This is a genomic window from Vibrio sp. YMD68, from assembly GCF_029958905.1.
Lineage (GTDB): Bacteria > Pseudomonadota > Gammaproteobacteria > Enterobacterales > Vibrionaceae > Vibrio.
Genome location: NZ_CP124613.1, coordinates 1,038,089 through 1,095,759 on the forward strand (window position 1 = coordinate 1,038,089; position 57,671 = coordinate 1,095,759).

Consider the following 57,671-nt stretch of genomic DNA (forward strand, 5'->3'; position numbering starts at 1 on the left):
ATATTCAATCCTTGCTGTCGAAGCTCAGCATCATCGTAAACGTGTTGGTTCACGCCATACAATGCGGTGATCATTTCGTGAATACCAATGTACCCAAGAGAAATAGAGGCACGACCGTTTTTAAAGATCTCTGCGATCGGTTGGTCGGCTTTCAAACGCACGCCACACGCACCTTCCATGTACAGAATCGGAGCGACTCTCGCTTTAACATTCTCTAAACGGCTAATACGCGTTTCTAAAGCGCGACGCGCAAGCTGCAATTTCTCATCCAATAACGTATAAAACTTGTCTACGTTGCCTTGCGCTTTCAGCGCGATACGCGGCAGGTTAAGACTGACTACCCCTAGGTTATTACGACCTTCATGGACAAGCTCACCGTTTTCTTCATATGTACCAAGGAAACTACGACAGCCCATCGGCGTTTTAAATGATCCGGTCACTTCAACCACTTTGTCGTAATTTAAGATATCCGGATACATGCGCTTAGACGCACACTCTAGGGCAAGCTGTTTAATGTCATAGTTTGGATCGTCAGAGGTATGGTTGAGACCATCTTTGATCGCGAATACTAATTTAGGGAATACCGCCGTTTTTGCGTTTTTACCCAGACCTGCAATACGGTTTTTCAAAATCGACTTCTGGATCAAACGAGAGGCCCAACTGGTGCCCAGACCAAAACCAAACGTCACAAATGGCGTTTGCCCGTTCGCGGTATGTAACGTATTGACTTCGTACTCAAGTGATTGGAACGCGTCATAACACTCTTTTTCAGTCCGCGCCTTAGCGAATGCGTCTGGGTTCGGAATATCCCACTCTTTGGCAATATCTAGATGTTTGTCATAGCTTGTGGTTACGTATGGCTCTAACACTTCATCAATTCGGTTAATCGTAGTTCCACCATAAATATGGCTTGCGACTTGAGCGATGATTTGTGCAGTCACCGCCGTTGCCGTTGAAATCGATTTTGGTGTGTCGATTTCAGCATTACCCATTTTAAAACCACGTGTCAGCATGCCTTGTAGATCAATCAGCATGCAGTTAAACATCGGGAAAAATGGGGCGTAATCTAGGTCGTGATAGTGAATATCGCCTTCTTCATGAGCCTGAACAATATCACGTGGTAAAATGTGGGTCTTTGCATAGTGCTTTGCCACAATACCCGCTAATAAATCCCGTTGAGTCGGGATGACTTTGCCGTCTTTGTTCGCATTTTCGTTAATTAAATCGACGTTACTCTCTTCGATTAATCCTTCGATCTCTCGCGTTAACGTACTTTGCTTTTCACGGGCGATGTCACGATCATGGCGGTATTCAATATAACCACGAGCAAGCGACTTAAATGGCCCTTGCATTAATTCATTTTCAACCAGCGTTTGAATTTCAGAGATATGAACTTCATCGTAATCCGCTAATTTTAACTCAACAGCTAACGCGACATTCAGCGCGTAAATAGCGATTTCTTTATCGGCATTATCTGCGGCACTTTCCACCGCTGCCTGAATACGATCCCTACTAAACGGAGCTCTTGAGCCGTCACGTTTGATTACGATTGGTTTCACCATTTCTCCTTACCCTAAGCATACTCACAGAGTTATCCACAAACACACTATATAGGGCGACTATTAAATGCACTGACACTATATGTTGTGGTGTATTTAACAAAAAGCACAAATGACAAGTATTGATTTGGATCAAGAAAAGCGGTTCCCTGATGAACTTCAGTTCGATCTTTTCTCTGTACTTCTCACTTAGAAAAGAAACGATGAAAATTGGATATTTAGCGAAAATGGTACTTGATTTATTCGCAACACTGATAGAATAAAGGCTCTCATGGAATTCACAGTAACTATCGTATGATCATTACACATCTGGCTAGAATATTTGTCACAGCGTTACTTTTTTTGCCGCTTTCACTCCAAGCAGAAAGTCTGCTTCGTGTCGCCAGTTGGAACATTGAATGGCTCACATCGGATGCCAACAAGTCCATGTCAAATTCCCATCGGTCGCCCGAAGACTTTGACCACCTCCAGCGCTACTTCAATAGCATGGATCTAGACGTTTTAAGTTTCCAAGAGGTTAACGATGTTGAAGCGATTCAGCGTGTCGTTGGCCCCGATTACACCCTATGGATGTCAGATCGTTCATTAGCCACGAATAAAAGCCATCAATTTGGTGACATCAACCAATACACAGGGTTTGCGATCCACTCCTCTCTTTCTGTGACGGCGATGCCTTCCATTCAATTAGAAACTCATTCGCGCAGCAAACTTAGGTTTGCCACTTATGTTGTGATCAATCCAGAAGGAAAAATGCCCATTCATATGCTGTCGGTTCATTTAAAAGCAGGGTGTATTGAGCGCTATAAAGAGAAGAAAGACTGTCGACGTTTAAAAGAGCAAACAAAAAAATTACGTGCCTGGATTCAAGACCGAGAGCTGGACAATAATGCGTATGTCATTTTAGGAGATTTCAATCATAACCTCAGCGCACCGAACGATTGGCTTTGGACTACGCTGGCTCACCAAACCGATGCGATACTTGCTAGTCAAAACGCCACGCCGGACTGCAAAGTACGATCCAAAAGACAGACAGGTTTAACGCATCAGTATCGCTCGGTTATCGATCATATTGTTCTGACTAAGCAGTTGGCTTTTTCTGCACCTAAGCAAACTACGTATCGTGCTCAAGATGTTTTAAATTATAATCTTAGCGACCATTGCCCGATAGTAATGACCATTCATTAATCTTCCCTTATTGTCTTTGGCTCCTCTCATCCAGAGCTTATCGTGTTGAACGGCTCAAGTTCGAAAAGACGCCATTCGTTACGACCGCTCAACGGTCAATCGCATCACGCTCAATCGCATCACGATCAGTTTTGCGGGAAACGAAGAATTTGCTCTCCTTCGACGACCCCTTTTCTAATTCTGCCATCGTCACCCAGCTGAACTAGCCTGCGAGTGATGCTTTCGCCATCCCATATCTGGACATATTCTAGCTGGCCCACTTGTATTACGGCACTTGAAGGTAAACGAAGAACGTCATGGTTTCCCACTGGAACTTTAATTTTGGCGTACATACCAGGGTAGACATCCCCCTCGACATTGACATCGAGCTTAATCTGGTAACTTCTTGAATTTACGTCTGCTGACGGGGTCATCTCACTCACATTCGATGGAATATTAAGAGAAACGGTGGGCAGGTCGACATTGATCTCTTGCCCCAAGTGAATATGTGGCAATACTGATTCAGCGATGTCGGCCTGAATTTGTAAACGCGATGGCTGATAAAGAGAAACCAATACATTGCCGGGGGCAGCTGTGTCCCCAACATTAATCGGTTTATTGGTGATCAACCCTGAAAAAGGCGCGGTAATGATGCTGAACTCGCGCGTCGTTTGTGACTCTATCAGTGCCGCCTGAGTTTGGTTAAATGTGGCTTTGGCCAGTTCCAACTCGCTTTCTGCGTTATCAAAACTGGATTGAGAAACGAGCTTTCTGGTTAACAGCTCTTTCGCTCTGTCGTACTCTTTAATCGCAGAGCTGAGTTTCGCTTGCGCTCCCGATAAGGCCTGTTCATTTTGCGTGACTCGAGCTTCTAGATCTTCGTTCTCAAGACGCATCAAAATGTCACCTTTTTCGACAGCTTCGCCCACTTCAATATAGATTTCCGAGACTTTAGCTGTGATTCGCGCGGAAATATCAGCTCTCTGTTTTGCCACAACGACACCTGAAAACTCTCGCCAAACAGGCTCATTAATAGCGGCTAATACGATTGTTTCCGGTGCGGTTTCGGGTTTGGTTGGGTGACGCTTATTGTCCGAAACTTTTTCATTGAACATGCCCGCCATATAAAGGAATAGCATAGTTAATAAGGTAAACAAAATCACCCCAAGCCATTTGTTTTTGCTTTTCATTATTCGTCCTCCATTAGCGTAACTTGTTCACGACTGACTACGCTGCTTTTGTGACTCTCTTGATACGCCAGGTTGTAAACGACGGGGATAACCAGAAGAGTGAAAATAGTGGATGCGGTAATACCAAAAATGATCGACCACGCGAGTCCGTTGAAAATAGGATCTAAGGTAATGACTATGTTACCCAATAAGGTGGTGCCCGCGGTTAATAAAATAGGCCGCATACGTACCGCGCCTGATTCGATCAGTGCATCTTGTAAAGGTTGCCCTTTCGCTAAGGATTGCTGCACAAATTCAATCAACACCAGTGAATTTCGTACCACTATCCCTGCTAATGCAATCATCCCTATCATTGCTGTCGCGGTGAAAAGAGAAGGATTTGGGTAGCCGTTAATGTCTGAGCTCAATACGTTCAACAGCCAAAACCCGGGCATGATACCTATAACCGTCAAAGGAATCGCCAACATGATAATTCCTGATACGGCAGGCAGTCCGGTTTGAATCAGCATGACGATGAACACACCAAACAGGGCGGCAGCGTAGGCAATACCGAGATCTCTAAATACATCGACGGTGATTTTCCACTCCCCTTCACCGCTCCAAACGATATCAGTGCCTTTAGCTACGCTCCAGCTATCGCCAGCCCCATTGTTTAAGTATGACCGCTCATTAACGGGCACTGAATACGTTTGCACTGGCGCATCTTGATCGGCCATTACATCAGCAATGATCTCCCCAGGGACTCTTCCTGTGACTTCTGCGTAAACATAGACTACGGGTTTTAGGTTTTTATGAAAGATAGGTTGATCCGTCTCTCGCTCTACAAATTCTCCGAGTTCACTTAATTGAACCAAAGGTTTAGCGGCATCGACTAAGCCACCATCTTGGCTATTTTTGATCGACGCTGCGCTACCTCTTACGTAAAGTTGCAATAACGCGGCTAACTGATCTCTATCACCTCTTGGCAATCGAATAGAAATCGCGAGCGGGTTTACTTCGTCCTGTTTTGCTAAGTGGGCTAAGGTATAGCCTTGATTGGCGGCTTGAAGTGTCTGATTGATATCCGCTACTGAAATACCAGATAACGCCGCTTTTTCTTGATCAATAATGAACTGTAACGTTTTGGATTCACCTTGAACGCTGGTATCGACTTCAGACACAAACGCTTCTCTTGATAACCGATTTGCTACCTGTTTTGCTTGTTCCTGCAATTGTGAATAGCTTTGGAACCCATTCCCGTACACTTCCGCAGTGATGGTGGAAATAACCGGAGGGCCAGGTGGCACTTCGACGATTTGAATGGCGGCATTATTCTTAAACGCAATGGCTTCGATGTCGGACCTTAGCCTGGTCACTATTTCGTGTGATTGCATATTCCGGTGGTTTTTATCAACCAATACAATCCGTAATTCACCTTGATAGGGCTGATTACGTAAAAAATAGTGTCGGACCATGCTGTTAAAATCCATCGGGGACGCTATTGCCGAAAAACCAGATACCGATTGGACTTCAGGGACGGTCATTAAAAAGTCTGAAAACTCTCGTAATACGTTCGATGTCGTTACGAAATCGGTATTTTCGGGCATATTTACGATCAATTGGAACTCATTCTTGTTGTCGTAAGGCAGTAACTTTAAGGGTACTGAGCGAAACAGAGGCAGTGAGGCTGCAATTAAAAAGAGTAGACCGACTAACGCCAGAAATCCGTGACTTTTTTTACGACTTTGCAATAACGGCAGTAACAACCGTTGGTATGCCTTGAATAAGAGTGTATTTTTGATTTGATAGTGACCACGTTCTTCAGAGCCTTTCAGTATTTTTTTCGCAAGCCAAGGTGTTATGAAAAAGGCGATGACAGTACTAAACACAACGCTTATCGGTACGTTGAAAGCCAGTGGCGCCATATACGGCCCCATCATTCCAGTGATAAAGAACATAGGGGTAAATACAATCACAATCGCCACGGTGGACATGAGCAATGCACTGCGAATTTCAGCCATTGCCAGCACAATGGCATCGGTCCGTTTGAGTTCTTTTCGCTTTAAATACCGTTCGATATTGTCGATACTCGCAATAGGATCATCGACGATAAGGCCCAACGCCAAAATCAACGCGAATAGAGTCACTCGATTTATCGAGTAGCCAAACAGCAAATCCACGCCCAATGTCGCGCCATAGCTGATAGGAATGGCAATACCGACAACAAGAGCACTGCGCCAATTAAGAAATAACCCGACAAAAACAACCACCGTCAGTATAGAAATACCTAAGCTAGAGATTAAGTTGGTGACTTTTTCATCGGCGGTTTGTCCGTAGTTTCGAATAATATCGACACCGATCTCTTCAGGAAACTGAGTACTTTCTAATTCGCGTAACGTGGCTATGACGTCGTTGGCAACGGTAACGGCATTCGCGCCTTTTTGTTTAGCCACACTAATATAGACCGCAGGAACCTCTTCAGCGTTATTCAACGCCACTGAACGATACCAGGTATCACTTTTGGATTCAGATGGGCCGTCGTAGATATCAGCGACATCACGCAAATAAATAGGACGACCGTTAATCACGGAGACCACAAAGTCTCCAAGCTCTTCCGAAGATTGAAACAGTTGACCACTTTCAAGAGAATACCTCTGACCCGAGGTTTGAATATCCCCTGCCGAAGATTTGGCATGAGTGAGTTGAAATGCTTGAGCAAGATCTGAAACCGTGACTTTGTAATTAGCCATCGCCGTGGCATTGAGCGCCAGTTCGATGGTTCTAGGTTGGCCGCCAATCACTGAGACGATGTTGGTATTGGGAACCGCTTTCAACGCTAGAGTCGCTTGCTCAGAAACTCGGCGTAGATCATCATGATCAAGCTGTTCCGCGTTTTTTGAGTAAATGGCCGCCACGACAATCGCTACATCGTCGATTTCGATAGGTTTGACTAACCAACGTTCCACAGAAGAAGGAATATGATCTTGATTAGAATAGAGCTTGTTATAAAGTTTAACTAAGGCTTCTTCGCGGTTTTCCCCAACATAAAAACGCACGATAACTTGAGCAGCCCCTTCCATTGATGACGAATAGACATATTCAACACCGTCAATTTGACTCAAGAGCTTTTCAATCGGTTCCGTGATTTGATTTTCGATCTGTCGTGCACTTAAGCCTGGTGCATCGATTAACACATCAATCATAGGCACGACGATTTGTGGATCTTCTTCTTTTGGGGTCAACCAGAAAGCTGCCGCCCCAAACGCTAGTGCGATGACCAATAAAATAGGAGGGAAAAAGCTGTTCATTACCCGATAGACAAGCGAATGTTGATGTTCTTTATCCATTATCTAACTCCTTTAGATTGGCTTTCTAGTGAGATGCAAACTGCATCTCACTGCCCTATTGATCAGTTAATTGTATTGGTGACTGGAGAAGGATCAATTTGTTGGCTTGGATCGACGCTTGCTTCATTTTTATTGCTAATCCACAGCCGTCCTGCCAGGTGCTGACTGCCCAATACGAAACCCACCAACATGCTCAATACAAACGCTAAAATTATATTTGAACCACCCGCTATACTGCTCATTGCTGGGCCTGGGCAAATCCCAGAAAGCCCCCAACCCAAACCAAAAATGCTAGCGCCTGCGATTAAATTACCGTCAAGGCTCTTTTTCTGTGGCAACGAAAATGGACGGCCATTGATCGCGCTTGGACACTTTTTAATGATCAGATGATAACAAGGTGTGAACACGAAAAGCGCTCCCCCCATCACGAATGCGAGGCTTGGATCCCACTCACCCGTTAGGTCCAAAAACGCCGTGACGACTTTAGGATCAGCCATCCCAGAGATAACCATGCCTGCACCGAAAAGCAGCCCAGAGATCAAGCCAACCATCATTCCTACTATTCTATTCACTGACATTATACCCACCCTAGTTGACGCTTTACCCAAACAACGATGATCGCTGTGATCATAAATGTGCATGTCGCAACAATGGATCTCACAGAAAATCGACCCATGCCTACGATGCCATGCCCACTTGTACAACCATTTGCCAGACGGGTACCAAACCCAACCAATACGCCAGCGACAGCAACCAGCGCGATATTGTTATTTGACACATCTGGAAGATCAAAGCCAAGCGGCGCAAGAATAACCGCACTTAATATTAACCCAACAACAAAAGCGGCACGCCAGCTAGAATCGTGTTTTTGGGGATTTAAAAGCCCCCCAACAACCCCACTAATTCCGGCTACTTTCCCACTAAATAGCATCAATATTACGGCCGATAGCCCGAGTAACATGCCACCGAACAGTGACTCCCATGGAACAGCAAACGCCATATAAACCTCTATACAATTGAAAACAAATTTTGATTACCTGCTCAGCAAAAACAGCCAATCAAAATGTATTTTTTAATTAACTGACTGCTCTGCAAAAAACGCTGTGAAGGCTATTAATCAATGCTTGCGCTCTTGGGTCTGCCAACGAGTAAAACACCTGCTGAGATTCCTTACGAGAAGTAATCAAACCACATTTTCTCAGTACAGATAGGTGTTGAGAAAAAGCAGACTGGCTCAAATTTGAATGCTGCATCAGTTCGGCAACGCCCACTTCCCCTTCTGTTAAATAACAGAGAACCATCAAACGCTCAGGGTGCGCCATCACTCTTAGTAAATTCGCGGCGTCCTCTGCTTGGCTTTGCATCTCTTTGATATCGAGAACTTGATTTTTCATAGCAATACTCACTCTTATTGGGCTTAATTTAGATTCTACTAATAAAAATAAATTAGTCAATACTAATTTAGCCACTTGCAATTTAGATAATTTAACATTAGCATGAACTAATAGAAAAATGGAAAGACATTACACAATGAATGGAAGGAATAAGATTATGACAATTGATAATGGTGTACGCGTACTGGCTGGCTGTATGATTCTTCTATCTGTGCTATTAACAGTCACTGTTCATAGTAATTTTGTTTGGCTAACCGTATTTGTTGGGATAAATCTGATTCAGAGTGCATTCACTGGTATTTGTCCTGCCGTATATTTTTTAAAAAAACTAGGACTACGCTAAGCGTATCTCGGAGAAAATAATGACAAAGATTCTAATTATTGGTGGCGTTGCTGGTGGTGCTTCTGCTGCGGCTCGCGCAAGACGATTAAGTGAAGATGCTGAAATTATCATGTTTGAACGCGGTGAGTTTGTCTCTTTTGCTAACTGCGGCCTCCCTTATCATATTGGCGGTGATATCAAGGAGCGTAATAAACTGCTGCTTCAAACCCCTGAGAGTTTTCTAGCTCGTTTTAATGTTGATGTGCGCACCATGAATGAAGTGATCAGCATCGATCGTTCGAGTAAATCGGTTACCATAAAGAATCTTCTGGACGGCACCGAGTACATTGAAAGCTACGACTTTTTATTGCTGAGCCCAGGAGCAGCTCCGATTGTACCGCCTATTTCGGGTATCCAGAATCCGTTGACGCACTCGCTGCGCAACATTCCTGACATGGATAAGATCCTAAACACATTAGCTGACAATAAACCGCAACACGCCACAGTCGTCGGCGGGGGGTTTATTGGCTTAGAAATGATGGAAGCTTTCCACCAGCTAGGCATTGAAACAACGCTCATTGAAATGGCGGATCAGGTAATGACACCTGTCGACCGTGAAATGGCGGGGTTTGCTCATGCGGAAATTAAAAGCAAAGGCATAGACCTTAGATTAGGCGTTGCGCTTGAAGCCGTTGATTACCAATCGACGAACCAAAGCTTGGTATTGAGCCTAAACAATGGCGAGCAATTAGAAACAGGCATTCTAATTATGGCGATAGGTGTTCGTCCTGAGACAACACTAGCGTCTCAAGCTGGGCTAAAAATTGGCGATCTAGGTGGCATTTGGACCACACCCACTATGCAAACCAGCGATCCGTCAATCTATGCCGTCGGTGATGCCATAGAAGAACAAGATTTCGTAACGGGTTCTCAAACCATGGTTCCATTGGCTGGCCCTGCAAATCGCCAAGGCCGAATGGCGGCGGACAACATGCTAGGCCGCCAAGAGAGTTATCAGGGAACACAAGGTACCGCAATTTGTAAGATTTTTGATCTTGCGATTGCATCTACGGGTAAGAATGAAAAACAGCTAAAACGCGATGGCATTCACTATGAAAAAGTGTTCGTTCATACGGCAAGCCATGCCAGCTACTACCCTGGCGCAGAAATCGTCTCATTTAAAATGCTGTTTGATCCAAACACTGGCAAAATTTTGGGTGCTCAAGCCGCCGGGAAAGACGGTGTAGATAAACGCATTGATATCATGGCCGTGGCGCAAAGAGCAGGCATGACCGTTGAACAACTTCAGCACCTTGAACTGACCTATGCTCCCCCTTACGGCAGCGCAAAAGATGTCATTAACCAAGCTGCTTTTGTTGCGAATAACATCATCAAAGGTGATTCAATGCCAATTCACTTTGATGAGATTGATCACCTCGATGACACACAAGTATTGCTGGATGTACGAAACCCTGGTGAGCTACAAAATGGTGGGTATATCGAGGGCGCTATCAATATCCCTGTTGATCAACTTCGTCACCGCATGAGCGAATTACCGAAAGACAAAGAAATCGTCATTTACTGCCAAGTCGGGTTACGCGGTAACGTCGCGTATCGTCAACTGGTTAATAATGGCTACAAAGCGCGAAATTTGATTGGTGGCTTCCGTACTTACGCATTCGCTGGGTGCTAGGTAAAAAGCACCAAGAAAACGACAGTCCAAATCGCTTACTGCTAATGACTCAGTAGCTAATGACTCAATAGCTAACATAAGTCATGAAACACGATAAGGTATTTGAACGCCGCAACCGCGATGTTCAAATACCTTTTTTAGCGCAGTAAACACCTAAGCTGTCTCTGCCTGCTCTTTCTCTGTTTTACTCTTGCCATCACCAGTCGATTTAACGGGAAGGACCTGTCTGACATATTCCCCTGGTGCAGCGCTAATCACAGGGTTATTCGCTGAACCTTGCCCAAACGGCTCTACCTGTTCTTCTGGATTGAAGGTCATTAGCCATTTATGCCAATGCGTCCACCAAGACCCTTCTGAACGAGTGGCGTTTGATAACCATTCATCAGCAGAATCATCAAGATTGTCATTTAACCAATACCCATACTTGTTTTTGCTTGGATGATTAACGATGCCCGCTATATGCCCAGATTCGCCAAGTACAAACGTCTTATTACCACCCGATTTTAGAGCACCACGATACGTCCCTTGCCATAAGGCAATGTGGTCTTCCTTAGTAGAAATGAAATAGCTAGGCACTTTGATCTTATTCAGGTCAATCCAGACGCCACCAATTTTAACCCCTTTATCTTGAACCAATTTATTTTCCAAATAGAGTTGTCGAATTAAGAAGTTATGACACGGTGCTGATACGTTTGTGCTGTCGCTGTTCCAGTAAAGGAGATCAAAATCGACGGGGCTTTTACCTTTTAAATAGTTCTCAACGTAGTAGTTCCAATACAAGCTATTTTCTCGAAGCAAGCTGAAGGTCACACTGAGCGATCTTCCATCCATATAGCCCTTCGCATTATTTTGCACTTCTAACGCGCTGACGATTGTATCGTTAATATATGCGCCCACTTCACCCGGTTGAGAGAAGTCGAGTAATGTCGTGAAGAACGACGCAGATTTGATCCGCTTCTTCATTCTTTTGGCTGCATAATACGCAACCGTTGAAGCTAGCACGGTTCCGCCGATACAATATCCCGCCGCATTAATCTGCTCTTGACCCGTGATATCCTCAATAGCAGACACCGCTTTGACAACGCCTTCCGTTACATAATCGCCGAACTGAACATTAGATTGTTCTTTACCTGGGTTTCGCCAAGACATCATGAATACCGTGTGACCCTGTTCAACAAGCCATCGCATCATTGAATTTTTTTCGCGCAAATCCAAAATATAATATTTGTTGATGAATGGCGGAACAATCAACAGCGGTGTAGCGTTCACTTTTTCTGTGAGTGGTTTGTATTGAATAAGCTCAAATAACTCATTCTTAAAAACGACGTCACCCGGTGTATTGGCAACGTCATCACCAATACGGAACGCGTTGTTATTGGTCATGCGTATCTTCAAGATGTCCGCACTAGACTCTACATCTTCGCGCAGTTGATCTAAGCCCGTTAATAAGTTTTCGCCATTTTGTTCAATGGTGAGCTTGAGCAGTTCTGGATTGGTCGCGATAAAATTACTTGGGGAGAGTGCATTAATAGCTTGCCGAGAAAAGAAAATGATGCGTTCTTTAGTTTTCTCATCAACACCTTCGATGCTGTTTATGGTGTCAAAATAAGTCTGGCTAAAAAGCAAATACGACTGTTTTATAAAGCTATAAAATGCATCGTTTTTCCACCCTTCATCTGAAAAACGTTTGTCGCCTTTTTCTTCATTGACCAAGCTTTGTGTATTGCCTGCCAACGCGACGTTTTGCCATATTTTGAGTTGTTGTTCCCACCACTGAGTTTGCATTTTCAGTAGAGCAGCAGGTTGATTGACCGCTTGTTCAAAGAACTTCGCAGAGTCTTCAAAATTGACTTCTTGCATGGCTTTGTTGAGGGGGGTGTTTACGGCTTCCTTGCTTAATTCAAGATCTTGCCACCATTGCTGATTGGTTTCTTGGAGTTTTACAAGGTAGTCCGAAAAGAAGTGTTGGAACATGGTTTCTACTCCTATCTTCGGAAAAAAGCCGCCTTATCAAAGGCGGCAAAATGGACTGTGTTATGCAGGAGTCACTGTTTTTAGATTTTCCGAGGTCATCTGTTCAACATCGTCTTTGAACTCTTTTGCAATCGCCTGTAGCTTACTGCTGTCTTCGGTAAGTTGTTGGGATAACTTGGTTAGCACAGCGAGTTGCTGACCATTAAATGCAGCCAATGACGTCACATCACGCACTTCCGTAGCGGCCTTCATTTGAGTCATACCCATCTCACTGTATGTACGAATGGCATTAAGTTGTAGCTCAGTAAGCACTTCAACATTTTTTGTCATTAGCTTGTTGAACTTTAGATAAGGCTGAAGTGATTGCTCAGTTTGGTCTGTGAATGATTTAAAGAAATCTGTGTACATGGTCGTTCTCCTAGATAAATAAAATATTCGGTTTAATCACTAAATTGATTTCACTGTGCTGATTTAAATTAACTATGCTGGTTTAAATTAACGCTGTTGATTTGGCGATGCTGACTGAACGATGACTGCTGTCCCCATGCCGCCCCCGACACATAAAGAAGCAACACCATACTGGCCACTTCTTCGGTTGAGTTCATGGATAAGAGTCACGAGAATACGATTGCCCGATGCTCCTAATGGATGCCCAAGTGCAATGGCTCCGCCGTTAACATTAGCGTTGTCCAAGATAGAAGATACCGGCACTTGATGCTCTTTCGCTAATGAATGCACCACACCTAAAGCTTGAGCAGCGAATGCTTCATTGAGTTCAAACAAATCGATGTCCTTTAATTTAAGGTCTGCTTTACTTAACGCCTGAGATACCGCCTCAACAGGACCTAACCCCATGACTTTCGGGTCCAACCCGGATTGCGCATAACTGGTAATTTCAGCGATGGGTTTTAGATCGTAGGTGTTAACCGCGTCTTCAGAGGCCAGAATCAATGCACTCGCCCCATCATTGATTCCAGACGCATTTCCAGCAGTGACACTGCCTTCTCGGTCAAAAGCAGGGCGGAGTTTTTCCAATCCACTCAATGTTGCCGTGGCCTTTGGATATTCATCCGTATCGAAGATAACCGTTTCCCGACGTTTTTTTACATCTACAGGCGTTATTTCATCTTTGAATACGCCTGCTTCTATGGCTGCGATGGCTTTCTGCTGACTGTTCAGCGCAAATTCGTCTTGTTGCTGACGGCTAATTTCGCATTCTTTGGCCACATTTTCCGCAGTTACCCCCATATGGTATTGATTAAACACATCCGTCAAACCATCTGCTATCAGTAGATCGGTCATGTTCAGATGACCCATTTTGTGACCATCACGGATTGACGAAGGGACGGTAAAAGGAATTTGCGACATCACTTCAACACCCGCTGCAACGACAATCTCAGCATCGTCAGAGCGAATATGAGACACCGCATCCATGACTGATTTCATACCACTACCACAAACCATGTTCAGGCTATATGCTGGGACACTGGTGGGAAGACCTGCAAATATGGCTGCTTGACGGCCAACACTCATTCCTTGGCCAGCACCAATGACATTGCCAACAATCACTTCATCCACGTTTTGTGGTTGAACATTTCCAGCTTCAAGCGCACTTCGGATAGCAATAGACGCAAGCTTACCTGCAGATATCTCTTTTAAACTGCCACCAAACGATCCAATCGGTGTTCTTTTTGCTGCGACAACAAATACTCTTTTCATAATACCCACCTAGCTCATGTACAATCCGCCATTGACTGACAATGTCTCACCAGTAATGTATGCCCCTGCATCGCTTGCGAGAAAACTCACCGACTCTGCAATCTCTTCCGGCGTCGCTAACCGTTTCATCGGAATTTGTGACTTGATGGACTCTAGAACTTCTGGTTTCATTTGCTGAACCATGGGGGTTGCTGTATATCCTGGAGCAACCACATTAACGGTCACGCCACTGCGAGCCCCCTCAGCCGCAAGTGCTTTTGAAAACCCAATCATTCCCGCTTTAGCCGCTGAATAATTGGTTTGACCAAATTGCCCTTTGAGCCCATTAACAGAAGAAATATTGATGACTCGACCTGAGCCTTTTTCGCACATTGGCGCGAACAGCGGTTGGGTAACGTTAAACAAACTATTGAGGTTGGTTTCAATGACGTCACGCCATGCATCCAACGTCATTTTTTTGAATACACTGTCTTTCGTTATACCCGCGTTATTGACCAAAACATCGATGGTGCCCTCCTCTTGTAAAAGGTGACTGAGGCGCTCGGCACACTCCTCGGCATTCGTCACATCTAGCTCAAATAAACGAACCTGATCGTCACTGAATTCTTTTTCTGTAAACCAGTCCAATGCACACTGATAATTGCCAGTATAATAGGTTGCAATTACACGGTAACCATCGCCAACCAGTTTAGAGGAAATCGCGGAACCTATTCCGCCTTTTGATCCGGTGATCAAAGCGAGCTTTTTCATTGAGGGACTCCATTCTTAACAGAAATATTAAAGCGTATATAAAATGGCACTTTCAAATAAGCACCAACTAACGTAACAAATACTATAATTCTTTCTTGATTGAAGAATCTTTCTACTTATTTAAATTAGACGCCTAATATTACAATTCAAATGTTTTTTCACTTAAGATGCATAAATTTGAACAAGATCCCACCACAAATGTAATGTTAATTTACGGTTAAATAGTTTAAGTATCTGATTTTATGAGGGAAGGTGATCTCAGCATATGAATTCGGTAAAATACAAGTCATTGAAAAATAAATAAATAGCTGCCTACCACAATGGAAGTGCAACCGGACACACAATAAAACATTTCATTAACAAATGAATATTCCTCGTGATTCACCTATAAATATCAAGTCATTTTTTAACACTAGAGAAAGTAGGTTTATCATAAATAAAACAATAAGTTAGTTTTGAATTTATATTTGTAGTGCGGTTTTTTATTTATAGTGAGATGTTCTTCGTCATGGTGTGGTAAAGAAACATTGAAGTTTGGTTTCCTATAAGAACAATTCTATTTATAATTAGAAATATCGGTAATTGGGGATTACCGTTTAAAACTACCATTTCGGTGTCTATCGATTTTTAGATACTGTTATTTTATATTATTAAATAAGATTGAAGATTAGACATTTTATAAATTAATTATTAATGATAGATATCGAATCAATCTATATTATTAATAAAAATATAGATTGGTAATTATGGGTAAATGAGGCATGAAATTTCGTAAAAAGAGAAAGGCCAATACTAAAGATAAATATATTCCAGACAACTTATATATAAGTTAAGTTGACTGGAACTTTGAAATACTTTAAACGTTTTACCTACGCTTCCCTCTTCCTGCATGTATTTTTAACTTTGCTTTCATCTTTTGTTTTTCAGACGAACGTCCTCGTTTGGATGGCGCATGCGCATTATCTATTGGATCGTTGAGGCTGGGCTCAAATCCATTTAGCCATTCCTGCGGTAAATGGGTGTCGAGTAGATCTTCTATTGCTTTAAGCAAATACTCTTCATCTCGACTCATTAACGAGACGGCTAAGCCTGTCGCTCCTGCTCGCCCCGTACGACCAATGCGATGTACGTAATCTTCGGCTTTATACGGTAAATCGTAGTTAACAACTTGAGCGAGCTGATGGATATCAAGCCCTCTTGCTGCTACGTCCGTAGCAATGAGAGCACGAACTTTACCTGATTTAAAATCGTCTAGTGCTTTTTGCCTTGCGCCTTGGCTCTTATCACCGTGAATCGATGTCGCTTTTATGCCATCGAGTTTAAGTTCTTTCACTAACGCATCTGTCGCTTGCTTAGTTTTGGTAAAGACCAACACTTGCTGCCAGTTTTTTGAACCAATCAGGTACGCAAGCAGTTCACTTTTGCGCTTCTTATCCACTGGATACACCATTTGCTTGACTGTCTCGGCGGTACTGTTCGCAGGTGCTACTTGTATTTCTACGGAGTCAGACATCATTTTGTTGGCAATGGCTTTGATTTTCTGATCCAATGTTGCCGAAAAGAACAACGTTTGGCGATCTTCATTCATACGCTTCAAAATACGCTGGACATCAGGCATAAAGCCCATATCTAACATCCTATCCGCTTCGTCTAAGACAAGTACTTCGGTTTGGCTCAGCACGATATTCTTACAAAATAGATGATCGATAAGTCGCCCCGGCGTGGCGACCAAAATATCAGCGCCCCCCTTCAAGTTCGTGGTTTGTACATTCATGCTCGTTCCACCATAGGCAGTCACGATTTTTAAACCAGTTTGGTCAGCATAATGAGTGACATTGTCAAAAACCTGCTGGGCCAATTCTCTAGTGGGTACCAAAACGAGCGCTCTAACGATTCGGCTGTTTGTTTCTCTTGTCAGTGGTTGATCTAAGAACTGCTGAATAATGGGTAGCGAAAAAGCGGCTGTCTTTCCTGTGCCTGTCTGCGCACCGGCTAGCACATTTTTTTTTGCTAACACATGAGGGATAGCCTGAGCCTGAATCTCTGTCGGCTGGCTAATTCCTAGCTGATTGACCACATCAACGATTTTATGAGAAAGCCCAAGATTTTGGAAAGATAGCGTCATGTTTTTTACCTATAGTTAAACTGGCGCGGATTTTAACAGAATGCCTAAATGAAAGCAGGTAATTATGTTTAAGGTCTCGCTGTACAGTGTTGTGGTCCTTAGCGGTTGCCTTTCGACATGCCACTTAAGTTTATAATGTTACTTTACTTTATAGCGCTACTTTGAACCGACGAAGATGACGCAATCATTACTCAAACATTCCGTTCGTATATTTTAATTTACACGCGTGGATTATAAACCTTACAAAACACTTGATTTGCAGACTTAAAAGCCACAGAATCTTCCACTTCTAAACGCAGAATCTGTTATTTATTCAAATCACAGTATTCTTCACTAAACATCAAATAACGTAAATATAAGTGTACACATGACAAATTCAAAGATATTCGGTAGTACTTTGATTATTGCCGGTACCACGATTGGCGCAGGCATGCTTGCGCTCCCTATCGCATCCGCAGGCATTGGATTCTCAACTTCACTCATCATAATGCTGAGCCTTTGGCTTTTAATGGCTTTCACTGCGCTATTGATGCTTGAACTTCATCAACACGCGGATAGCAATGCTACGCTGCATAGTTTGGCAAAAAAAATATTGGGGAAAAAAGGCCAATGGTTGACAAGCTTTGCTATGTTGTTTCTTTTCTATTCTTTGTGCTCAGCCTATATCGCAGGAGGTGGCGCTCAGTTTGGTGAGCGATTAGCCTCTTGGACTGGAACTGACATTAACGCTCGGTTCGCGACGGTACTCTTTACGCTCATTGTGGCGACGATTGTTACGTTTGGAACAAGCACGGTAGATAAAGTGAATCGAGTTTTGTTTATCACAAAGCTGGTTGCTATGGTCGTCGTTCTTGGATTTCTTGCGCCAAATGTGACTCAAGGATACCTGCTCAGTATGCCCATTCAACATGGTTTCATTGTTGCGGCAATACCGGTTATTTTTACCTCGTTTGGTTTTCACGGCAGTATCCCTGCGGTGGTCAATTACTTGGATGGTGACACTCGCTCGTTACGTAAAGCGATTCTCATTGGCTCGTCGATCCCTTTAGTTGTCTATATCTTTTGGCAAATCGTTACATTAGGGGTGATAAGCCAAGATACTCTGATAGAAAACACGGGATTATCTGCGCTTATTAGCGAGCTTGCCGTAACGGTGCAGCAATCCAATATTAGTCAAATAGTTGGAATATTCGCTGATTTAGCGCTACTGACGTCTTTTTTGGGTGTGAGCCTTGGCTTATTTGAGTTTCTGGCTGACTCCGTGAAGGGTAAAGAAAAAGAAGGAAATCGACTTTTTTCAGCAATCATTACCTTTGTACCGCCACTTGGTTTTGCTCTTTTCTACCCACAAGGCTTTATTATGGCGTTAGGTTACGCCGCTATTGCCCTTGCTGTACTGGCTATCTTCCTGCCTGTTGCAATGGTGTATAAAGTTAGACAATCTCAACACTACCAGTCTGAGTATCAAGTGTTTGGTGGTAAGCCAGCCCTTATCATGACCAGTATGGTAGGGGTCTTTATTGTTTCGGCACAGCTGGCCATCAGTGCAGGCTTTCTACCGGCTCTTGGTTAGCAGTTGGCTCTCGCTTAGCAGATCTTGTCTATTCTCTAAGCGAGTATCAGCCAATTGACGAGCTGTAACTAGGTTAAGCCTATTTTTCTTGCTGCTTGTCAATGAATCTGCTTAAAAAATAAGCTGCTTAAAAAGGAAACAACATATTAAACAAGCTGCCTATATTAAAATAGGCAGCGACTTACCTTGCTTTACTTGTCGTATTGCTAAGTGTGTATGAATGTCTTTCACCGTCTGAATTCTTTGTAATTGACGCGTGAACTGCTCATACCCTTCAAGATCCTTAGTCACGACCTCCAATAAGTAATCATAAGCACCGGATACCACATGGCAATTAATCACTTCTTTGCTTTCACACATCGCCTGTTCGAATCCATCTATCGAATCCGCTTGGTGGTTGTTTAAACTCACTTCAACGAATACCGTCATTCCAATGCCCAATTTCCCCTTGTTCAAGCTCGCGTTATAGCTATCGATAACACCCTCATCTTCAAGCTTTTTTAGACGTCGAGCGCAAGGTGAAGCAGACAAACCGACTTGGTCTGCCAGGTCAGCGGTGGACAACCTTCCCTGCTGCTGAATTAATTCCAGTATACGTCGATCAATTCTGTCCATTTCAATGAATACCTACACGATTGATTCAGCCAATTATTGACCATTAGGCGACAATTACAGCCAATAATTGATGAATTTAGTTAACATTACGCCTGATATAAGCGCCTATTTAGAAGGATAATAGTACTTATTAACAAAAATGTAACGACTATGTTTATTGGATACCTCTCAATTTTTGCAACGGTACTGCTTTGGTCTGGCTTCTTTCTTTCACTAAAAGGTGGGGCGATATCTTCATTTACTCCTGCTGATATCGCGATTACGCGTTTTTTGGTGCCGGCTTTGGTTCTTTTTCCAGTCACTTTCCGAGCCAGAAAACAGATCCTGTCTATCCCTATTCGATATTTGCTTGGCATGATCGTTGGTGGTGGGTTGCCATACTTGCTCATCGCAGGCTGGGCAATGCAGAATGCCACCGTGTCTGATGGTAGTGCTTTAGTACCCGGGACATTACCCTTATTTGTTTCTGCTATTGCGGTGATCCTTTTCTCTCAACCGTTAAGTGAGCATAGAAAAGTTGGGCTGGGACTTATCGTTGTTGGGATTGGCCTATTTTTATGGTCAGGGGCATCTGAAAACCATCCTGCACTCTTGAAAGGCCATCTGTTATTTTTGGTGGGGAGTTTAATGTGGGCAACGTTCACGATTTGTGCGCGGGTTAGTCATTTACCTGCACTGGTTTGTGCCGGATTAATTTCCTTTGTCTCTTTCGTCTTGTTGGCTTTGCTCATCGCCACCGGTGTTATCGAAAGCTCTCTTCTCTCGCCTCTTAAACACCATTCATTGATAGAGGTAGCAAGAGATTGGCCGATCAGAGAATTACTGGGACATTTGCTCATACAAGGTTTTGGAATTGGGTTGTTTGCTTCGTTTACTTTTCTGCATGCAATTTCAATCCTCGGAGCAGAGCGAACCGCAGCGTTCGGGTCCCTTACCCCCGTTGTTGCTACGCTACTTGCGATGGTGATATTTAATGAGACACCTCAGCTATTAACTTGCTTAGGTTTAGTGTGCATATGTGTCGGAAGCATTATTGCGAGTAACGTTTTTATACGGCAAGACGCCTCTCTTTCGTATCAGCCACCTCAGCACTCAAAATAACGTTTCACACAGGTAGCATTCCAAAGCGGCGTGATCATTTGATCGCTTCTAAGCTTTGTTCACTCATAAGCTTTGTTCACTCCTAAGCTTTGTTCACTCCTAAGATTTGTTCATTCCTAAGATTTGGTCGTTTCAAAATAATGAACCACCAAAGAAATGAACCATCACAGATTGGTGATGGTTCATGTGCCTATTAACTATTAACTATTAACTATTAACCATTAACTGTCCGTGCTTGGCGATTAACGGTTAACGAATGTTACTTGAAGCAGATGTCTGCCCATCTCGCCAGCCCTGCGGTGACTGACCCAAAATAATTGCCGCTCACTACGGGAATATTCGGTAGCAGTTCTTCTACCGCTTTGCGTAAGAATGGAGAGCGTGCCGAGCCTCCCGTCATGAAAATGACATCTGGCTGAGCGCTGCTTAATTTTACCGCTTCTTTAACAAGATCGGCCATTTTCGATTTCGGTTGCTCTATCGCGTCAATCATTTGTTGTTGGGTGATATCAACCTGGATCGTTTCTGAAAGAAGATCGATGTGGGCTTGATAATGACGATCAGAAGAGAGGGCGATCTTCGCTTCTTCAGCTCGACGGACGATATTGTAGCCCAATGTTTCGTTGTACACTTGAAGAAGCCGATTCAACTTTTCAGGTTCACTCGCTTCTTTCACCAACATTTTAAGCGCCGATAAATTGGATCGCGAGTAAAACTCTTTTTGAGCCTCTACATTGTTAATGGCAATTGGATTCCAATACTGTGTAATGGGCATTTCAATACCACTCGTAGTTTGACTACCAAACCCAAAAGGTGCCATGAGTTGTCTGAACGCTAGATGTATATCTAAGTCATTCCCCCCTACCCGTTGTCCACTATGAGAGAGAAGAGATTGCGTACGGTCTGATTTCCCTCGCCAATTTGGCCCCATTTCTATCATCGAGCAATCGGTCGTACCACCGCCTATATCTACAACCAAAACCGTGATGTTGTCATTGAGTGTTGCTTCATATTCTAACCCTGCTGCAACGGGCTCAAATTGAAAAACAACATGCTCAAATCCCGCTCGCTTTGCCGCTTTTTCAAGAATATTCTCGGCTTGCTTATTCGCCTTCTCGCCACCGCGCCCATGAAAGTTAATCGGTCGACCAATAACAGCATCAGCAATCATTTTCTGTGTCTGTAATTCAGCCTGCGATTTTATATTGGCCATCATGGCACAAACGAGGTCTTCGAAAAAACTCAGTTGAACGTCATGTAAACCTGACGCCCCCAAAAATGATTTCGGTGATTTAACGTAGTAAACATCTCTCGGATCATCTAAATACAGATCCAGAGCAGATTGACCAAATGCGACATCTTCCGATTGAAGGTCGATGCTTTCTTCTCGGTTGAACGCTATCGAACGCCTCAATACTTGCTCCCCGACAGCATCAGAAGGAGAAATATTTCTGTGACGGAAAAGGTGCTCTGAGACAGATTCTCGCGTCGGTGCGCATAACGTCGAAGGAATGTAAAAACTATCACCCTCAAGCGGAAGAAGTACTGGCTGCCCATCTTGCATGGTCGCCACTGAGCAATTCGCGGTACCGTAATCAAATCCAATGAACATAGTGATTTCACCAATAGAAAATGGCCGACAATCCTACACCAAGGCTTTATGCTTTTCTAGAATCAATAAGCATGACCTGCGTTCTCTGGTATACTTTGGGCCTATTTTCCAAGGCAATGACACAAATGAATACACCCTGTAAAACTCCCTGCATAGGCGTATGCAAAACGCCTGGCGATGTGTGCATTGGATGCCACAGAACCAAAAAAGAAATAGCCCAATGGCCAAACTATAGTGATGATCAAAGAGCGAGCATTATGGCTGAACTGCGCGGCGAGCAAAGCAGCCACCAATGCCCTCTTTGCAGTGCAAAAACGCAGTGTGATATTGAGAGTGGAAAAAGTACCTGTTGGTGCTTTGATATTGAAAGGCGAGACAGTGCAGGTGTTACCGACAGTGACGTTTGCCTGTGCCGGAAATGCCTAAGTGCACTGCCTATCCTTTAAGTTCAGTTGTGAGATATAAGCTCAATGTTAGATAAGTAAAGCAGACGTTAGGTTTTTGAAATAGACGCTTGGTTTGTAAATAGCTTAGTTCGTAAATAGCTTAGTTCGCAAATAACTTAGTTCGTAAATAACTTAGTTCGCAAATAGATTAGTTCGTAAATAGCTTGGTTCGTAAATAAATAGAACGCTAGACTTTTTTCACCAATGCAACGGCTTCAAATTCAACACCATCCCAGCCCGTTACCATAAAGTTTCGAATATTTTGATGATCGTCACCCTCAGGGTGCTTCAATACGTCTTCGCGATAAAATCGGCCAAAGCAAGCAAGCGTTTCTTCAATAGAAAGCTGCTGCAATTCACCCAACGCGAATATTTTACAAGATCCATTATTCTGCCCTGCCTGATTGAGTGTTTTACCGTTAGTAAATGTGGTGGGAGTAAAACGAAAATTTTCGTCAATCACACTCATGGTTTGTTCAAATTCAATAAGTTCAGGCTCTCGCTTAAGCTGTGAAATAAATGTGTTTAAATCCATATTGTTAACTTCCCTATTATTGGTTTCATTTTGAATTGGAACATACCACGAAGTGAGGCTCTAATTGAAGCCTTCACGCGCAATAACCAGGTAGAATTGACGAGAGTAACGTTAAAACACATTGGCTAACTGACCTTTCTGGCAAAGATTAATTGCGCTAGCTGAGACGATTCTTACTTATGTGCTTTTACTTATGTGCTGTAGCGCATAGTACCAAATGCTGACTAGCTTCTATACTTACACTACTGGCGACCACAACGAGTAGTACATGAAAAACAAAATGCAGTTTGAGCAGAGCATCAATAACCCTCTGCATAGTCGGATTGGTCGTCGAATTATTCTGATCACGGTGATACTGAGTGGGGCCATCACTCTGATCATGACGCTTATTCAACTGTACTGGGATTATAATCGTGAATTTAATGCTGTTGATCAGCGACACTACGAAATAGAAAGTGTCCATGCTCCATTATTGGCCTCTTCTTTGTGGAATTTTGACCTTGTTGTTTTACAAGAACGTCTCGACGGTTTAGTCAATTTGCCTAAGATTGACTATCTGCAAGTGGACTCTGGCGACTACTCCTTCCATGCGGGTAGCAAGGTACTAGATGAGCGCATTTCAGTCAGTTTCCCTTTAGAATACCTGAGCCGTGACGGCGAAGATTCGGAGCTTCTCGGTACTATTTACATAGAATCCAACGCTAAGACCATTTATGACGCACTGCTAATGCAGTTTTTTATTACCCTGATTTTCAACTCAATCAAAACCACCTTTGTGTGTATTCTTATCCTGCTGGTCTTTCATGAAAGCATCAATCGTCGAATATTCTTAATCGCAAAGTATTTAAGAAAATACAACCCACGGCACCCGTCAAAACCACTTAACCTATTTTATAAAAAATGGATTATGGAAGAGGACGATGAGCTAAATTGGTTGGCATATGAAACCAATAAAATCACCGCCGATGTCACCACGCTCTACAATAATATTAAGTTTGAACAAGAGCGACTCAGTGACTTTACTCATGTTTCATCTGACTGGTTGTGGGAAACCGACGAACTGGGAAAGTTGACCTACTACTCTGAATCCATGGCAAAGTCTCTCAACATTGATCCTTCTGATAAGCCGTTCCTGTTTGATGTACCCGAGTTAAACGACCTGTCGAATTTGAAAAGGTGCGTAAAATTATCCACCGATTTTTCTCGATGTGAAGAAACGATCAAGATTGGTGAGCAAACTTATCATATGCTCTTTCAGGCGCTCGCACGGTTTTCTAATGGCAAATTCATTGGATTTCGAGGTACGAGCATTAACATATCGGACTTAAAAGTGGCGCAGCTGCAACTTGAGACTCTCAATGCCAATTTAGAGCATACCGTAGCGGATAGGACAGCAGACTTAAAGCAGAGTATGGAGCAACTTCAAGCCACACAAGAGCAGCTAATAGAATCAGAGAAGTTGGCCGCACTTGGTGGCCTTGTTGCTGGTGTCGCCCATGAAGTGAATACCCCGCTCGGGATTTCAGTGACCGCAGCCTCAGTGATTCGCGATGTGAGCGCTGAATTAACAACCGCATTTTCAAATCAGACACTCACGAGTACTCAATTCAGTCAACTGATGGAACAACTCAATGAAGGCAACGGCATGCTTGAGCAAAACCTTAACAGAGCAGCCAAGCTCATCAAGGACTTCAAGCAAACGGCGGTCGATCAAGTGTCTGAAGTTCGTACTCTTTTCAACGTTAAGGAAGTACTTGATTCACTGATGAGCAGTCTTCATTCAGAAACCAGACGAATCCCTGTTGTACCCGTTGTGTCAGGCAACGCCGAGATTGTCATGAATAGCCTACCTGGCGTTCTGACTCAAATCGTCACTAATCTTGTGATGAACAGTATTAATCACGCATTTGAAGACTTCGATAATCCCATGATTTCAATTAGGTTCCATCAAAGAGACTCTGATATCGTGCTCGAATACACCGACAATGGCAGTGGGGTTGAAAGTGCATTGCATCAAAAAATATTTGAACCGTTTTTTACCAGTAAACGAGGAAAAGGAGGCAGTGGGCTAGGCCTGAATTTGGTCTTTAATTTGGTTAAACAAAAACTGAGTGGCGATCTTCAATTTGAATCGGAACCTGGCCAGGGTGTCAAATTCACTCTGATCATTCCTAAAGATCTGCCACTGTCCATTGAAAATATACCTGCTGAATAAGCCAGGTTAATAATGTTAACGTCAGCACTTAAAATCAATAAGCCTAACGATCAAATAAGTTAGTTATTAGACGGCTGGTTATTAGACCGCTAGTTACTAAACCGCTAGTTATTAGACTTCTAGGAAAAACGTATTAATCAGGCAAGTCACTGCGGATCTGAATAAAATCCTGCCAGTGATCAATCATCAGGTCGACAAGCTCAGGTTCGAAATGTTTTCCTTTTTCAGCAACCAGTAATTCCTTTATCTTTTCATCTGACCAGGGTTGCTTGTAAGATCGTACCGAACCAAGCGCATCAAATACATCGGCAAGCGCGACGATTCTTCCACTAACAGGAATATCATAGCCCGATAGACTCGATGGATAGCCAGAACCATCCCATTTTTCATGGTGGCTTCCTGCTATTTCTTTGCCTGTAACGATGAGTCTTCGTTTTGACGAACTGAGAATATCGACACCAAAATCAACGTGCTTTTTCATGATTTCCCATTCATCAGCGTCAAGTTTACCTGGTTTATGCAAAATACTGTCGGGGATGGCGACCTTACCAATATCATGAAGTGGAGCGGCATCTTTAATTGACTCGACAATATCATTCGATAACCCATATAACTCGGCCAATTTTCCACTGATAAGGGACACACGTTGAACATGTGCTCCTGTTTCTCGACTTCTTGCTTCAACCGCGTTTGCTAGGTTATTCACCAACTCTTTCGAGGTTTCACGAAGATCAACCAACAAATTTAAGTTTTCAAACGTTAGGCTAATATTTCGCATGTAGATCTGAAGAAGCTGCTCATCGAGAAGATTCAAAGGTCGATTTACATTGACGTATAAGAGGCTGTCGACACCTTCATCGGTATTGGTACAAAGCACATACGCATCAGGGTATTTGGCTGTTTTTTTTGTTCTCAGAACGTCACGACAACGCTCTGACACCAATTTAGGAAGTTTGTCTAATACACAGTCATAATACAAATCGACGAAACTGCCTGTTGCAGCTAAGGTAAACGCTCTTGATGCCTCAGCATCAGGGCCAGGCTGAACCACACAGTACAGTGCTGAAGTATCTAATTTCAAAAGGGACGTTAACTGGCTGAGTACCGACGATGCAAATTCTTGAAGGCTACTGGTGTTTTGCACCCGAGCGGATGCTTTTATCACTCGTCGTAAGCCCGTTTTTTGTTCTTCTATTAAGCAAAGATCGCGAAAAGAACGGAGCATGGAATAAAGCAATGTTTTTAGTTTTTGAGTGGTTAACTCCGTTTTTTCTTTATAGTCGTCAATATCATATTCTTGGATAACGGTATCTTCAGGTGCTTGGCCTGCTTGGCCCGTTCTTAACACCAACCTAATTAATGAGTTCTGTTGCTGCTCTCTAATGTACCTAACCAAGTCCAACCCAGCATGTTCCGTTTCCATCACGACATCGATCAAAGCGAGTGCGATGTCGTCTTCATTTGATAGCAGGTGCTTCGCTTCACTTGCGGACAATGCTGATAGTAGTTCTAATGGACGGCTCTGAAACTTAAAATTTGCCAACGCCAATCGAGTTATTTGATGCATTTGCTCATCATCATCAACAATGAGCACACGCCAGGGTTTTTGGCTGTGCTCAACCGGTGACAATTCTGCATCATCGAGAATAGGATCTTTTTTGTCAGCAAAAAGTTGCATAACACCTCTAAGTATTGACGGATTAACTCTTTAAGTTTTAGCACAAAATTGGATTTTAGACGTGACTCAGACGGGCATAAACAGACAAAGACAGAAGATTGAGATCAAAATATTCGTTTTTGCTTTTACTTTAGAGCTGTTACTTTAAAAGCTCACACCTTATAACCTCACTTTGGGTAGGGCTAATCAGCAGTATAGACTAACTGCCTCTCACAGTGTTCCTAAAGACTCTTGGCGTCATCTTACTCCACGCTTTAAATCGTGTACTGAAGTTTGCCGCATTCGGATAACCGACTATTTCACCGATATGTTGAACTGACCATTCTGTTGATACGAGTAATCTTGCAGCATATTCCATTCGCATCCTCATGACGTGTACTTTAGGGCTGTGTCCATAATATTGCTGACACAGACGGTGAAAGTGAGGTTCCGAACAAGGCAAATTCGAAGACAACTGCGCGACCGTCCAATCTTTATGAAGTTGCCTTTGTACCATATCAAATACGCGCGTCATCCGTATTTTGGTTCTCGATTGCTCTAAATTAATCGGAGCATTGATCAGTAACTCAATTTGCTCAACCGCCCTTCTCCCTACTGCACCTCCGAGATCAATGGGCAGAGAAATCGAGCGTAACATCGCCAATATAGACGCATAGATGACTTCAGATATCGGCGTTAAAGAGTATTGAACTTCATCACCTACAATTTCCGGCCACTCTTTGTTCATGTCTAAAAACACCCACGCTATCTGCCAATCTTCTTCTTCAATACCAAAACCGATTTCTATTGAAGCCGGAGCTGAAATAACGGAGCTGGGTTCGAGTATGTGGCGACGTCCATTTGTTTCTAGCCACCCCCTGCCTTTTACAGTGTAAAGCAACATGTGTTTCTGTTGATTTTTCCTATAAATTGAAAAGACATCTCTGCACGTCGCGATTCCACATTGAATGATCCCATATTCCTCTAGCATCATTACATGGGTATGGTCAATAAACTCATGATGCGTCTTTTCTGATATTAGTAGGCGTTCTTGTTTGTCATTCACACTATATGCACCAACGAAATATGATAGTTTTGCAAAACTTATTGATATATTGAGACAATACTTTTCTTTGGGCAGGAATTAAACTTCTCATTAACACTGATGAGGAATTTTGCGATGTTAACCACTTACCAAACGCTCGATAAACAATTTTGGCGTAAGCTCATTGACATAGGGCTGCCTGTTTCAATGCAAGGTCTTCTGTTTTCGCTGCTGGGTGTGGTTGATATCTTTATGGTGAGTCAACTAGGAGAATCAGCGACAGCCGCGGTAGGTGTCGGCAATCGTATCTTTTTCTTCAACTTAATCGTTATTGTCGGAACCAGTGGTGCGGTGAGTGTGCTAGCCTCACAATACTTTGGAGCCAACAACCTAGCGGGCGTCACTAGGACACTGGCACAAACATGGATGGTGGCATTATTGGTCACGCTCCCTTTTGTGCTGATCTATACCTTTGCCCCTGCAACCGTGGTGTCTATTATCGCTTCGGATCCTGAGTACATTACTCTGGCGACAGATTACTTATGGATGACTGGCGTCAGCTTGTTGCTCACTGCCGTTGTCGTGCCTATGGAAGCGGCGCTTCGATCTGTCGGCGAAGCAAAAATGCCGACCAATGTCAGCATTATCGCCATTTTTATTAATGCCTTTTTAAATGCATTGCTGATTTTTGGTCTGTTTGGGTTTCCGGAACTGGGAGTGTTAGGCGCGGCTATCGGTACAACGGTTTCTCGCTTATGTCATACCTTGATGCTGTTCTACATGGTGAAGAAACATTACGCCCATTTACTCCCAAATCGAAAAAGTTGGCAAGAAGGTCGCCGCCCAGAACATCGTCAGCGTTTCATAAAAGTCGCGACACCAATGATCATTCACGATACCGCGTGGGCAGGCGGCCTTCTGGTTTACAGCTATATCGTCGGCCAACTTGGCGTTGGAGAGCTTGCCATTATTTCATTACTGGCCCCCATTGAAAGCGTGCTGATTTCTGCTTTTCTCGGCTTTGCTGTTGCAGCTTCCATCATATTGGGTAACGAAATTGGCGCTAAAAATTATCAGCGTGTCTCTGATACATCGTGGTGGTACGTTATTACAAGCTGTGTATTGGCGTTATTGCTGGCGATTATCTGTTTACTGGCCTCACCACTGATTAGCGCTGTCTTGATGAAGAGCCCACTCAGTGACCCAGAAATGGCGGTGAATGTTTGTTTAGTCATGGCTTTTGGTATGGTGTTAAAAGTCTTTAATATGGTGGGGATTGGTGGCGTCTTAAAAAGTGGCGGGGATATTAGATACAGTATATTCATCGACCTCTTTGGACAATGGGCTGTCGGTATACCGCTTGCGTACTTTACGGGGATTGTCCTTGGTTGGCCATTGCACATGGTTATGATGATCATCCTACTAGAAGAGATCATCAAGATTTGCCTTACCGCTCAACGCATACAATCCAAAAAATGGATTAACAATCTTATTGAAGAGCCTGAGCCCCAAACTGGATAACAATCCTATTTGAGCAATACTATTTAAACAATATTGCTGAGCCAAAGTTACTGATGGCACCTGCCAACAAATCATCGAACTCACACCCAAAGGCCTTTAGCATCGTTTACTAAAACTCAGTAAACGTGTTATTGGCCTTTTTTTAACTCTTATTTTAAAACCTCATTTTTTAACAAGATTCGTTAAGAAAGCTTATCCTCAAATACGCCTAATTCTCGGCCTAACCAAACGGCATGTTCTGTATGATCTAACCGCTCATTATCACCGATAGGATGAATAAGCACAGGAAAGTCACCACGCGCTTGATTCAACCATTGCGTGAAACCTTTGTCATCATTGGCAAAGTGAACTTCAAACATGGGCATTTTATGCGGCCCAACTAAGCCCATATTCAATGGGAAAACCTTAAGTACATCTCGCCTTTCTGCATCAATACGATCTTTTAGGGCTTCTGCTTGGGCGATATTTTTTAACGGGAAGTAAACGTGTGCATGAAACATGATATGCCTATTAGGTTTATGGTGTTGCGAAATGGTCGTTCGGCGTTTTTTGACTGAGTGTTCCTTCACTGAGGAGTGACGCTCAGCGTGAACAATTTTACTGGCGAGACTCATTGATTACAATCACGTCCTGCTCCAATTCCCACTTAGCTGGCGTTATTTATTAGGTCGCATTACAGCCTGTCATCAAATCTTCAGTTTGTGTCCCTTTTTGTTTTCCTTATAATGAACGCGATTTTATTCGAGATAAAAAAATGATATCTAAAAACCAATTAAAGCTTGTTCGCGCTCTAAGCCAAAAGAAACAAAGAAAGGCGCTCGGCCTATTCTTGGTTCAAGGTGAAAAGAATGTCCTAGAACTGATCCATAGTTCTCTAACCACAAAACATATCTTTGCCACCGCTGAGTTCCTCGCTGCACATACTCATCAATTGGAAGGCTTTGATTGTGTAGAAGCATCACTCGATGAATTAACCAAAGTGAGCACATTAAAAAGCAATAATGCGGCGATTGCGATTGTTGAAACGCCAGAGGCTGAAACCCCATTCGCGAAAGGAATGATGATCGCCCTAGATGGCGTTTCAGACCCAGGAAATTTGGGAACCATTATCAGAGTTGCCGATTGGTATGGCATTAAGCACATTATCGCAAGCATTGACTGCGCTGACCCATATAACCCAAAAACCATCAGTGCAACCATGGGAAGTTTTGCTCGCGTTCAAGTCACTCTTGTCGATTTACCCGCTTATCTAAAAGGCGCTAACTTACCGGTTTATGGGGCATTCCTTGAAGGGGAAAGCGTCCATGACACTGCATTTAAGCCAGAAGGCATCTTACTTATGGGCAGTGAATCGCATGGTATACGCAGTGAGGCATCGCCTCTGGTGACAGACAAAATTACCATACCATCTTTTGGCGAAGCAGAATCACTGAATGTCGCGATGGCGAGTGGGATCATCCTGGATAACTGGCGTCGTCAGCACAGATCGCCCTTGTAGCTAGTACGTTTACAAAAAAGGGCGTGTACAAAAAAGTACGTGTAAAAAAAAAGCGTTAAGTGGCTTCTTAACGCTTTTTTCCATTAAAACAAAAGATTGAAACATTACAGAACGATAAAAACACAAGAGCAGAAATCAAATTAATGCTGACTTGTGCGCGGGTTATTTCTCTAGCATCCCTAGTTTATTTTCCACCCCGTTCCACTCTTCCGCTTCTTCCATAGCAGGCTTAACTTCGGTGATATTGGGCCATATTTCAGCAAGCTCTTCATTTAACTTAATGAATACTTGTTGATCATCAGCCAGCTCATCTTCTTGGAAAATAGCTTGAGCGTTACATTCAGGCACACATAACCCACAGTCTATGCAATCAATTGGACTAATCGCTAAGAAGTTTGGACCTTCATAAAATGCATCTGCTGGGCATACGGCCACGCAGTCAGTATACTTACATTTGATGCAGTTATCGGTTACGACGAACGCCATGGTGACTCGCTCTTAATTAGTCAAATTCAGGATGGGGGATGATACTGATCCTTGATAAAAATACAATCATCTTAAAATGAAAATTGTTAGATTGGCACGCTCATTCTCCCCGATTAATTTCCGTTAAAGTATATGACACTTCGCTCTACTTCACGTAAAATGCGCGCCATTGTGAGCGTAGTCATCTAGTCATCTAGTCATCTAGTGATCAGAGATTTGGATGACTGTGCTAAGACACCTATTATCAACATCGAGAACCCCATGATACGTTTAACTGAAATAAAGCTCCCTTTAGATCATGAAGAGGAAGCGATCTCTGCAGCAATCATTACCAAGTTAGGCATCAAGCCAGAACAACTGCTTTCATTTAATCTATTTAAACGCGGCTATGACGCGCGTAAAAAATCGAAGATCTTACTGATTTATACTCTTGATGTTGAAGTCGACAATGAAGCAGAACTGCTGGAAGCGTTCATCAGCGACCCACACGTAAAAGTTACCCCAGATATGGAGTACAAGTTTGTCGCTAAAGCGCCAGCCGTTCAAACCGAGCGCCCTGTCGTGATTGGTTTTGGCCCTTGCGGTTTATTTGCCGGTCTCGTGCTCGCTCAAATGGGCTTCAACCCAATTATCGTAGAGCGTGGCAAAGAGGTCCGTGAGCGTACCAAAGATACGTTTGGTTTCTGGCGCAAACGAACCCTGAATACGGAATCAAACGTACAGTTTGGTGAAGGCGGTGCGGGCACGTTCTCTGATGGCAAACTCTACAGCCAAGTTAAAGACCCAAAACATTATGGTCGTAAAGTCATCACTGAATTCGTTGAATCGGGCGCACCAGCGGAAATCATGTACGTGAGTAAACCTCACATCGGTACGTTCAAACTGGTTACTATGGTCGAAAAGATGCGCGCCAAAATCATCGAACTTGGTGGTGAAATTCGTTTCAGCACCCGTGTTGATGACATCCACATGGACGACGGTCAAATTACAGGGTTAACACTTTCCAATGGCGAAGAAATCCAAACACGCCATGTCGTTCTCGCTATTGGGCACAGTGCACGTGATACCTTTGAAATGCTGCACGACCGTGGCGTCTACATGGAAGCAAAACCATTCTCTGTGGGTTTCCGAATTGAGCACAAGCAATCGATGATTGACGATGCCCGTTTTGGTAAAAACGCGGGGAACCCAATTTTAGGGGCGGCGGATTACAAACTGGTTCATCACTGCAGTAACGGACGAACGGTATACAGCTTTTGTATGTGCCCTGGTGGAACCGTGGTTGCCGCTACTTCAGAAGAAGGGGCGGTGGTTACTAATGGCATGAGCCAATATTCACGCGCAGAACGAAATGCAAACAGTGCCATTGTGGTCGGTATTTCACCCGAACAAGATTACCCAGGTGACCCATTGGCGGGCATTCGTCTGCAACGTGAGTTAGAAGCCAGAGCCTACAAGCTAGGCGGCGAAAACTACGATGCACCAGCCCAAAAAATCGGTGATTTCCTTAAAGGACGCGATCCAAGCGAGCTCGGCAACGTTGAGCCATCATTCACCCCTGGAATTAAACTAACGGACCTATCGAAAGCGTTGCCAGACTTCGCTGTGGAAGCCATTCGTGAAGCGATTCCGGCCTTTGATAAAAAGATCAAAGGGTTCGCGATTGAAGATGGTCTTCTTACTGGTGTTGAAACCCGTACTTCTTCACCTGTGTGTATTAAACGCGGCAAAGATTACCAAAGTATCAATTTAAAAGGTTTCTTCCCTGCGGGCGAAGGCGCAGGTTACGCTGGCGGAATCTTGTCGGCGGGCATAGATGGTATTAAAGCTGCAGAGGCAGTGGCATTATCTATGGTAGAACAAGCCGAGAAATAGCCGAAAAGTGACAGTCCAACTAGGATCATAGAAATCGTTTCGTCTATTTAAAAAGGCAATCAATATTCCATTGATTGCCTTTTTAATGAGCACGTAATCCGTTTTTAGAGCAATCTCAGTGAGTCATGCCCCTCACTTCTATGCGTTCAGAAACGACTTACTATTTGCTTGGTAATTTTCTGATAAATGGCTTCAGCGAGTTCGTGAGACGCAATATTTCGATCAATGATGGTTTGATTCACTGTCCCTTTTTGTATTACGTTAAACCAGTCTAGAATCATCGCTTCAAACCCTTTGCTTGTAAGCATAGGAGTCCAGTCCTTAAGACTTATGTGGGATTGATTGTTACCCTGCCATACTTTTCCTTCGACAAAGGAATCAAACTCTATCACTTTGTTGTTATATACTGCCTGTACCCGCTCACAAGTTACGCCAAAGTTACGATTCATTGACGCGTGCAAAAGAGCGCCTTGCGCTTGCCACTGCACATCAAGACGAGTCAATAATTGCCCGTCCATTTGATGAGTAATAGCTAGGTCATCTAACGTACTCTGACTATTGAGGTTAATGCTATCTAGTGGGTGTATGAAATCATCAAATATATATGTTTTAAGCTCCCCTGGCAGATCATGACGATGTTTCTCCCATCGAAGGGAAGTCAGGTTTCCGGCAGCGCTTTGCTGCAATTCAGGAATATGCTGATTGAATAAGGGGATGTGGCGGCGATTAAATCCTACATACAACGGAGCCGAATGTTGATGAGATAAGCTGTACAGTTGCTCAACTTGATGAAATGTATCAGATAACGGCTTATCAACGAATGTTGCGATACCTTGTTTTAAGAAATAGCTCGCTATATTAAAATGCGCTGACGTTGCAGCGTGAATCATCACTGCGTCGACCTTCATCATGGGCAAAGAATGATAATCGGTACAATACTCTTTTATTCGATATTGCTTAGCCACTTCATGCAGCACATCAGAATTTCGTGTACACAAGACTAATTCAATACCCTTACATTGCGCTAATACGGGTAAATAAGCTTTTAATGCGATATCGCCTAATCCAATGATTCCAACTCTCATGGTTTACCTTAACCTATGGTTTTAAGTAATGGTTTTAAGTAATGGTTTTAAGTAATGTTTTAAAATAATGGCTTTAAATAATGACTCAAAATAACGGCAGTAACGATGCTCACCGATCTGTTCCGTTTCTGACTGTGGGGCTCGATACTGATGCATTAGCGTATTGCAAGAACATCAATCACAACTGATCTTCTATGGGCAACAAGCCCGCTAGCCACGCTCCCATCTTTTGCCAGAGTGTTGCTTCAGGTTCAGAGGTTAGCGTCGTATCGGTCACAGGGTCATACCAAGCGATGTTATCGTTTTCTATCACAATCTTGTAGGCATTCGACTTAAGGCCTAATTGAACAGCTTCCAATGACTTTTGAACGTATTCAGGTTGCTCGATGACGACAGCCATTTCCGTATTCAAATTCGCTGAACGCGGGTCCCAATTCATTGAACCTACAAATATTTTATTGTCGTCCAATAGCATGGCTTTTGCGTGTAAACTTGACCGACTACTACCAGTAAAACTCCACTTATTGTCAATATGGGCACTCGCTTTGATTTCCCAAAGTTCAATTCCGCCTTCGACCAATTCTTGCCGGTACTTCGCGTACCAACCGTGAACAGCAAAAACGTCGTTGGAAGCGAGCGTATTAGTAATGATGGTGACTTTTTTTCCCGATTCGACGGCGTCCACTAGACTGGCACTGCCCTCTTTAGTGGGAACGAAATAAGGAGAAATTAACACTAAAGAGTTTTCTACTGTGCCTAGCAATGTCGTTAAATTATCCACCAACTGGCTGCTTTCACCTGACACTTTATTAGGCAAATCATACCAGAGCTTTCCCTTACCCCAATACAACGACAATTCACGGTTCGCAATCTTTTGGTAAAAAGGAAGTTGAGTAAAGTCGTAGTCTCCAGAAGAAAACATACTTTCTAGCTGTAACTCTTCAACCTTTTTGGCCGCCTCTTCTTCAGTGAAAATGGAGGCATTGGGGTAAATCCACTCCATCGGCACCGTATAGTCGCTGTTCCAATAGATATCAAATTGATCCGCCGTCTGCTCTACCGTGTTCCCATAAAGTAAGAAATCAAAGTCGCCAAACTCAACACTCGATTCAAACGAAAAGTACTCATTACCAATATTTCGCCCACCGACAATGCTCAGAACAGAATCGGCAGTCATCGATTTATTGTGCATGCGGCGATTTAAGCGGTCAAAATCTGAAATAAAGGCCAGACTTCGGGCTTTCCTGTACTGATGAGGATTAAAAAGGCGGATTTCAATATTAGGATGGGCCGCCAATGACGCCATATCTCGATCACTGCGCTTTTGCATATCATCTAATAGTATCCTAACTCGAACCCCTCTTTGTGCCGCTTCATAGAGACGCCATGTAAGCAGTTGGCTGGTTTCATCGTTTCGATAAATGTAATACTGAACGTCTAGGCTTTTTTGCGCAGACTCAATCAACGCTAAACGCGCCAATAATGCATCGTGACCCCGGCTCAACGGTAAAAAGCCCGTATAAATACGAGTATCATACTCAGTTTGCTGGAACACTAAATCAAGCTGAGAACCCTGTTGATACCCATAGTGAAAACTGCCGGACTTAGGCGTTTCAGAAGTCATATGACTTGTTGAACCGCATCCCCATAAGGCTACAGTAAGTAAAATTGTGACCATGCGTAGATGGGTCTTTATGCAGATAAACACCGATGATACCTATTTTTCTAAAATGATAACCAAAAGCCAAAGTCTTTGATTCATTGTGTATTTAAGGAATATGAACTCTAAGACTACACCAAAAAGAGGCACAACGGCCAAGACTTATACGTGGAGATGAGGTGAAGATGTTATTGAAAGCAGAAAAGATAGAATTCAGACTGCTGCAGTTCTGCAACAGTCGATGCAAGGGTTGATTATTCGCTGCTATTACGAACGGCGATTATAGCGGCCACCGGCAGAAGCTCGGGCTTTATGGGAAGAGGCGGCTTTCGCTTGTGATGACAAAATCGACTCCACTGTGAGCGGCATTGGGTCGCGAGGCTCTATACCGCAAGGGTAGGTTCTTTGGCGTGGAGGCAGCTTAAATTGTTCTTCACTCGCTTTCGGCATTCGCTTAAAACGTGATAGATAAAAATTCTCTAGCTTTTCTCTTGCCCATTCCGTTTTGCGCAAATATTTTAAACTGCTTTCTATCGTCGGCTTAGTGTGGAAACAATTGAAACGCATAGCTGCATCGAGGATATCCCAGCCATAGTAATCAACCAGCTCGGTAAGTAACTGTTCTAATTTAAGACCGTGTAGCGGGTTGTTTTGCTGTTCTTGTTGCTCTTGTGACATGTTTGCCCTATTGACGAGATAATGATGACGCCCCGATTATACGCATAATTGATGCTTAATATAACCATTATCAACCCTACTATTATTTATGGTAAAGCGGTATGCATCACTAACATCCATCTACGTCGACTTTTAGCCTGAGCCTTTAGCGCAGCTCTCTTATTGCTATGTTTAACTCAAACATGAACCTTGGGTATTTTTCCAAAAAATTGTTGGAGATATAAACACCAAACTCTTTTTCTTTTTCCAATATAATCTGATATTTGTCGCTGTTTTCGACATAATGCTGGAACACCACTTCCGCTACGAAAATAGCATCCGTTTGTCCTGAGTCCAAAGCTTCAACAAGACCTTGTATGTCCACGGCATGCGGCAACGTATTGTATTCATTATGTAACAACCAATAATTAGTATTGGTATTGAGTAAACTCATGACCCTAGCCTCTTTTTTAAAGGCTTCTTTTTTTGGGTCAAAGTCAGCCATATTTTCTTTCAATACAACCCAAACCCACCGATTAACCATAATCGTCTCGGAAAAAACAGCGTATCTATCTCGCTCGCTATTTTTTGATGCCATAAAAAAGCCATCTGAGCGTCCGAGCCTCAATTCAGTCAACGCTCTACCATGATTAGAACCCACTTCTATATCGTAATTTACATCTAAGGAATCGAGTATCGTGGTCATTTTATCAACGCCCAAGCCTGTAGGATTACCCTGATTATCAACCGTGGTATAAGGGGGAAAATCTGGCACAAAAAAGTGCATCTCATACTTTGCCAGTGCTGAAAATGAAACGAGTACACTGAGTAACAGTAAAAAAACAATGTTCAATCGATCACGCATAATATTTGACAATCCCTTTCTAGGCATGACAATAAGTATAGAAATTAATTGACGAAATAGCGAAATTCGCGCGAATCCAGACAGACTCATCGTTTTTCGGTTGGCTTGACACAATATTTAATCGCTCTTTTATACCCTGAATCACAACTCTAACTCATTAATTTCTTGCCACATTTCTTCTATTTCTTGATCTGTGGGCATTTCACCTTGAACAATGGTTTTGATCACTTTGCAAGGTGACCCAACAGCAACACTGTCAGCGGGTATGCTCTTGGTCACGATGCTGCCCGCACCAATAACACAACGATCTCCGATGCTCACACCATCAAGAATCACCGCCCCTGCACCAATCCATACATTATCGCCAATCGTAATTGGATTTGCAGTCGCAACCGGTAATACTCTCTCAGACAAACTCAAAGGGTGGCTTGCGGTGCTGATGACAACATTTGGGCCTATTTGTACATATTGCCCAATGGTCACTTCTGCAAGATCCAGAATTTTAACATCGTAATTGAGAAAACCGCCCTCTTTAAAGTGAATGTTTTTTCCCATATCACAGTGAAAAGGAGGGACGATATGGACGCCATTGCTGCTCCCCAGTACTTCCTTCATGATGGTCTGACGTAAACGTTCTTCTGAGGGACGTGAATGATTGAAGTCATACAACTTCTCCTTCACGGCTTGTTGAAAGTGAAACAAATCAGAATTGATAGGGATCTGAACCTCAAACCCCGAAACTGTGTACTTCATACTACCCCCTTAATCAAAGCCTGAGCTTAGATAAAAATCGTGCCTTTTAGGTACAAGACGCCATAACCTGCGATCGTGACTCGTTCATTTTGCACATCGCAATACACGACGCCTCCTCGACCAGAGGATTGATACGCGACCAGATTTTTCTTGTTCAAAATACCCGACCAATACGGAGCAAGACCCGTGTGCATGGAACCTGTGACGGGATCTTCGTCCCCTCCTGAAGCTGGCCAAAAGTAACGAGAGACAAAATCGTATTCATTCGACAATGCCGTGACCGCAACATCAAAAGGCGCCAACCGCTTCAGCTGCTCGCTGTCATAACTGACTTCTTTGACTTCTTGTTCAGAAGCCAATACCGCGACATAAGCTTGATTGTTCTTTAATACTTGCTGAGGCGTTATTGATAACCCTTTCAGCAAAGGCTCTGGGATATCTGAGATTGGCTGAAGGGAGTGCTTAGGGAAGTCCATTTCAATACCACCGTCCAACCGCTGAGCAACCATTAACTCACCAACACTCAATGTTTCATAGGTGATCTGGCCCTCACAACCAAGGTAGTTAAACAGCACAAACGAAGCCGCCAACGTTGCATGGCCACAAAAGTCTATTTCGGTTATTGGCGAGAACCAACGGATTTGATAATGGTTATCTGAGGTTTGTTTGATAAAAGCGGTTTCAGACAGATTATTTTCAGTCGCTATACTTTGCATCTGCGCTGAATCTATCCAATGCTCTAATGGAACCACTGCCGCGGAATTTCCTTTAAATTGGACGTCGGTAAATGCATCGACCACATAGATGCCCAGTTCCATGCTTTCTACACTCTTCTTTGTCTGTTCTTCCTTAAACATGATTACCCTTTGTATTTCTTATGATTTCGCGATGATTATTGTTACAACACTACGCTATTGTCTGTATCACTTCTAGAACAGGGTTTAAAAACCTCGTGGGCAAACTCATAGAGACAAACTCATCAACACACCTGACTCTTGCCTAAACAATAACGCCTAGGCCTACGATGAATGGATCCATTGAATACAACCGCGTGAATCTTTAGTACAATGGCGCAAAATTAAGTTCATGAATGTTGACCAAACGTCAGTAACCACTTGGTCAAAACAACACTATTTAAGGCATTATTTTCAAATGGTTAATAATACAATCCAATGGTTTCCAGGGCACATGCATAAAGCCCTTAAAGAGATTGAAGAAGCGATTCCTCAGGTCGATGTCATTATCGAAGTTCTTGATGCTCGTATACCATTTAGTAGTGAGAACCCGGTCATTTCCAAGTTACGTGGTGAAACACCGGTAATAAAAGTACTGAATAAAAGAGATTTAGCGGATCCCGAACTTACCCAATTATGGATCGATCACCTTGAAAAAGAGCAAGGAGTGAAAGCCATCGCGATAACTACTTCTCAAGCTCATGAAGTGAATAAAGTCATGGATCTCTGCCGTAAACTGGCTCCCCATCGAGAAGAAATCGGAAAAAACATTCGCACCATGATCATGGGGATTCCTAATGTCGGTAAATCCACCATCATCAATTCACTCGCTGGCAGAACTATCGCGGTAACGGGCAACCAGCCTGCTGTGACTCGTCGTCAGCAACGTATCAACTTGCAAAACGGTGTGGTGCTTTCAGATACCCCTGGTGTTTTGTGGCCAAAAGTAGAAAACCCTCACAGTGGTTTCCGCTTAGCGGCGACGGGAGCAGTAAAAGACACCGCAATGGAATACGATGAAGTGGCTTTTTATACCGTTGAATACCTTGCGAAACAATACCCAGAAAAGCTCAAGCAGCGCTACATGATCGATGAGTTACCTGAGTCGGATGTTGAGCTGATGGAAGAGATTGGACGCAAACGAGGGGCTTTACGCTCTGGTGGTCGTGTTGACCTCCATAAAGCCTCTGAGATTCTTCTTCATGAACTTCGCAATGGAACACTGGGGCAAATTACTCTAGAGCTTCCAGAGATGATCACCAAAGAACTGGTCGAAGTAGAAATTGAAACGGCGAAAAAAATAGAGCAACAGATTAAGAAAAAAGAAGAGCGACGTAAGCGCTACCTTCGAAATAAGCGTTAGCTATTTACTAAGTAATGCCAGTGAATAGCGGCTCGCTTTACATCCTAGCAAGCTAAGTTAGCAATATACGCTGACAATTTAGGCTGACAATGTGCGCTCAAACGATAGACATTATCCGATGAGCGCTCTTGTTCAATCAATACTCAAGCAACTGCTTAATTTGCAATTGCTCAGATCTGTTGTGACCATTAACAATTCATAGGTACAAATACACAATAACCCTGAAACACAAATACTGTGCACCGCACTCATACCGTTACATGCCCGCAATTTTGAGTAAAACACTTTCGAGTTGATCCCATGGCATTAGCTCGGTATCAATGACTTCAATTCTAGATTCGAAACCCTCTAGCGATATCTCATTGACGGACACCACCCCATTGGCAATGTTAAAAGCAAAACAACCTTGATTGGTATTCACCACCGCTTTAACGCGTTCTGCTTTCAATGCACTAAACATGGAAAACAGTTCGTCAAAATCAAATGAGTGCTCTGCGCCAAAAAGCCAACCGCAACTGTGATAGCCTTGACCAGCGTTTTCTTTTCTAACAAAAGCTTGTCCTGGTGGCAGTTGAAACTGAGGCTCCATCTCTGCATGATGATGGTGATGTTCTTCAATCTGAGAAGACGCTCCACTTTCACGTCTCGTGACATCAAGCGTTTCCAAAGGGATCTGCCCCTGAACGACGGTTTGAGTCAAGACTTTAGTAGGATTCTGCTGAGCAACCCAACGTTCGAACACGTCTAAGTCGTTGCTATCACATTGATCCATCTTATTAGCGATGACAACGTCTGCTGTCGCGAGTTGATCATTGAAATTCTGATTTTCAATGTATTTATCGATACTCAAATTTCGCGGGTCAACGAGTGCAATCGTCGCTTTCAGATCAACATAGTTTTGGTACTGAGGTGAAATGAGCGTTGCTACCACTTTTTTAGGATGCCCAAGCCCTGTTGGTTCGATGATCAAACGATCCGGATTTCGTCTTAACAATGCATTAATACCAACCGACATCGGAACACCCGCGGTGCAGCACATACAGCCACCGGGCACTTCTTTGATCATCGCCCCATTTTCCGCCAAAATCGCACCATCAATGCCTATTTCACCAAATTCATTGACCAGTACCGCCCAATTTTCTTCTTCTGGTTTGTTCTTTAGTAAATTGAGTATGGCTGTCGTTTTACCAACGCCTAAGAATCCGGTAATGATATTAGTGGGAACACGATTGTGCATGAAAGAACCTTTCACATAAGAAGTTATTGAGGGATTATATAGAGAAAGGCGCAGTTTCAAAATGCCTAAACGACGAAAGGCGCACCAAATTAAGTGCGCCCTATCCCTCGTTACTCAATCGTGAGTTCGCGAATCAAGTCATCAAAGATGCAACTTGAACTGTTACGAGGAGCTAAAATTTCGTTACATTGAATCCATCCAAATTGTATGTAAGACCCTATTGTACGTAAGACCCTTTGCATTCCTCCCTGCGAGTCGGTGGTTCAGATTGCCTTACCCTTTAACTATCGTTCAAATCTGCAAAAACACAAGTACTGTTAGTGATATCTGTCACACTTTTAGCTAATGGGCATGCATTGTTTCGTGTTGTATTCCTTATCCATTAAGATCTAGACACTGACTTTTCAAACATTCAGTCAACGAACAATCAACGATGGAAGCCGTCGCTCAGTAGTAACCATAGAAGTATTACGGATACTGTTTGCAAATCAACCGACTAGATTGATACTATTCGCTGCGTAAAATCTTGATCCCTAAGATTTTTCACATGCAGTATTCGAATACGGAGTAAACATTGAACTGGAAACGATTTCTTCAATTTGGCGGCGTCCCACCATCGCAAGCTTCTTTAGCGCTAGGCATGATTGGTTTAGGTCAAGCATGGGATCTTTACTTACCTTTTTATGGTGATTTAATTAGACCCTACCTTGCAGGCATTGGGGCGCTTTTATTACTTCCAGTCTTACTAAAATACATCACTAATTTTAGAATGTTCATCAGTGATCTTCGTCATCCTGTCAGTGGGAGTTTAATGGCCCCTATCAGTATGTCTTTACTGATGCTATGTGACTATTTGGCTGCAGTTTCCCCGATTATCGCTTACCCTATTTGGTTTGCAGCTCTATTGCTGCATCTTTCTATGATGACGTTGTTCTTCACATTTCAACTCTCGAACTTCAAAATGTCGCATATATTACCCAGCTGGTTCTTGTATCCAGTAGGGTTAATCAGTAGCTCACTGGCAGGGACTCAATTTGGCTACACCGTGTTTTCATCTACTCTAGTGAACACATGTATCGCTATCTACTTCTTTATGCTTCCTGTCGTTCTTTATCGTTTGGTATTTGAAGGCGCATTGTCGGTTCGAGCTAAACCGACTTTGGCAATCATGGCAGCGCCTATCAACCTATCGCTGGCCAGTTATCTGGTCAACTTTCCTAACCCAGACCCTATTTTAACGGGTGCATTAGCGGGTATTGCCGTCACTATGACGCTGTTTATCTATTTATGCTATTTCAGATTACTGCGTCTTCAATTTAAGCCTTCAATAGCGGCAATCACATTTCCTTCTGTGATTAGCTCCGTAGCAATGTACCGATTGACTGACTTTTTTGATGAGTATCATCCGCACTGGCACTGGCTCCATAAATTCGGCTTCTTGGAACTGACTATTTCTACTGGCTTAGTTATTTGGGTCTCTATCGGCTTCATCAAGATGTACTGGCCTCAGCTCGGTCAAAAGTTCTAGCTTATTATTTCAACGATCATCGTTAGGGGCTTAATAGCCCCCACCTATCTACCTCAATGTAAAACCTCACATTAAAAATAACCACATTGAATAAACGAACGCCATTTACTACCAATTTCAATTAAGCAACTTTATAAATGACTTATTTATCAATCATAAAATAACTGTTCTTTTCTCCCTAAGCATTATTTTAATTAGACGCCGTGACGGTCCAGATTCAGGCTCCTAGTTCCTCCTCAAAATGTTTATTTCCAACCGTAACTAAAAAAATAGTTTTTAGTTGTCGACCAGTTCATGTTTTGCTGTCATAGATATTTTTATTAATACCCAATCAACCAATATAATAAAAATAAGGTGGAACTATGAATTATAAAAAATCATCAATACTGCCTGAGGCTTGCGCTAAAAAATTAGAACACGATCTCAACCGCTTGATTATTCCTGCCGATAAAGGCAAGAACTTAGTACTGGGAAAGCCCCCTTCTCCGGGAGATGTTATTCTGCAAAGCAATGACTATTTAAATTTAGGTAACCACCCATCAGTTATCGGAGCCCAGATCTCATCATTACGATCAAGTAAAAATAATTCATTTATGTCGAACGTATTTTTACATAATGACGCACTCAGCAGAAAAACAGCTTGTGAAATGTCTAGCTTTACTGAGTTTGATCACTGCATCATTGCGCCATCCGGTTGGATTGCTAATACCGCCTTAATGCAAACCATTTGTCATTCCAATTCCAATGTATATATCGATTTTTTTACTCACATGTCGTTATGGGAAGGCGCTCGATATGCTGGCGCCAACATTTTCCCGTTTATGCACAATAACACCCGCCATTTGAAGCGTTTAATTCGTCGAAATGGTCCTGGAATAGTAGTCGTTGACGCTATTTACAGTACGATTGGTACCATTGCACCTTTAAGCGATATTATCGCCGTTGCAAAAGACGAGAATTGCGCGACCGTAGTTGATGAATCTCATTCATTGGGCACGCACGGTCCGCAAGGTGCTGGACTGCTAAAGCATCTCAATATTTCTGCCGATGTTGACTTTATGACCGCAAGCCTGGCAAAAACGTTTGCTTATCGTGCTGGCGCAATATGGTGTAACAACCGTTTTGGCGAGAGCCTACCTTATACTGCTTATTCGTCTATTTTTAGTTCAGCGATGATGGAAAGTGAATTAGAAAGAATCAGAGCGACTCTTTCAGTAATAAAAACATGTGACCGGGAAAGAGAAACGTTATTTGAGAATGCAAATATCCTGATTCAAGGATTGAAAAAAATTGGCTTTAACATACGCAGCCAGTCTCAAATAATAGCGATTGAAACGGGTGATTCCACTAACACGATAAATGTCAGAAATTATCTTGATAAGCATGGCGTATTAGGATCGGTATTCTGCCCCCCCGCGACCCCTAATAATAAGAACATCATTCGTCTTTCGATACACTCTGACATTACGAAAGACCAGATAGAACACGTTCTCTCTATTTTTCGCCAAGCTTTTAATCAGCCTAACCTGTATTTCATGCAACCGTAAATATATACTCTTTTGAACCGATTGACCCATTAAATAGAGTGTCATTTTTAATGATTAATACTATCGATTAAACATAGTGTTCTATTTTTTCTAATAACGCATCTTTAGTTGCTGGCTTAATCACATAGTCATTCATGCCAGCCTGTTTCATCTGGTCAATGCATTCTTGGCTATTATTTCCTGTATGCCCGATAATAGGGATATTTGATTTTATATGGCCCGATGTTCTTAATATCTGAGTTGCCTTGTAGCCATCAATATGAGGCATCTCAATATCCATAATGATGATATCAACATCCTCGCTATCGACAAGCTTAAGCACTTCACTGCCATCTTTCGCTTCTACTACTTGAAAGCCCTGCTGAGAAAGTAGCAGAGTGGTCAAAGAACGCAGAGAATCATTATCATCGACCAGCAACACCATTGTGCTTGTGTGCACCATCGTTTTTTTGGGTATCGCATTCTTATCATCGCAACTGGGGACAAAAAACAAACGTTCTAGCGTTTGGGGTAACGATAATGTCATGTCTTTTTTGCTCACGGCACAACAAGATATAAAGCGATTAAAATTTGAATGGTAGTGTTTATCCGGTTGATATAAGTAAACGATTTTGGCCTCAGTAAAGGAGAGTTTATCCTCTAGTAAAGCGAGAGCCAGTTCGTCTATTTCATCGAGGTCGACGAATATTAAATCATACTCAAATTGGTATTCTTCTCTTTTAATAGCAGTACTCAGAGTAATGGTTTGGAAAGAATAGCCGCGATAAAAAGAACCGTCGTTTAACGCTTTTGTTATAGGCAGCTCAACATTAATCGATAGAATGGATTTATTTCGGATAAGATCGAGTTTAATATCTTTAACCCCATCTGAATCGCATTTCGGAAACATTAAGACAAATTCAGTCCACTCCCCTTTTTCGGAATGGCACACAATATCCCCACCAAACGAGAGCATCACACGTCGGCAAAAGGGCAACCCGAGTCCAAAGCTGCCATTTTTTCCAAACGTGTAGAAATCATTGAATATCGAACCTATCTTTTCTTTTTCAATGCCAACCCCATTATCTCGAACAGAAAGTACATTAAATTCGTGCGTAGATTCGACACGAATGTCCAATCGAAACGTTTCTTCACCCTGATAGTAAAACGCATTTTTGAATAGATTGTACAATGCATACTTTAAAAGCGTGTCGCTGCCTAAGAATTCAAAGTTTTCACATTTTGATACCACGACAGAATCTTTTGCATTGAGGGATTTGTAGGGATAGCTGTTAATGGCATCAGACAGAACATCTTCAATGGTGTGTATCGAAAAAGTCGAACGAGAAACCCGATTTTCATCGATAGACGTCAACAGTAAGTCGATGGCTTCGTTGCCATTTTTAATAATTTCACTCGCATCATCTAATAACTCACTCACTATCTTTTGATCTTTTTCAGATGGAGTGGGTGCCGACACACTATTGTCAACTAACATGGTTTTTAATAAATCTATCGTCGCTTTTAAAGCACTTAATGGATTTCTCATTTCATGTGCGATACCTGCACCGAAAGATTTGGCTAGCGCTATCTTAGACTCATGTTCCATCTGGTTTCTAAAATAGAAGATGTTTCCAAACATATAGGTAAAGACAAAAATCGGTACATAAGACCAATCAATCTCATGCCATTCCACTTGGCCACCCACAAAATAACTCGCGAGTATTGCACAGCCAATAGACCCAACACATTGCATGACAAGAATGCGTGTTTCATGGACCAGGAGTATATGAAGAAAGATCGATGCCATAAAAGACATAACCCAAACCATGGACCAGTCGTTCATCATCAACATATATGAAAAAAAGAACGGTAAACACAGAGCAATTGCCCACACATAATAATGCGGTAAATATCTATGCAATGAACGAGGAACAAAGTCTCTTAGCGCCAAGGTCAATAACGCTAGCGAACAAACAATTCGTAAAGGTAGATTTTCATAGGGCTGAGGGAACACTGAAGACCAAATGAAATAATAAAACGGGAAACCTACAAAACCCATCCAGCCTACAATATTGAGATTAGGCTCAGCATACTTGTATATCTTATTAACAAGAGTCATTCCAACTTCCTAGTAAAGGCGCATTGACACTGAATTTCTTCACTCTGTTTAGTGTCAGCTTAGTCCTATTGCACTGTCGATCAATTCCTATTGATGCAGGTACTAATAGGACCAAACGACGCGCCTACTCATTTATCCCTATGCTTTTACGGTAGCGTATTCATACAGCTTCTGCTAATAAACACTTCGATTTTTCTACAGCCTACGAGTGCATATAGAGCCTCTTTACTAGCATCTTTTTCTCATGCTCAAAGAACTTTTCTTAAGAGAACCTATGCAGAAATGTACGCTCAGGATAAAAGTAGCCGTTACGTTAACGAACGTCTCAGATCTCTATCCGCTCAGTATCCGCTATGATCAATGGATGACTCGTACAACACTGCCACTCCGGCTTGGCTCTACATCAATTCTCAACGTCATTTGTTCTTTGAGCTCACTCACGTGGGAAATAATCCCTATGGTTCTTCCACCTTGTTGAAGATCAATCAAGGTCTCAATGGCCAGATCGAGCGATTCAGGATCGAGACTGCCAAACCCTTCATCAATAAATAGTGTATCCAAACGGATCCCTCCGCTGTAGGACTGAACCACATCAGAAAGGCCTAATGCTAGGGCTAAAGCGGCCATAAATGATTCGCCACCCGATAGCGTCGCGACATCTCGCATTTTGCTGGTATAGCCATCTTCCACAAGAAGATCGAGCCCTGAGCCAGCGTTACCCTTTGTTCTTTGAGTCTTACGCTTAAGTTCGTAGCGACCTTTGCTCATTTTACGCAGGCGCAGTGATGCTTGAATCAACACATCATCTAAAAGCACGCCAAGGACAAAACGGTGCAGACTGATCTTTGACCCTGTCTTGCCATTGGCAACATCACTGAGCGTACCCACCACTTCATATTGCTTGTTCAATTCTTCGTTCTGCTGCTTGAGCAACTTGAGCTTTTTCTGAACTTCATGATAACGATGTTGCGTCGACTGAAGCTGCGTGTGTTGCTGAGATAGGTCATTATACTCCAATTCCGCCGCCTCTCGCTGTTGGATGAGGTGATCAACATCCGGTAAAACTTTATCGACAAGACTCGCTTCTATTGCAGTGAGCTCAGTAGTCAAAGTGGTTTTAGTTTGCTCAAATTGGGAAATTCTTAGCTCTAACGCATCGATGGCTGACTTATTCAATGCACTTTCTATGTAGTGGGTTTCATCGGAAAATGGGCTTTCCGCTAACGCCGCATTCCATTGTTCATCACTTTGATTTCGCGCCACGATTAACAATGCTTTTTGTTTTTCTAATTCTTGGTTTTTTGCTTGCGCTGACGCAAACGACTGCTGCGATTGGTCAAAATGCGACCTCGCTGTTTTCTCTTGGTTAACCACGCGAGTTACTTCAGTCTTTAGACTCTGCAACTTAGCATCAACCGAGGCTAAATCACCGAATTCTTGAGGCATATTCTCCGTTCTAGCGTCTACTTCTGTCTGAATGCGAGCCATCGACACTTGAGCAATATTCACATGTTCTAACTGGCTACTTAGATTGGTTTTAACATCCAGTAGCGTCTGCTCTATTTGGCGTAATGACGATTCAACCGACTCGAGTCTTACTTGTTTGATCTCGGCTATCTTATGCTCTAACTGTACAATCGTTTTCTCTGTCTCTTCTGCAGTCAGAGAAGGACGAGCCAGAAGCTGATCGTTAATGCCCAAAATAGCTTGTTCTGTTATTGCGATCTCTTTACCCCATTGAGCCAAATCATCCAGACATTTTTGCTCTATTTTGGCGACCTCTTTTTGGTGTCCTCGTGCGATATCGACGTTTTTTTTCGTGACTTCCTCACGAGTAAAAACAGCAAGTTCTGGGTGGTCGATACTCCCGCAGACTGGACATGGTTCACCAATATTGAGATGTTTTGCCAATTGCGCCGCTTGGCTTGAATGCCATAGATATTCTAGATTGTCTGCATAAGCGATGGCATTTTCCGTTTGTTCTTTTGCCGCGATTAATTTGGCTTCTAGCTTATCCTGATGCTCAAACTGCTTTTTTTGTTGACGTTCTAATCCCCATTTCTTCTGCTCTAACGTGCGTTGCTCGACAAGAGTATCGAGTTGCTGTTGAAGAATGGGCAATTGCTGTTGATTGTGCTTGGCCTTGTCGAGCTCAATTCTTTTACTGGCGATTTTCACTTCCAATTGAGCCATCTCAGCTTGCAACTCATCGCGTTTTTTTTCAGCCGATACACAGCTGCGTTGAGCTTCAATCAACTTTTTCTCGAACTCAGATCGCTCGACTAACTTAGAACGAACGGAATCCAAATTAAATATCTGGTTTTGTATCTCAGCGAGCCCAGCCTGTGCTAGCTGAGCTTGTTTCAAATTTTCTTCCGATGTTGACAACGTTTCGTTAGCGAGAGTCAATGTCACGCTAGACAGCTCTAGCTCAGCTAACTTATCGCTTAACGCCTTTTGATTGCCTTTAAATTGAGAATGACAAACCGCCATTGAGAGAGCAAACGACGCATTATCACGTTGAACGCGTAATTGTTTTACGTGAGTGTCCTCATTCAAGTGATCATTGAGCTGCTGTTTCTTCTGGGCTAAATGGCTAAATTTTTGCTTGAGTTCCTGTGATGTTTTTTCTTCTAACGTGGCTTTCTCTAAAACGCTCTTCGATAAGTCAAAGCGCTGCTGTGATTCGCTTAGGCGCTCAGTCACCTCATTTAGGTTTTGCTCCAACTGCTTTTCACTGTCAACATTGGCAACATCCAAAACGCCTTTTATTTGATTATCAAACTCGTCTTTCGCTTTTCTTATCCCTGCTGCCTGATCAAACAATGCGCGTTCAATGGCCGTGTAAATATGAGTTTGAAATAGCTGACCAAATATCTGTTCACGCTCTTTAGAATTCGCCGTCAACAATTCTCTAAACTTACCCTGGGGTAACACCATCACTTGACGAAACTGCTTCACATCAAGGCCAATAAGTTCGCGAATTTCTTTTAGTACTGGGATTGGCTTGTTCGCAATCAACTGCTCTTCCTCGTTATTCAAACGATACAGTGTTGCGCTGTGTTTTCTTTCCGTCGTACCATCGCCTCTTTTTTTCGGCACTTCTTGCTCCGGCGATCGCACCACTTTGTATGAGACGCTACCGAGTTTAAACTCAAAACTGACTTCGGTGAGCAGTGAAGCATCCGCGTAGTCACAACGCATTTGATCGCCTGTTCGTTCACTGCCCGTAGTTTCACCGTATAACGCATAGCAGATAGCATCCAAAATGGAGCTTTTCCCCGACCCAGTTGGACCATTAATCAAAAACAACGGGGCGTTGCCCATAGCGGTAAAATCGATCGCTTGTTGATGAGCAAAAGGCCCAAATGCTTGCAATGTGAGATTAATTGGCTGCATGATTATCCCTTCTGTTCATTGGTTAGCTCTTGGATCACTTTTAAAATGGTGTCGTTTTGTTGTTCTGACAAACTGCTCTTCTGGGCTTCCAAAAAGAAATCTCTGAACATGTCGATTTCGCCTCTCGCCAAACGGGCTTTACCCATTTGCTGCTCGATGCCTATCAGCATTCCAGGTTTCTCAATATGTAAGACATTGGGGTACACCGCTCTCAGCTTTTCCATGGGGTCTAAAATAGCGTGTTTGTCGGTCAACCGAATGAGTAAATAATCATGGGAATGCGGGTCACTGTGTCCCTCCGCGATGATCTCAAGGAGTTCCCCTTCGATGATCCTCATTTGATGCGGCGCGACCAGATCAATGTGCTGAGCCGATTGAAAACCGTTTCGGTCAAGCTCAACCAAAGTCACCCCTTTTTTCTGGTGCTGCTCTGAAAAGCTGTATTTCATCAGCGAGCCAGAGTAACGAATAAAGTCTTCACCTTTTTTCTGTGGCTGGTGTAAATGACCCAGTGCTACATAGTCAAACGGCGTAAAGTGCTCATGGCTTACTCTGTCCGAACCACCGATAGACAATGGACGTTCCGATTCTGATTCTATTGCACCATCAACATAACAATGGCTGAGTAAAACATGTCGATGGTTGGGCATGAACTCTTTCACGATTTCACCCGCCAAAAACTGGTGAGCCTCATCATGAGTGGAAACGGGCTGATTAAAATGATGGCGAACAAGTTCAGGGTCATTGTAGGGCATGGCGTAGAACGCCACTTTTCCAGCTTGTTCTGTTTCTAAAATAACGGGGGTCATCATATCTTCAAATGAGCTGATGATATGCAGCCCTGAACGTCTCATTTGTTCTGAGCCAAAGCCCAAACGCATGGCGCCATCATGATTGCCCGGAATCATGATTATCGGCGTATTTAATTCGCTACAAATCGTGTTCACGGTGCTATTCATCAATTCAATCGCAGCGGTCGGGGGGACCGATCGATCATAAATATCGCCCGAAATAATGACGGCATCCACGGGGTGCTGACGAATATAATCAATGAGCTGAATGATCACAGCCTTTTGATCTTCGAGCAGAGAAATATTGTGAAATTGACGGCCTAAGTGCCAATCAGAGGTGTGAAGAAACTTCATAATGCCCTGGACAAATCTTGGTAACGATACTTAGGGCTGATAGTAGCAAAGAAATGATTTCAAAAGGAATGGTAAATACTGAAACGATATTTACAGCCACCTGAGTGGCTGTATTTTAGGGCTATATCCCTGAGAATGGCATGAAATAGACTAAAGCAGCCCAAACCAAAACCCAAGATACAACCACCATGACATCGAACCAATCACGACTCCACATTATTACCTCCCCACATCTTCGCATCTTCTCCCAACGAAGACGCGTAAATAACAACAAAAGAGAAGCAAAGATTAAGCCAAGATCTTTTGTGCGTGATTAAGCTTCACCACAGCGCACGTTTTCATTGATTTGATTCAACTTATCAGGAAATTCGGTTAACAGCTCAGTAAAGCAATCGGCCATAGAAAGCGAAGTCACCACCCCTTCGTCTTTCATGTTAAGTATCGCGTCGTACCCTTCTTTTCCTTTCATTGTGTACGCCGAAGACGAACCGGTATAGACCATTTCCGGCTCCAACGTGACCCAGCCAAGATCCTGTTTATATATTCTAAGGTCTTGTATTCTCTCACCTAAAGGGGCGTTAGGAGAATAATGAAAACGAAGGTTATGAGTATAAGGATAAGATCCCGAACCGGTCCCATCAACGCCATTATTCGTCGCGTTATTGATGGCACCTTCCAGTACATGAGCGAGGTATTTACCTTTAATATGATAGATGCCGATCGGCACAGCAAAAGGCAGCAATTTTCCAGCAATATCCGCGACAGAGACATCCCCTGGATTCAATGAATTTCGAACGCCACCGGCATTGTGTACGGCAAAATCGACATGATGGCCGCGGCGGTTCATTGCCACAAGGAACGATTCAGCGACTAATGGCGCTAATTCGCTTTCACCTTGACTATCAGGAATACGAATATGACGTAACGTATCTTTCGCGTGAGCAATAATTTGCTTTTGTAGCTTACGTACTCTGGGGATGTACTTTTCTAGTAGAATGTTTTGAACGCCTTGATCTTTTTTACACACCACAACGTTTGGATGCTGCTTTAAAAAATCACACGCTTTAATATGATGATCATCTGAGCCTGTTTGATTCATATTGGCATCTAAAAACAAACGACGCCCGAGCAACAACTCATTCTTTCCCACCAATGAAACCACTTCCCCTGCTTCATTAAATTGGATTTCACAATGGCCAATACTTAGCGCATGGAAGCCTGCTTGTACAACATAAGTTGTGTTTACCTTTATTCCGTAGTCATCGTCTTTTTCTAGCCCTAAAGCACTAAAATCACCTTGTAATCGGTGACTGTGCCCACCCACAATAACGCCGATACCACTGACTTGCTTTGCGAGTTCGATATCCGCCTCATACCCTAGGTGGCTAAGTAAAATTATCTTGTTGATTCCCTTTTTGTGTATTGCAGCCACCGTTCTTTTTGCGGTTTCTGTCGCATCAACAAAGGGGGTATCAAAATCGGGGTTAGCAATATCCGCCATTTTATCTAACGAAAGACCGAATATTGCGATCGGTTCTCCGCCTGCATCCTTAATCATCCAAGGGGCAATTTTTTCTCGATTACAAAAACTCAACACGTTATTTGAGTCGGACACTCGGAACGCTTTCTCTTTCTTTTCGTTGGAAAGGTCCCAGTTACCACAGAGCAAAGGAAAGTTGATACGTTGAGCAAACTGAGCAACCGGTTCGTTTCCCATATCAAGCTCGTGATTACCCAAAGCCATTGCGTCAATGTCTAGTGCATTCAATAAATCAGCATTCGCCTTACCTTTAAAAAGAGAAAAGTACAGCGTACCTTGAAAGCAGTCCCCTGCATGCAGAAATACAAATGGCGTTTTCGTTTCTCTCGCATGTTGTTTCAGTTGCTTAGCTCGAGTGGCGATGCGTGCAAACCCACCTGCACTGACAAAGGGGGTTAACGTCTGACCTTGCAGATCTAAGTTTAAATGCAGTGAAGTAGGTTCGAAATAAGAGTGGGTATCGTTAATGTGCGCCAGAATCATTTTAGCTGGTCTATTTTTCATATTTTTGTTCATCATTTATCATCTATTCCCGCTCATCCTAGCGTGCAAATCATGACAGAATCGTGACTTTTATGAAACGTTCTTGAAAAAGAAACGTCTCTTTTCTCCTATTTTTTTCATTTGCCCAGCTCGCTTTGCAGAGATCGATTGATCGACAAAAATGATTATGTGAGCTAACAGTCTGCTTATTCGATACTTTTCTATTATGCTTAGGGTTAAGTGATATCAGAACAAGTGAGATGAGAATACAGCGGACACAGTCACGTTATCTTATACTTAACTGCATTGGAGCCTGCCTATGCAAATAGAACGAATAGAGATTTCTGGTTTTAGAGGAATAAAACGCTTATCACTGCCACTGGGCGAACTCACCACACTTATTGGGGAAAACACATGGGGTAAGTCTTCTTTATTGGATGCCCTATCCGTTGCACTGCCCGCTAACGGGCAGCCATACCGATTTGAGATGCAAGATTTTCATGTCGATTATTCCATCGCCCATCCACAAACCCAACATTTGCAAATCATCATTGCATTAAAATCTACCGACAAACATGAGATCAGAGCGGGTCGGTATCGAAAAATAAAACCCATTTGGGTCTACGATGAAGACAGCAACGCGCATATCTATTATCGAATCAGTGCCACACTTAAGCAGTATGAGGTAACGACTCAATTTGCTTTTTTAGACTGCCAAGGCAATCCGCTGCATCTGCACCACTCTGAAAAATTAGCTCAAGAACTGATGTCATTGCATCCCGTGATTCGACTTAAAGATTCTAGACGATTTGATCGCCCATTTGATCAAACCAACGGGGTTAACACACGGATTGAAAAACGCATCGATAATACTTGCCGCCGTTTACTCGCCACCCCTGGTCACGTAAACAAAGGAGAAATGCGCAGCAGTCTAAATTCTATGAGTATGCTCGTAGACCACTATTTTTCCTTTAAGAGTACCAGTCGAAAGAGTCCGAGAAAACAACGAGATGGGTTGTTTTTTAACACTCGTACTAATGAAAAAAGCCTCTCACAAGTGGTCGAAGAAACGAAGAGCAAGCAAACACGCTTATTAATGATGGGGCTACTCAATGCCTACCTTCAAGCGAAAGGACCCAATGACCTTCGCCGCTGTGCGCGTCCTCTGCTCATTCTAGAAGACCCAGAAGGAAGACTGCACCCCACTCATCTCGCCAGAGCTTGGAGTTTGCTTCAACTTCTCCCTATGCAAAAAATACTCACCACCAACAGCGGTGAGTTACTTTCTCAAGTCCCTCTTTACACGATTAGGCGCTTGGTTCGTCAATCAGACAAAACCATTGCCACCTCACTGCCTGAAAAAGGGTTCACTAAAGATGAGCTTCGCCGTATTGGCTTCCATATACGATTTCACCGCTCCGGCGCTCTATTTGCACGATGTTGGTTACTCGTTGAAGGAGAAACGGAGGTATGGCTTTTTAACGAACTAGCGAATCAATGTGGCTATAACCTTGCGGCTGAAGGTGTGCAAATTATTGAGTTCGCGCAGTCAGGTCTTAAGTCACTGATCAAAGTGGCCAAAGCATTTGGCATTGACTGGCACGTCGTGACTGACGGCGATCCTGCGGGGAAAAAGTATTCGGCAACCGCTCGCGGACAGTTGGGTAGAGACCAGGAACGTCACCGGTTAACGGAATTGCCAGATCGAGATATCGAGCATTATTTGTACGCGAATGGATTTGAGCATTTCTTCAGAGACATGATCCGAATCCCCTATGATCATCCGATTCCAGCTAAAAAAGTGGTGGCTCGCGTTCTAAAAAAACACGCAAAACCCGATTTAGCATTAGCCATTGTTTCGTACTGTGAAGAACAAGGGGTTGATTTTATTCCTGTTCTTATAAGGTGGACTCTAAAAAGGGTTATTACGATGGCAAATGGTAATACCTAGATGGGTAGAGGAACACATTAGAATAATGAGCGCTCATCTAGGACATCAATACCATCGCATCTTCAAGCAATTAGCCAGTTAGCCAGTTAGCCAACAGATTCTAATCAGTCTAAGCAGATTAAGCGAGCGGCTTTGTCACCAAATCACTTTGATCTAACTTTTGGTGTAACCATACGCCGCTGGTTTTCATTAGATAGCCAAAGATACCGCCCAAAACTAATGACGGGACCACGAGTTTCCAGTTTCCATCCGCAGCAAACGTCGCGCATGAACCAATAAAGGTTCCTGGAATATAGGAAAGCCAGCTCTGTTTCGCTTGTATACACATCAAGAACGCAACGATTGCAGTGATCACATACCCGAGAATCTCTAAACTCAGCATCGACGACGTATGGATGATAACGAGAGCCCAAAACACTCCCGTTAAGTTAGTGATCAAGCTTTGACCTAGCCCTTTCATACCGTCTTTGGGAGAGGCAAAGTAACTCGTACAGCCAAGGAAACCAGCCCAGGACAGTAAACCTAACGAAATGGCAATCCAGCCCCAAAGACCAGAAAGTATGCCTGTTGTTAATGAAATGGCAACCAATACACTCATTACTTCTCTCCACCCTCGATAGTTACATCAAGGAACAATCGTTAATCAAGAGGAGATACTAAAGCAAAGACACAGGCCACTGACAGACATTCATCACATAAATGTAATTTTCGTTACCACCATTTTCATAGAAACGTGAATGTAATCGATTAAATGGAATTCAGATTGATTATTTTAAGACGAGTTGGTGGTGGTTTCATCTTATCTCCCTCTTTAAATATCATCATTTAATTTGATTAACAGCAAATATATCATCAATTTTTCTGTTACAGTTGGTTGCATAAAACAGGTTGCGCAAAAGAATTTGTTTCATTTGGGCAAAGCAAACACTGCAATTTGAGCAAGGATGTCATTGTGACTACAGAAAAAAACGACAACCACCAACTTTACTCACCCAGTGAAATGATGGCTGAAGCTGAAAAATTTGCGTTAAGTAAAGCAAAAAAAACGGACGGTATGATCCTCGGGCTTTCCATGATGGCTGGCGCGTTTATTGGTCTTGCTTTTGTTTTCTACATCACCGTCACAACAGGCAGCGCTGCCGCAGGTTGGGGATTAAGCCGTTTTGCTGGCGGCGTTGCATTCAGTATGGGGCTGATTCTGATCGTCCTTTGCGGTGGCGAACTGTTCACAAGCTCGGTACTGTCATCGATTTCTTGGGCGAATAAGCAAATCACTTTTACTAAGATGCTGTCGATTTGGGGCAAAGTGTATATCGGCAATCTATTGGGTGCCATGCTTGTGCTGCTTCTCGTCACGGCAGCAGGCTTATATCAGCTCGATGGCGGCCAATGGGGGTTGAACGCGCTGAGTATCGCGCAACATAAACTACACCACACCCCTGTTCAAGCCTTTGCATTAGGGGTTCTTTGTAACCTATTAGTCTGTATGGCGATTTGGTTAACATTTTGCTCTGCCAATGCAATGACAAAATCCATATTGATCGTACTTCCGGTATCGATGTTCGTCTCCAGTGGTTTTGAACACAGTGTCGCCAATATGTTTATGGTACCACTCGGTATTGTGTTACAAAATTTCGCACCTGACAGCTTTTGGTTACAGATTGGCACCACTCCAAGTCAGTATACTGATCTCAATATCTATCAGTTTATTACGGCTAACTTGATCCCAGTTACGCTGGGTAACATTGTTGGCGGCGCTGTTCTTGTTGGCCTGGCTAACTGGACAATTTACAGACGTCCACAACTTAAAGCCGCCAATTTGTCGACCATCACCACCGCGGCGGCCTTAGATCCGGTTAAAAAAATCTCGTTTAACAACCATATATCGGTCAAAGAAATTATGATGCCTTTGCCGATGACTCTGAGTGCCAACATGCAAACATCAGTTGCGATAGATTTGCTGTTGGAAAACAATCTCGACGGTGCACCTGTTTGCGATATTGAGGGCCGCCTGGTCGGATTTTTTTCCACACACGATGTCATGGTTGACTTATGGTGCAAAGATTATGTCGCAGCCAGCAATCAAAAGGTCGTCGATTTGATGTCACGGGATGTCATTGCAATACAGGCACATGAACGTTTAATTGATGTTGCTGAGTTCCTATGCATCGATAAAGATAAACTCTACCCAACGAGCAGTGCCGGTATCGGTACAGCAACCCATTTTA

General features: G+C 43.1%; 44 protein-coding genes and 1 pseudogene (2 of these 45 running past the window's edge). 15 read left to right on the forward strand and 30 right to left on the reverse strand.

What is annotated here, in order from left to right; genetic code table 11:
• Positions 1–1,559: the 5' portion of an anaerobic ribonucleoside-triphosphate reductase gene (nrdD, locus tag QF117_RS04665; protein WP_282386153.1), read on the reverse strand. The gene continues 562 nt to the left of window position 1, outside the view; the window shows 1,559 of its 2,121 coding nt (coding positions 1–1,559); the start codon lies at positions 1,557–1,559; the stop codon falls past the left edge of the window.
• A gap of 294 nt (positions 1,560–1,853) precedes the next feature.
• On the opposite strand from nrdD, the gene QF117_RS04670 reads away from it, so the two are divergent.
• Positions 1,854–2,744, forward strand: a complete 891-nt coding sequence (locus QF117_RS04670; RefSeq protein ID WP_282384981.1) for an endonuclease/exonuclease/phosphatase family protein — start codon at positions 1,854–1,856, stop codon at positions 2,742–2,744.
• 125 nt (positions 2,745–2,869) lie between these two features.
• Here the strand turns inward: QF117_RS04670 and QF117_RS04675 are convergent, their stop codons facing one another.
• The 5 genes and pseudogenes from QF117_RS04675 to QF117_RS04695 form a co-directional block, all read right to left on the reverse strand.
• Positions 2,870–3,913, reverse strand: coding sequence for an efflux RND transporter periplasmic adaptor subunit (locus QF117_RS04675; protein ID WP_282384982.1), 1,044 nt, complete (start codon positions 3,911–3,913; stop codon positions 2,870–2,872).
• Positions 3,913–7,239, reverse strand: a complete 3,327-nt coding sequence (locus QF117_RS04680; RefSeq protein WP_282384983.1) for an efflux RND transporter permease subunit — start codon at positions 7,237–7,239, stop codon at positions 3,913–3,915. The genes QF117_RS04675 and QF117_RS04680 overlap by 1 nt, the downstream gene beginning before the upstream one ends.
• A gap of 179 nt (positions 7,240–7,418) precedes the next feature.
• Positions 7,419–7,793, reverse strand: a pseudogene (locus tag QF117_RS04685) (DUF6691 family protein); the annotation flags it as partial.
• 23 nt (positions 7,794–7,816) lie between these two features.
• On the reverse strand, positions 7,817–8,239 hold the full coding sequence (locus QF117_RS04690) for a YeeE/YedE thiosulfate transporter family protein (RefSeq protein WP_282384986.1): 423 nt from the start codon (positions 8,237–8,239) through the stop codon (positions 7,817–7,819).
• 76 nt (positions 8,240–8,315) lie between these two features.
• Positions 8,316–8,633: a metalloregulator ArsR/SmtB family transcription factor gene (locus tag QF117_RS04695; protein ID WP_282384987.1), complete on the reverse strand. Its 318-nt coding sequence runs from the start codon at positions 8,631–8,633 to the stop codon at positions 8,316–8,318.
• Between the two features lie 157 nt (positions 8,634–8,790).
• On the opposite strand from QF117_RS04695, the gene QF117_RS04700 reads away from it, so the two are divergent.
• Positions 8,791–8,976, forward strand: a complete 186-nt coding sequence (locus QF117_RS04700; protein WP_017033624.1) for a DUF2892 domain-containing protein — start codon at positions 8,791–8,793, stop codon at positions 8,974–8,976.
• A gap of 19 nt (positions 8,977–8,995) precedes the next feature.
• Positions 8,996–10,648 (forward strand): FAD-dependent oxidoreductase, encoded by a 1,653-nt coding sequence (locus tag QF117_RS04705; RefSeq protein ID WP_282384989.1) that lies wholly within the window; start codon positions 8,996–8,998, stop codon positions 10,646–10,648.
• Positions 10,649–10,801: 153 nt separating this feature from the next.
• On the opposite strand, the gene phaC is transcribed toward QF117_RS04705, so the two are convergent.
• The 5 genes from phaC to QF117_RS04730 all read right to left on the reverse strand — a co-directional run bounded on the left by phaC (position 10,802) and on the right by QF117_RS04730 (position 17,216).
• Complete coding sequence (phaC, locus tag QF117_RS04710) at positions 10,802–12,622, reverse strand: class I poly(R)-hydroxyalkanoic acid synthase (RefSeq protein ID WP_282384992.1); 1,821 nt, start codon at positions 12,620–12,622, stop codon at positions 10,802–10,804.
• A gap of 60 nt (positions 12,623–12,682) precedes the next feature.
• The gene (locus QF117_RS04715) at positions 12,683–13,030 is read right to left on the reverse strand and encodes a phasin family protein (RefSeq protein ID WP_282384994.1); all 348 of its coding nucleotides are present in this window, start codon (positions 13,028–13,030) and stop codon (positions 12,683–12,685) included.
• An 87-nt stretch (positions 13,031–13,117) separates the two neighbouring features.
• Positions 13,118–14,341, reverse strand: coding sequence for an acetyl-CoA C-acetyltransferase (locus QF117_RS04720; RefSeq protein ID WP_282384996.1), 1,224 nt, complete (start codon positions 14,339–14,341; stop codon positions 13,118–13,120).
• Between the two features lie 9 nt (positions 14,342–14,350).
• Positions 14,351–15,091 (reverse strand): SDR family oxidoreductase, encoded by a 741-nt coding sequence (locus tag QF117_RS04725; RefSeq protein ID WP_282384998.1) that lies wholly within the window; start codon positions 15,089–15,091, stop codon positions 14,351–14,353.
• An 865-nt stretch (positions 15,092–15,956) separates the two neighbouring features.
• Positions 15,957–17,216 carry a DEAD/DEAH box helicase gene (locus QF117_RS04730; RefSeq protein WP_282384999.1) on the reverse strand — a complete coding sequence of 420 codons (1,260 nt, stop codon included), beginning with the start codon at positions 17,214–17,216 and terminating at the stop codon, positions 15,957–15,959.
• 367 nt (positions 17,217–17,583) lie between these two features.
• Here QF117_RS04730 and QF117_RS04735 point away from each other — a divergent pair, with 367 nt between their 5' ends.
• Positions 17,584–18,789: an aromatic amino acid transport family protein gene (locus QF117_RS04735; protein WP_282385000.1), complete on the forward strand. Its 1,206-nt coding sequence runs from the start codon at positions 17,584–17,586 to the stop codon at positions 18,787–18,789.
• Between the two features lie 159 nt (positions 18,790–18,948).
• Here the strand turns inward: QF117_RS04735 and QF117_RS04740 are convergent, their stop codons facing one another.
• Positions 18,949–19,404 carry an Lrp/AsnC family transcriptional regulator gene (locus QF117_RS04740; RefSeq protein WP_282385002.1) on the reverse strand — a complete coding sequence of 152 codons (456 nt, stop codon included), beginning with the start codon at positions 19,402–19,404 and terminating at the stop codon, positions 18,949–18,951.
• Positions 19,405–19,554: 150 nt separating this feature from the next.
• Between QF117_RS04740 and QF117_RS04745 the strand changes: the two genes are divergently transcribed.
• Positions 19,555–20,505 (forward strand): DMT family transporter, encoded by a 951-nt coding sequence (locus tag QF117_RS04745; RefSeq protein ID WP_282385003.1) that lies wholly within the window; start codon positions 19,555–19,557, stop codon positions 20,503–20,505.
• 259 nt (positions 20,506–20,764) lie between these two features.
• On the opposite strand, the gene yegD is transcribed toward QF117_RS04745, so the two are convergent.
• Positions 20,765–22,117, reverse strand: coding sequence for a molecular chaperone (yegD, locus tag QF117_RS04750; protein ID WP_282385004.1), 1,353 nt, complete (start codon positions 22,115–22,117; stop codon positions 20,765–20,767).
• A 125-nt stretch (positions 22,118–22,242) separates the two neighbouring features.
• On the opposite strand from yegD, the gene QF117_RS04755 reads away from it, so the two are divergent.
• Positions 22,243–22,563, forward strand: coding sequence for a cysteine-rich CWC family protein (locus tag QF117_RS04755; protein WP_282385006.1), 321 nt, complete (start codon positions 22,243–22,245; stop codon positions 22,561–22,563).
• Between the two features lie 187 nt (positions 22,564–22,750).
• Here QF117_RS04755 and QF117_RS04760 read toward each other — a convergent pair whose 3' ends face one another.
• A complete protein-coding gene (locus tag QF117_RS04760) occupies positions 22,751–23,098 on the reverse strand; it encodes a HopJ type III effector protein (protein ID WP_282385008.1) in 348 nt (115 codons plus the stop codon).
• A gap of 268 nt (positions 23,099–23,366) precedes the next feature.
• Between QF117_RS04760 and QF117_RS04765 the strand changes: the two genes are divergently transcribed.
• On the forward strand, positions 23,367–25,313 hold the full coding sequence (locus tag QF117_RS04765; RefSeq protein ID WP_282385010.1) for an ATP-binding protein: 1,947 nt from the start codon (positions 23,367–23,369) through the stop codon (positions 25,311–25,313).
• A 133-nt stretch (positions 25,314–25,446) separates the two neighbouring features.
• Here QF117_RS04765 and QF117_RS04770 read toward each other — a convergent pair whose 3' ends face one another.
• Positions 25,447–26,991, reverse strand: a complete 1,545-nt coding sequence (locus tag QF117_RS04770) for a DUF3369 domain-containing protein (RefSeq protein ID WP_282385014.1) — start codon at positions 26,989–26,991, stop codon at positions 25,447–25,449.
• Positions 26,992–27,190: 199 nt separating this feature from the next.
• Positions 27,191–28,036, reverse strand: a complete 846-nt coding sequence (locus QF117_RS04775) for an AraC family transcriptional regulator (RefSeq protein ID WP_282385015.1) — start codon at positions 28,034–28,036, stop codon at positions 27,191–27,193.
• 114 nt (positions 28,037–28,150) lie between these two features.
• On the opposite strand from QF117_RS04775, the gene QF117_RS04780 reads away from it, so the two are divergent.
• The gene (locus tag QF117_RS04780; protein ID WP_282385016.1) at positions 28,151–29,536 is read left to right on the forward strand and encodes an MATE family efflux transporter; all 1,386 of its coding nucleotides are present in this window, start codon (positions 28,151–28,153) and stop codon (positions 29,534–29,536) included.
• Positions 29,537–29,718: 182 nt separating this feature from the next.
• Here QF117_RS04780 and QF117_RS04785 read toward each other — a convergent pair whose 3' ends face one another.
• Positions 29,719–30,036 (reverse strand): DOPA 4,5-dioxygenase family protein, encoded by a 318-nt coding sequence (locus QF117_RS04785; protein WP_282385018.1) that lies wholly within the window; start codon positions 30,034–30,036, stop codon positions 29,719–29,721.
• A 254-nt stretch (positions 30,037–30,290) separates the two neighbouring features.
• Here QF117_RS04785 and QF117_RS04790 point away from each other — a divergent pair, with 254 nt between their 5' ends.
• Positions 30,291–31,034, forward strand: coding sequence for an RNA methyltransferase (locus QF117_RS04790; RefSeq protein ID WP_282385019.1), 744 nt, complete (start codon positions 30,291–30,293; stop codon positions 31,032–31,034).
• A gap of 162 nt (positions 31,035–31,196) precedes the next feature.
• Here QF117_RS04790 and fdxA read toward each other — a convergent pair whose 3' ends face one another.
• Positions 31,197–31,520 (reverse strand): ferredoxin FdxA, encoded by a 324-nt coding sequence (gene fdxA / locus QF117_RS04795; protein ID WP_017033643.1) that lies wholly within the window; start codon positions 31,518–31,520, stop codon positions 31,197–31,199.
• Between the two features lie 261 nt (positions 31,521–31,781).
• Here fdxA and QF117_RS04800 point away from each other — a divergent pair, with 261 nt between their 5' ends.
• The gene (locus QF117_RS04800) at positions 31,782–33,395 is read left to right on the forward strand and encodes an NAD(P)/FAD-dependent oxidoreductase (RefSeq protein ID WP_282385024.1); all 1,614 of its coding nucleotides are present in this window, start codon (positions 31,782–31,784) and stop codon (positions 33,393–33,395) included.
• A 146-nt stretch (positions 33,396–33,541) separates the two neighbouring features.
• Here the strand turns inward: QF117_RS04800 and QF117_RS04805 are convergent, their stop codons facing one another.
• From QF117_RS04805 to QF117_RS04830, 6 genes are all read right to left on the reverse strand, one after another.
• Positions 33,542–34,480 carry a Gfo/Idh/MocA family oxidoreductase gene (locus QF117_RS04805; protein ID WP_282385025.1) on the reverse strand — a complete coding sequence of 313 codons (939 nt, stop codon included), beginning with the start codon at positions 34,478–34,480 and terminating at the stop codon, positions 33,542–33,544.
• Positions 34,481–34,658: 178 nt separating this feature from the next.
• Positions 34,659–36,104, reverse strand: coding sequence for a phospholipase D family protein (locus QF117_RS04810; RefSeq protein ID WP_282385026.1), 1,446 nt, complete (start codon positions 36,102–36,104; stop codon positions 34,659–34,661).
• Between the two features lie 303 nt (positions 36,105–36,407).
• Complete coding sequence (locus QF117_RS04815; protein ID WP_282385027.1) at positions 36,408–36,818, reverse strand: VF530 family DNA-binding protein; 411 nt, start codon at positions 36,816–36,818, stop codon at positions 36,408–36,410.
• A gap of 145 nt (positions 36,819–36,963) precedes the next feature.
• Positions 36,964–37,674 (reverse strand): transporter substrate-binding domain-containing protein, encoded by a 711-nt coding sequence (locus QF117_RS04820; protein ID WP_282385029.1) that lies wholly within the window; start codon positions 37,672–37,674, stop codon positions 36,964–36,966.
• Between the two features lie 129 nt (positions 37,675–37,803).
• Positions 37,804–38,415: a sugar O-acetyltransferase gene (locus QF117_RS04825; RefSeq protein ID WP_282385030.1), complete on the reverse strand. Its 612-nt coding sequence runs from the start codon at positions 38,413–38,415 to the stop codon at positions 37,804–37,806.
• A gap of 26 nt (positions 38,416–38,441) precedes the next feature.
• Entirely contained in the window at positions 38,442–39,233 is a 792-nt protein-coding gene (locus tag QF117_RS04830; protein ID WP_282386155.1) for a PhzF family phenazine biosynthesis protein, read from the reverse strand.
• Positions 39,234–39,567: 334 nt separating this feature from the next.
• On the opposite strand from QF117_RS04830, the gene ylqF reads away from it, so the two are divergent.
• A complete protein-coding gene (gene ylqF, locus QF117_RS04835; protein ID WP_017038156.1) occupies positions 39,568–40,512 on the forward strand; it encodes a ribosome biogenesis GTPase YlqF in 945 nt (314 codons plus the stop codon).
• Between the two features lie 256 nt (positions 40,513–40,768).
• On the opposite strand, the gene QF117_RS04840 is transcribed toward ylqF, so the two are convergent.
• Entirely contained in the window at positions 40,769–41,749 is a 981-nt protein-coding gene (locus tag QF117_RS04840) for a GTP-binding protein (protein WP_282385036.1), read from the reverse strand.
• 574 nt (positions 41,750–42,323) lie between these two features.
• Between QF117_RS04840 and QF117_RS04845 the strand changes: the two genes are divergently transcribed.
• Both QF117_RS04845 and cqsA read left to right on the forward strand, forming a co-directional pair.
• Positions 42,324–43,277: a TDT family transporter gene (locus QF117_RS04845; RefSeq protein WP_282385038.1), complete on the forward strand. Its 954-nt coding sequence runs from the start codon at positions 42,324–42,326 to the stop codon at positions 43,275–43,277.
• Positions 43,278–43,639: 362 nt separating this feature from the next.
• Positions 43,640–44,824, forward strand: coding sequence for an alpha-hydroxyketone-type quorum-sensing autoinducer synthase (gene cqsA, locus QF117_RS04850; protein ID WP_282385039.1), 1,185 nt, complete (start codon positions 43,640–43,642; stop codon positions 44,822–44,824).
• 67 nt (positions 44,825–44,891) lie between these two features.
• On the opposite strand, the gene QF117_RS04855 is transcribed toward cqsA, so the two are convergent.
• From QF117_RS04855 to QF117_RS04870, 4 genes are all read right to left on the reverse strand, one after another.
• Positions 44,892–46,925, reverse strand: coding sequence for a response regulator (locus QF117_RS04855; RefSeq protein ID WP_282385040.1), 2,034 nt, complete (start codon positions 46,923–46,925; stop codon positions 44,892–44,894).
• Positions 46,926–47,282: 357 nt separating this feature from the next.
• Positions 47,283–50,324: an SMC family ATPase gene (locus QF117_RS04860; protein WP_282385041.1), complete on the reverse strand. Its 3,042-nt coding sequence runs from the start codon at positions 50,322–50,324 to the stop codon at positions 47,283–47,285.
• 2 nt (positions 50,325–50,326) lie between these two features.
• Positions 50,327–51,469: an exonuclease SbcCD subunit D gene (locus QF117_RS04865; protein WP_282385042.1), complete on the reverse strand. Its 1,143-nt coding sequence runs from the start codon at positions 51,467–51,469 to the stop codon at positions 50,327–50,329.
• Between the two features lie 313 nt (positions 51,470–51,782).
• A complete protein-coding gene (locus QF117_RS04870; protein WP_282385044.1) occupies positions 51,783–53,528 on the reverse strand; it encodes a bifunctional UDP-sugar hydrolase/5'-nucleotidase in 1,746 nt (581 codons plus the stop codon).
• A gap of 283 nt (positions 53,529–53,811) precedes the next feature.
• Between QF117_RS04870 and QF117_RS04875 the strand changes: the two genes are divergently transcribed.
• Positions 53,812–55,443 carry an ATP-dependent endonuclease gene (locus tag QF117_RS04875; RefSeq protein ID WP_282385047.1) on the forward strand — a complete coding sequence of 544 codons (1,632 nt, stop codon included), beginning with the start codon at positions 53,812–53,814 and terminating at the stop codon, positions 55,441–55,443.
• Between the two features lie 118 nt (positions 55,444–55,561).
• On the opposite strand, the gene QF117_RS04880 is transcribed toward QF117_RS04875, so the two are convergent.
• Positions 55,562–56,041, reverse strand: coding sequence for a DUF1097 domain-containing protein (locus tag QF117_RS04880; protein ID WP_282385048.1), 480 nt, complete (start codon positions 56,039–56,041; stop codon positions 55,562–55,564).
• Between the two features lie 354 nt (positions 56,042–56,395).
• Here QF117_RS04880 and focA point away from each other — a divergent pair, with 354 nt between their 5' ends.
• Positions 56,396–57,671: the 5' portion of a formate transporter FocA gene (gene focA, locus QF117_RS04885; protein ID WP_282385049.1), read on the forward strand. The gene runs 182 nt beyond the window's last position; the window shows 1,276 of its 1,458 coding nt (coding positions 1–1,276); it begins with the start codon at positions 56,396–56,398; its stop codon lies off the right edge, out of view.

Bases quoted from the DNA above. Each gene is read 5' to 3' on its own strand.
- QF117_RS04730 (WP_282384999.1), bottom strand. From the start codon at position 17,216: ATGACGCTATCTTTCCAAAATCTTGGGCTTTCTCATAAAATCGTTGAT.
- QF117_RS04855 (WP_282385040.1), bottom strand. From the start codon at position 46,925: ATGACTCTTGTTAATAAGATATACAAGTATGCTGAGCCTAATCTCAAT.
- ylqF (WP_017038156.1), top strand. From the start codon at position 39,568: ATGGTTAATAATACAATCCAATGGTTTCCAGGGCACATGCATAAAGCC.
- QF117_RS04755 (WP_282385006.1), top strand. From the start codon at position 22,243: ATGAATACACCCTGTAAAACTCCCTGCATAGGCGTATGCAAAACGCCT.
- QF117_RS04865 (WP_282385042.1), bottom strand. From the start codon at position 51,469: ATGAAGTTTCTTCACACCTCTGATTGGCACTTAGGCCGTCAATTTCAC.
- QF117_RS04880 (WP_282385048.1), bottom strand. From the start codon at position 56,041: ATGAGTGTATTGGTTGCCATTTCATTAACAACAGGCATACTTTCTGGT.
- QF117_RS04675 (WP_282384982.1), bottom strand. From the start codon at position 3,913: ATGAAAAGCAAAAACAAATGGCTTGGGGTGATTTTGTTTACCTTATTA.
- QF117_RS04860 (WP_282385041.1), bottom strand. From the start codon at position 50,324: ATGCAGCCAATTAATCTCACATTGCAAGCATTTGGGCCTTTTGCTCAT.
- QF117_RS04770 (WP_282385014.1), bottom strand. From the start codon at position 26,991: ATGCAACTTTTTGCTGACAAAAAAGATCCTATTCTCGATGATGCAGAA.
- QF117_RS04830 (WP_282386155.1), bottom strand. From the start codon at position 39,233: ATGGAACTGGGCATCTATGTGGTCGATGCATTTACCGACGTCCAATTT.
- QF117_RS04725 (WP_282384998.1), bottom strand. From the start codon at position 15,091: ATGAAAAAGCTCGCTTTGATCACCGGATCAAAAGGCGGAATAGGTTCC.
- cqsA (WP_282385039.1), top strand. From the start codon at position 43,640: ATGAATTATAAAAAATCATCAATACTGCCTGAGGCTTGCGCTAAAAAA.
- QF117_RS04815 (WP_282385027.1), bottom strand. From the start codon at position 36,818: ATGTCACAAGAGCAACAAGAACAGCAAAACAACCCGCTACACGGTCTT.
- QF117_RS04785 (WP_282385018.1), bottom strand. From the start codon at position 30,036: ATGTTTCATGCACACGTTTACTTCCCGTTAAAAAATATCGCCCAAGCA.
- QF117_RS04840 (WP_282385036.1), bottom strand. From the start codon at position 41,749: ATGCACAATCGTGTTCCCACTAATATCATTACCGGATTCTTAGGCGTT.
- QF117_RS04740 (WP_282385002.1), bottom strand. From the start codon at position 19,404: ATGGACAGAATTGATCGACGTATACTGGAATTAATTCAGCAGCAGGGA.
- QF117_RS04705 (WP_282384989.1), top strand. From the start codon at position 8,996: ATGACAAAGATTCTAATTATTGGTGGCGTTGCTGGTGGTGCTTCTGCT.
- QF117_RS04805 (WP_282385025.1), bottom strand. From the start codon at position 34,480: ATGAGAGTTGGAATCATTGGATTAGGCGATATCGCATTAAAAGCTTAT.
- QF117_RS04825 (WP_282385030.1), bottom strand. From the start codon at position 38,415: ATGAAGTACACAGTTTCGGGGTTTGAGGTTCAGATCCCTATCAATTCT.
- QF117_RS04735 (WP_282385000.1), top strand. From the start codon at position 17,584: ATGACAAATTCAAAGATATTCGGTAGTACTTTGATTATTGCCGGTACC.
- QF117_RS04745 (WP_282385003.1), top strand. From the start codon at position 19,555: ATGTTTATTGGATACCTCTCAATTTTTGCAACGGTACTGCTTTGGTCT.
- QF117_RS04670 (WP_282384981.1), top strand. From the start codon at position 1,854: ATGATCATTACACATCTGGCTAGAATATTTGTCACAGCGTTACTTTTT.
- QF117_RS04780 (WP_282385016.1), top strand. From the start codon at position 28,151: ATGTTAACCACTTACCAAACGCTCGATAAACAATTTTGGCGTAAGCTC.
- fdxA (WP_017033643.1), bottom strand. From the start codon at position 31,520: ATGGCGTTCGTCGTAACCGATAACTGCATCAAATGTAAGTATACTGAC.
- QF117_RS04875 (WP_282385047.1), top strand. From the start codon at position 53,812: ATGCAAATAGAACGAATAGAGATTTCTGGTTTTAGAGGAATAAAACGC.
- QF117_RS04810 (WP_282385026.1), bottom strand. From the start codon at position 36,104: ATGACTTCTGAAACGCCTAAGTCCGGCAGTTTTCACTATGGGTATCAA.
- phaC (WP_282384992.1), bottom strand. From the start codon at position 12,622: ATGTTCCAACACTTCTTTTCGGACTACCTTGTAAAACTCCAAGAAACC.
- QF117_RS04790 (WP_282385019.1), top strand. From the start codon at position 30,291: ATGATATCTAAAAACCAATTAAAGCTTGTTCGCGCTCTAAGCCAAAAG.
- QF117_RS04870 (WP_282385044.1), bottom strand. From the start codon at position 53,528: ATGATGAACAAAAATATGAAAAATAGACCAGCTAAAATGATTCTGGCG.
- QF117_RS04800 (WP_282385024.1), top strand. From the start codon at position 31,782: ATGATACGTTTAACTGAAATAAAGCTCCCTTTAGATCATGAAGAGGAA.
- QF117_RS04765 (WP_282385010.1), top strand. From the start codon at position 23,367: ATGAAAAACAAAATGCAGTTTGAGCAGAGCATCAATAACCCTCTGCAT.
- QF117_RS04720 (WP_282384996.1), bottom strand. From the start codon at position 14,341: ATGAAAAGAGTATTTGTTGTCGCAGCAAAAAGAACACCGATTGGATCG.
- QF117_RS04695 (WP_282384987.1), bottom strand. From the start codon at position 8,633: ATGAAAAATCAAGTTCTCGATATCAAAGAGATGCAAAGCCAAGCAGAG.
- QF117_RS04690 (WP_282384986.1), bottom strand. From the start codon at position 8,239: ATGGCGTTTGCTGTTCCATGGGAGTCACTGTTCGGTGGCATGTTACTC.
- QF117_RS04680 (WP_282384983.1), bottom strand. From the start codon at position 7,239: ATGGATAAAGAACATCAACATTCGCTTGTCTATCGGGTAATGAACAGC.
- QF117_RS04715 (WP_282384994.1), bottom strand. From the start codon at position 13,030: ATGTACACAGATTTCTTTAAATCATTCACAGACCAAACTGAGCAATCA.
- yegD (WP_282385004.1), bottom strand. From the start codon at position 22,117: ATGTTCATTGGATTTGATTACGGTACCGCGAATTGCTCAGTGGCGACC.
- QF117_RS04700 (WP_017033624.1), top strand. From the start codon at position 8,791: ATGACAATTGATAATGGTGTACGCGTACTGGCTGGCTGTATGATTCTT.
- QF117_RS04760 (WP_282385008.1), bottom strand. From the start codon at position 23,098: ATGGATTTAAACACATTTATTTCACAGCTTAAGCGAGAGCCTGAACTT.